At 61.9% G+C, this 57,671-nt stretch carries 43 protein-coding genes and 1 tRNA gene (2 of these 44 running past the window's edge); 27 read left to right on the top strand and 17 right to left on the bottom strand.

What is annotated here, in order from left to right; all coding sequences use genetic code 11:
- The 3 genes in view from kdsB to murB are tightly spaced (each overlapping or abutting the next) and all read left to right on the top strand, a layout consistent with a single transcriptional unit that may run on beyond the window.
- Window positions 1-356 carry the final stretch of a 3-deoxy-manno-octulosonate cytidylyltransferase gene (kdsB, locus tag MRY17_RS15075; protein WP_191951874.1) on the top strand. The gene continues 409 nt to the left of window position 1, outside the view, so the window shows 356 of its 765 coding nt (coding positions 410-765); its start codon lies beyond the left edge, outside the window; its stop codon occupies window positions 354-356.
- Window positions 356-820, top strand: coding sequence for a low molecular weight protein-tyrosine-phosphatase (locus MRY17_RS15070; RefSeq protein ID WP_191951873.1), 465 nt, complete (start codon window positions 356-358; stop codon window positions 818-820). The genes kdsB and MRY17_RS15070 overlap by 1 nt, the downstream gene beginning before the upstream one ends.
- The gene (gene murB / locus MRY17_RS15065) at window positions 817-1,836 is read left to right on the top strand and encodes a UDP-N-acetylmuramate dehydrogenase (RefSeq protein WP_191951872.1); all 1,020 of its coding nucleotides are present in this window, start codon (window positions 817-819) and stop codon (window positions 1,834-1,836) included. The genes MRY17_RS15070 and murB overlap by 4 nt, the downstream gene beginning before the upstream one ends.
- 71 nt (window positions 1,837-1,907) lie before the next feature.
- Here the strand turns inward: murB and MRY17_RS15060 are convergent, their stop codons facing one another.
- On the bottom strand, window positions 1,908-2,579 hold the full coding sequence (locus MRY17_RS15060; RefSeq protein ID WP_124358863.1) for a Bax inhibitor-1/YccA family protein: 672 nt from the start codon (window positions 2,577-2,579) through the stop codon (window positions 1,908-1,910).
- Window positions 2,580-2,731: 152 nt separating this feature from the next.
- Between MRY17_RS15060 and MRY17_RS15055 the strand changes: the two genes are divergently transcribed.
- Window positions 2,732-2,822, top strand: a tRNA-Ser gene (locus tag MRY17_RS15055).
- A gap of 292 nt (window positions 2,823-3,114) precedes the next feature.
- Entirely contained in the window at window positions 3,115-3,612 is a 498-nt protein-coding gene (locus MRY17_RS15050; protein WP_243352397.1) for a hypothetical protein, read from the top strand.
- 239 nt (window positions 3,613-3,851) lie between these two features.
- Here the strand turns inward: MRY17_RS15050 and MRY17_RS15045 are convergent, their stop codons facing one another.
- The 3 genes from MRY17_RS15045 to MRY17_RS26435 all read right to left on the bottom strand — a co-directional run bounded on the left by MRY17_RS15045 (window position 3,852) and on the right by MRY17_RS26435 (window position 5,587).
- On the bottom strand, window positions 3,852-4,325 hold the full coding sequence (locus MRY17_RS15045; protein ID WP_191951871.1) for a thiol-disulfide oxidoreductase DCC family protein: 474 nt from the start codon (window positions 4,323-4,325) through the stop codon (window positions 3,852-3,854).
- 83 nt (window positions 4,326-4,408) lie between these two features.
- Window positions 4,409-5,227 carry a DUF1206 domain-containing protein gene (locus MRY17_RS15040; protein WP_191951870.1) on the bottom strand — a complete coding sequence of 273 codons (819 nt, stop codon included), beginning with the start codon at window positions 5,225-5,227 and terminating at the stop codon, window positions 4,409-4,411.
- A gap of 225 nt (window positions 5,228-5,452) precedes the next feature.
- On the bottom strand, window positions 5,453-5,587 hold the full coding sequence (locus tag MRY17_RS26435; RefSeq protein WP_256657537.1) for a hypothetical protein: 135 nt from the start codon (window positions 5,585-5,587) through the stop codon (window positions 5,453-5,455).
- Between the two features lie 232 nt (window positions 5,588-5,819).
- On the opposite strand from MRY17_RS26435, the gene MRY17_RS15035 reads away from it, so the two are divergent.
- From MRY17_RS15035 to MRY17_RS15025, 3 genes are all read left to right on the top strand, one after another.
- Window positions 5,820-6,560 carry a hypothetical protein gene (locus tag MRY17_RS15035; RefSeq protein ID WP_057721832.1) on the top strand — a complete coding sequence of 247 codons (741 nt, stop codon included), beginning with the start codon at window positions 5,820-5,822 and terminating at the stop codon, window positions 6,558-6,560.
- Between the two features lie 140 nt (window positions 6,561-6,700).
- On the top strand, window positions 6,701-6,988 hold the full coding sequence (locus MRY17_RS15030) for a hypothetical protein (protein WP_181283811.1): 288 nt from the start codon (window positions 6,701-6,703) through the stop codon (window positions 6,986-6,988).
- A gap of 148 nt (window positions 6,989-7,136) precedes the next feature.
- Window positions 7,137-9,254: a TonB-dependent receptor family protein gene (locus MRY17_RS15025; RefSeq protein WP_243353947.1), complete on the top strand. Its 2,118-nt coding sequence runs from the start codon at window positions 7,137-7,139 to the stop codon at window positions 9,252-9,254.
- 1 nt (window position 9,255) lies between these two features.
- On the opposite strand, the gene MRY17_RS15020 is transcribed toward MRY17_RS15025, so the two are convergent.
- Complete coding sequence (locus tag MRY17_RS15020) at window positions 9,256-11,073, bottom strand: sigma-54-dependent Fis family transcriptional regulator (protein WP_243352396.1); 1,818 nt, start codon at window positions 11,071-11,073, stop codon at window positions 9,256-9,258.
- A gap of 361 nt (window positions 11,074-11,434) precedes the next feature.
- On the opposite strand from MRY17_RS15020, the gene MRY17_RS15015 reads away from it, so the two are divergent.
- The 9 genes from MRY17_RS15015 (at window position 11,435) to MRY17_RS14975 (ending at window position 21,446) form a co-directional block, all read left to right on the top strand.
- A complete protein-coding gene (locus MRY17_RS15015) occupies window positions 11,435-12,529 on the top strand; it encodes an ABC transporter ATP-binding protein (protein ID WP_181283813.1) in 1,095 nt (364 codons plus the stop codon).
- Window positions 12,529-13,626, top strand: a complete 1,098-nt coding sequence (locus tag MRY17_RS15010) for an ABC transporter ATP-binding protein (RefSeq protein ID WP_243352395.1) — start codon at window positions 12,529-12,531, stop codon at window positions 13,624-13,626. The genes MRY17_RS15015 and MRY17_RS15010 overlap by 1 nt, the downstream gene beginning before the upstream one ends.
- The gene (locus MRY17_RS15005; protein ID WP_057721838.1) at window positions 13,623-14,489 is read left to right on the top strand and encodes a carbohydrate ABC transporter permease; all 867 of its coding nucleotides are present in this window, start codon (window positions 13,623-13,625) and stop codon (window positions 14,487-14,489) included. The genes MRY17_RS15010 and MRY17_RS15005 overlap by 4 nt, the downstream gene beginning before the upstream one ends.
- 10 nt (window positions 14,490-14,499) lie before the next feature.
- Window positions 14,500-15,300: a carbohydrate ABC transporter permease gene (locus MRY17_RS15000; RefSeq protein ID WP_003232361.1), complete on the top strand. Its 801-nt coding sequence runs from the start codon at window positions 14,500-14,502 to the stop codon at window positions 15,298-15,300.
- A gap of 11 nt (window positions 15,301-15,311) precedes the next feature.
- A complete protein-coding gene (locus MRY17_RS14995) occupies window positions 15,312-15,584 on the top strand; it encodes a DUF2160 domain-containing protein (RefSeq protein WP_003232363.1) in 273 nt (90 codons plus the stop codon).
- A gap of 161 nt (window positions 15,585-15,745) precedes the next feature.
- On the top strand, window positions 15,746-17,488 hold the full coding sequence (locus tag MRY17_RS14990; protein WP_065933877.1) for an ABC transporter substrate-binding protein: 1,743 nt from the start codon (window positions 15,746-15,748) through the stop codon (window positions 17,486-17,488).
- A gap of 277 nt (window positions 17,489-17,765) precedes the next feature.
- Window positions 17,766-19,145: an iron-containing redox enzyme family protein gene (locus tag MRY17_RS14985; protein ID WP_243352394.1), complete on the top strand. Its 1,380-nt coding sequence runs from the start codon at window positions 17,766-17,768 to the stop codon at window positions 19,143-19,145.
- Between the two features lie 9 nt (window positions 19,146-19,154).
- The gene (locus MRY17_RS14980) at window positions 19,155-20,099 is read left to right on the top strand and encodes a methyltransferase (RefSeq protein ID WP_181283818.1); all 945 of its coding nucleotides are present in this window, start codon (window positions 19,155-19,157) and stop codon (window positions 20,097-20,099) included.
- Window positions 20,100-20,201: 102 nt separating this feature from the next.
- Entirely contained in the window at window positions 20,202-21,446 is a 1,245-nt protein-coding gene (locus MRY17_RS14975; RefSeq protein WP_181283819.1) for a zinc-dependent alcohol dehydrogenase, read from the top strand.
- A 120-nt stretch (window positions 21,447-21,566) separates the two neighbouring features.
- On the opposite strand, the gene MRY17_RS14970 is transcribed toward MRY17_RS14975, so the two are convergent.
- Window positions 21,567-21,998: a hypothetical protein gene (locus MRY17_RS14970; protein WP_191956468.1), complete on the bottom strand. Its 432-nt coding sequence runs from the start codon at window positions 21,996-21,998 to the stop codon at window positions 21,567-21,569.
- Between the two features lie 97 nt (window positions 21,999-22,095).
- Window positions 22,096-22,884 carry an AraC family transcriptional regulator gene (locus tag MRY17_RS14965; RefSeq protein ID WP_181283821.1) on the bottom strand — a complete coding sequence of 263 codons (789 nt, stop codon included), beginning with the start codon at window positions 22,882-22,884 and terminating at the stop codon, window positions 22,096-22,098.
- Between the two features lie 84 nt (window positions 22,885-22,968).
- On the opposite strand from MRY17_RS14965, the gene MRY17_RS14960 reads away from it, so the two are divergent.
- From MRY17_RS14960 to aqpZ, 3 genes are all read left to right on the top strand, one after another.
- Window positions 22,969-23,967, top strand: coding sequence for a bile acid:sodium symporter family protein (locus MRY17_RS14960; RefSeq protein WP_181283822.1), 999 nt, complete (start codon window positions 22,969-22,971; stop codon window positions 23,965-23,967).
- A gap of 171 nt (window positions 23,968-24,138) precedes the next feature.
- Window positions 24,139-25,323, top strand: a complete 1,185-nt coding sequence (locus tag MRY17_RS14955; protein WP_243352393.1) for a sugar transporter — start codon at window positions 24,139-24,141, stop codon at window positions 25,321-25,323.
- Window positions 25,324-26,018: 695 nt separating this feature from the next.
- Window positions 26,019-26,723, top strand: a complete 705-nt coding sequence (gene aqpZ, locus MRY17_RS14950) for an aquaporin Z (RefSeq protein WP_191956470.1) — start codon at window positions 26,019-26,021, stop codon at window positions 26,721-26,723.
- Between the two features lie 197 nt (window positions 26,724-26,920).
- Here aqpZ and tal read toward each other — a convergent pair whose 3' ends face one another.
- From tal to MRY17_RS14915, 7 genes are all read right to left on the bottom strand, one after another.
- The gene (tal, locus tag MRY17_RS14945; RefSeq protein ID WP_191951862.1) at window positions 26,921-27,844 is read right to left on the bottom strand and encodes a transaldolase; all 924 of its coding nucleotides are present in this window, start codon (window positions 27,842-27,844) and stop codon (window positions 26,921-26,923) included.
- Window positions 27,845-27,867: 23 nt separating this feature from the next.
- A complete protein-coding gene (locus MRY17_RS14940) occupies window positions 27,868-28,821 on the bottom strand; it encodes a sugar-binding transcriptional regulator (RefSeq protein ID WP_124358843.1) in 954 nt (317 codons plus the stop codon).
- 45 nt (window positions 28,822-28,866) lie between these two features.
- Window positions 28,867-29,667, bottom strand: a complete 801-nt coding sequence (locus tag MRY17_RS14935; protein WP_124432362.1) for an SDR family oxidoreductase — start codon at window positions 29,665-29,667, stop codon at window positions 28,867-28,869.
- A 9-nt stretch (window positions 29,668-29,676) separates the two neighbouring features.
- A complete protein-coding gene (locus MRY17_RS14930; RefSeq protein ID WP_279308387.1) occupies window positions 29,677-30,456 on the bottom strand; it encodes an SDR family oxidoreductase in 780 nt (259 codons plus the stop codon).
- A gap of 131 nt (window positions 30,457-30,587) precedes the next feature.
- A complete protein-coding gene (locus MRY17_RS14925) occupies window positions 30,588-32,096 on the bottom strand; it encodes a sugar ABC transporter ATP-binding protein (RefSeq protein WP_243352392.1) in 1,509 nt (502 codons plus the stop codon).
- Between the two features lie 15 nt (window positions 32,097-32,111).
- Entirely contained in the window at window positions 32,112-33,044 is a 933-nt protein-coding gene (locus MRY17_RS14920; protein ID WP_181284395.1) for a sugar ABC transporter substrate-binding protein, read from the bottom strand.
- A gap of 50 nt (window positions 33,045-33,094) precedes the next feature.
- Complete coding sequence (locus tag MRY17_RS14915; RefSeq protein ID WP_191951859.1) at window positions 33,095-34,102, bottom strand: ABC transporter permease; 1,008 nt, start codon at window positions 34,100-34,102, stop codon at window positions 33,095-33,097.
- Window positions 34,103-34,463: 361 nt separating this feature from the next.
- Between MRY17_RS14915 and MRY17_RS14910 the strand changes: the two genes are divergently transcribed.
- From MRY17_RS14910 to MRY17_RS14900, 3 genes are read left to right on the top strand one after another with little or no spacing between them, the layout of a single operon-like run.
- Complete coding sequence (locus MRY17_RS14910; RefSeq protein ID WP_191951858.1) at window positions 34,464-35,300, top strand: transketolase; 837 nt, start codon at window positions 34,464-34,466, stop codon at window positions 35,298-35,300.
- On the top strand, window positions 35,290-36,222 hold the full coding sequence (locus MRY17_RS14905) for a transketolase family protein (protein ID WP_124358836.1): 933 nt from the start codon (window positions 35,290-35,292) through the stop codon (window positions 36,220-36,222). Before MRY17_RS14910 ends, MRY17_RS14905 begins: the two co-directional genes overlap by 11 nt.
- A gap of 4 nt (window positions 36,223-36,226) precedes the next feature.
- Window positions 36,227-37,702, top strand: a complete 1,476-nt coding sequence (locus tag MRY17_RS14900; RefSeq protein WP_243352391.1) for an FGGY family carbohydrate kinase — start codon at window positions 36,227-36,229, stop codon at window positions 37,700-37,702.
- Between the two features lie 224 nt (window positions 37,703-37,926).
- Here MRY17_RS14900 and MRY17_RS14895 read toward each other — a convergent pair whose 3' ends face one another.
- From MRY17_RS14895 to MRY17_RS14885, 3 genes are all read right to left on the bottom strand, one after another.
- Complete coding sequence (locus tag MRY17_RS14895) at window positions 37,927-38,859, bottom strand: aliphatic sulfonate ABC transporter substrate-binding protein (protein WP_243352390.1); 933 nt, start codon at window positions 38,857-38,859, stop codon at window positions 37,927-37,929.
- Window positions 38,860-39,804: 945 nt separating this feature from the next.
- Window positions 39,805-40,056: a DUF6124 family protein gene (locus tag MRY17_RS14890; protein ID WP_243352389.1), complete on the bottom strand. Its 252-nt coding sequence runs from the start codon at window positions 40,054-40,056 to the stop codon at window positions 39,805-39,807.
- A gap of 569 nt (window positions 40,057-40,625) precedes the next feature.
- A complete protein-coding gene (locus MRY17_RS14885; RefSeq protein ID WP_191951854.1) occupies window positions 40,626-40,877 on the bottom strand; it encodes a DUF6124 family protein in 252 nt (83 codons plus the stop codon).
- 555 nt (window positions 40,878-41,432) lie between these two features.
- Between MRY17_RS14885 and MRY17_RS14880 the strand changes: the two genes are divergently transcribed.
- The 4 genes from MRY17_RS14880 to MRY17_RS14865 form a co-directional block, all read left to right on the top strand.
- Window positions 41,433-42,842, top strand: coding sequence for a PAAR domain-containing protein (locus MRY17_RS14880; protein ID WP_243353946.1), 1,410 nt, complete (start codon window positions 41,433-41,435; stop codon window positions 42,840-42,842).
- A gap of 402 nt (window positions 42,843-43,244) precedes the next feature.
- The gene (locus MRY17_RS14875) at window positions 43,245-43,565 is read left to right on the top strand and encodes a hypothetical protein (protein WP_243352388.1); all 321 of its coding nucleotides are present in this window, start codon (window positions 43,245-43,247) and stop codon (window positions 43,563-43,565) included.
- Between the two features lie 467 nt (window positions 43,566-44,032).
- A complete protein-coding gene (locus MRY17_RS14870) occupies window positions 44,033-56,956 on the top strand; it encodes a non-ribosomal peptide synthetase (protein WP_243352387.1) in 12,924 nt (4,307 codons plus the stop codon).
- Window positions 56,953-57,671, top strand: the start of a protein-coding gene (locus MRY17_RS14865) for a non-ribosomal peptide synthetase (RefSeq protein WP_243352386.1). 13,753 nt of this gene lie beyond the right edge of the window; only the first 719 of its 14,472 coding nucleotides appear in the window; the start codon lies at window positions 56,953-56,955; its stop codon lies off the right edge, out of view. The genes MRY17_RS14870 and MRY17_RS14865 overlap by 4 nt, the downstream gene beginning before the upstream one ends.

The raw sequence follows: 57,671 nt of genomic DNA, 5'->3' as shown, positions 1-57,671 counted from the left end.
AAACCTTGTTCAACCCGAACGTGGTGAAGGTGGTCAGCGATATCAACGGCCTGGCCCTGACGTTCAGCCGTTCGACCCTGCCCTGGGCGCGCGATGCCTTCGCCAGCAACCCCGGCGTCCTGCCGCCAGGCGTGCCGTACCGCCGCCATATCGGCATCTATGCCTATCGTGCCGGTTTCCTGCATGACTTCGTCAACTGGGGCCCCTGCTGGTTGGAAAACACCGAATCCCTGGAGCAACTGCGGGCCTTGTGGCACGGCGTGCGTATCCACGTGGGCGATGCGCTGGAGGCGCCTCCTGCAGGCGTCGATACCCAGGAAGACCTCGAGCGCGTCCGCCGCCTGCTGGGGGCTTGATGGAAGTCCTGTTTGTCTGCCTGGGCAATATCTGCCGTTCGCCCACCGCAGAAGGCGTCTTGCGCCATAAGTTGCGCGAAGCAGGCTTGGCCGGCCAGGTTGAGGTGGCGTCGGCGGGGACGGGGGAATGGCATATCGGCAACCCACCGGACCAGCGCAGCCAACGTGCGGCGCTGGCGCGGGGCTATGACTTGTCAGCCCAGCGTGCCCAACAGGTCTGCCGCGCTGATTTTGCGCGCTACGACCTGATCCTGGCCATGGACCACAGCAACCTGCGCAACCTCAAAGCCATGCAGCCTGCGCAGGGCAAGGCGCAGCTGGATTTGTTCCTGCGCCGCTTCGACGGCGAGGTGGACGAAGTGCCAGACCCTTATTATGAAGGCGAACAGGGTTTTGACCGGGTACTGGACTTGATCGAGCTTGCCTGTGATTCATTGGTAATCGAATTGAAGGGGCGACTATGACCTTGCACGTAAGTACGCAGGTATCGCTCAAGCCATTCAACAGCTTTGGCATCGATGTGCGTGCCCAGCTGTTTGCCGAGGCCCGCAGTGATGTCGATGTGCATGACGCCCTGGCCTACGCCGAGTCACACAGTGTGCCGCTGCTGGTGATCGGCGGCGGCAGCAACCTGCTGCTGACCCGGGACGTGCCCGCGCTGGTGTTGCGCATGGCGACCCAGGGCATTCGCGTGCTGCACGATGATGGCGAGCACGTGGTGGTTGAAGCGGAGGCGGGCGAAGCCTGGCACCCCTTTGTGTCGTGGACCCTGGAACAGGGTTTTTGCGGCCTGGAAAACCTCAGCTTGATCCCCGGCACGGTCGGCGCCGCGCCGATGCAAAACATCGGCGCCTACGGTGTCGAGATCAAGGACGTGTTTGCCGGCCTCACGGCGCTGGATCGCCAGACGGGCGAGCTGCGGGATTTCAGCCTGGACGAATGCAAGTTTGCTTACCGCGACAGCCTGTTCAAGCATCAAGTCGGGCGTTGGTTGATCCTGCGGGTACGCTTCGCCCTGAGCCGCGCCAGTCACCTGAAACTCGGCTACGGCCCGGTGCAACAGCGCCTGGCCGCGCAGGGCATCACCGAGGCCACACCGAAGGATGTGAGCCAGGCGATCTGCAGTATTCGCCGCGAAAAATTGCCGGACCCGGCAGAGCTGGGCAATGCCGGCAGCTTTTTCAAAAACCCGCTGGTGCCCCAGGCTTTGGCTGCCGAGCTGAAAAGCCGGTATCCGGACCTGGTGGCCTATCCCCAGGCAGACGGGCAAGCGAAGCTCGCCGCTGGCTGGCTGATCGACAAGGCGGGTTGGAAGGGCTTTCGTGACGGCGATGCCGGCGTGCATAAAATGCAAGCACTGGTGCTGGTGAACTATGGTTCAGCCACCGGGCGGGATATTGCCAACCTGGCGCTGCGTATCCAGCAGGACATTGCCGAGCGCTTCGGGGTGGAGCTGGAGATGGAACCTAACCAGTACTGACCCATTATTTCCCCGGAAAAGAAAATGCCCCGTATCTCGCGATACGGGGCATTTTTTTATAGCGCTGACAATCAGTCGTCACGGCTCATGATGCCGAAGATCTGCAACAGGCTGATAAACAGGTTGTAGATCGACACATACAGGCTGATGGTCGCCATGATGTAGTTACGCTCACCACCATGGATGATGGCGCTGGTCTGGAACAGGATGCACACCGAGGAGAAAAGCACGAAACCTGCGCTGATCGCCAGCTGCAACCCGCTGATCTGGAAGAACATGCCGGCTACCACCGCCGCCAGCAACACGAAGAAACCGGCGGTGATGAAGCCACCCAGGAAGCTCATGTCCTTGCGGCTGATCAGCACGTACGCCGACAGGCCACCAAACACCAGGGCAGTCATGGCAAATGCCGAACTGACCACTTCCGCACCGCCGGCCATGCCGAGGTAACGGTTAAGGATCGGGCCAAGGATAAAGCCCATGAAACCGGTCAAGGCAAAGGCCGAGACCAAGCCCCAGGCCGAGTCGCGCAGCTTGTTGGTCAGAAAGAACAGACCATAGAAGCCGATCAACACGACAAAGATATTCGGATAACCGACGCGCATCTGCTGGGCCACGTAAGCCATCACGCCGCTGAATGCGAGGGTAAGGGCGAGCAGGCCGTACGTATTGCGCAACACGCGGCTGACTTCAAGCTGCTCAGCCTGCGTGTTGCCATTCACTGCGTAATTCTGTTCGCGCATGGCGACACTCCTTCAGTTTTGAAACGTTCAGTCGCAAAGATCATAACAGACGCTCTGTAACAAGCTATGCAGAGAGTTTGACAGTGTGTTTCATTCGGGTATTATGGCGCCCGCTGAGACGGGATGAGCGACTATAATCCTGTGATGCACAAGGGAAATTGGCAGAGTGGTTGAATGCACCGGTCTTGAAAACCGGCGAACGTTAATAGCGTTCCCAGGGTTCGAATCCCTGGTTTCCCGCCAAACATCAAAGAGAAATCCCGCGAGCAAACGCTCAGCGGGATTTTTTTTGCCCGCGATTCCGCCGTGTCAGGACTGTCCGCGCAATTGCCTCATTAAATCCGTGTTCTTTCTGACGAGCTTTTCCTCGTCACCTCACGGTTTTTTTACTACCATCGTTAATCTGCGTACTCAAGGAAGAGCGGCTGAGCGCCTTGAGTCTGGTAGAAATTCATACTCGATCTTGAATGAGTCATGACTTTTACCCAGAACCTAACGACTCAGCTAACCGTAATGACCTGTTTGGTGGAAACCGATGAATAAAATGTGTGGCATCGTTGCAGTGCTAGGGATTGCCCTCTCGGGATGCGCTACGAAAACTCCAGAAAACCCTGAAGTGACACCACCTCCTGCCGTCGTCCAGCAAGAAGCGCCTGAAGCCGCACCTCCTGCACCCGCACAATCGCCTGCGCGGTATGAGGCTGCGTCTGCGAGCGCCAGTGCTGACTCCGCAATTCCTTACTCGCCGCCGGCTGCAGAACCAGAATCAGAGACAAACTTGAATCAGAACCGCGCCGAGCAATGCCGTAAAGAGCTGGACGTTCTCAAGGTTTACAACAAAGCGTCTTACGATAAGTACGAGGTGGAATACCAGGCCATTGCCAGCAAGACCGCCAAATACATGGAAATTAAAGACTCATTAGGTGCCGATTTGAACTACATGGTTATGCCTGCCTATCAGTTTCAAATTCGCGAGTTCTGCTTCCGAGTGAAGACCCGTCTGTCGGAGCTTGTGCTTCGCCAAGCGAAATAATAACTCCACTTCAGGGCGCGTTTTTCGCCAGGTGAGGGAGTTCTGAAAAGACTTTCATATCGGGTGAAATACTCGCCTCGAGCGGTTAAGTATCCGTAAAGCCAATTGCCTTCGGCGCTGCCGAGGGCGTGAGGCATCCTTCCCCGGCTATGAATGCGCGATGGCCTGCACCGCCAGCGGCAGTTCAATGCTACTTTGGTCGTCGAGAGTAATACGATGCACGACGCCAAGTTGAATATTTACTTGCGGATGGTTAACTCTTTTTCAGGTAGTGGCCGGTCGCGTGCAGGCCGGTCGACCTCTGGAATTTTACAATTTCCGGTCCGACAGCGAGAGCTGCCATCAGGGTGCGGTAACCATGCCAAGTGCGGACGCCAGCGGCAAAAAAGGCGGTAGCCAAGGTTAAACAGCGGCCTGGTCAGCCGCCATGACAAAGGAGCAGCCCAGATGCCGAGCCCAGCTGCTCGCCAGCTCCAGAGGGTCGCGTCCAACCCTGTGACCCACGTTCCATCGTCGAACCTGGCGTGTAGCGATGACTCCATTTGGGCGATAGTGAAATCGACAGATTCGGCATCAAAGGCTGGATGACTGATGTCAACAAAGTGAAGGCGATCTGGTGATGCACGCGCACGCAGGATTTTAATCTCTCGAGCGCAGAGTGGGCATTCACCGTCAAAATAAAGCGTCAGTGGCCATTTCATTCGCTCATACATTACAGATGTGTCCTGTACCGGTTTGGAAAAGTACGCTCAGCTGGTTCGCTGAACTTCTTCTTGAATAAAGAGCCGCTGCTTGCTCAACCCTGTGGCCTCGGTACTCCCGGCACATCCATATTGATCTTGCGCCAGAAGGCTTCAGAGAAACTGTAAGCCGAGAAGGCGATCAGCCCTAATGACATAACCAGCAAAATCAACCATCCGCCGGTCAGGCCCTGAAGCGCGTCCAGGGCTTCCTTCATACCAGGTGGGTCCATGGCTTGATAATTGGAACCGCTGATTGCCAGCAGCAACGCAATTTCTATAAAAACGACACCACGGGCTACCAGACCAAATCGAGATACCGGGCGGACATAACGCATGATGTCTTCATCGGCCTCGAAATATTTCTCGAATGACGCTTTCCATCCCTTGATGATGTGCGCAATACCTACACCAAGCGGCACGAGGGCGATCAAGTACACCAACATGTTCGAGTGATCCCAGGATAACAACTGCGCAAGCCAGTCTTTGGTCTGACCTTCGGAGTTGCCCGAGCTTCTAATGCCGCTGATGAGTAGACCTGACGCAAAAAACGCTAGGGAGCCGTTGACTAACCCACCCGCCAACAGACCACCGCGAATGACCAACCCTTTGAATGTGTTGCCGTGATGGTCGACATCACGCGTAGCTTGCAGGACGCGCCAGGCCGCGAATGCAAATAGTCCCGCGACCACAAGCCCAACTAAGAAATAGCCAAAGGGTTGGCTTAGCAATGCTTCCAGGCTCTTGTGGCTGTCTTTCGGTTTCGTTGAATCTTGTGCTGCGAGCAGTGCGAAGAGGCCGATGATGAAATAGAGCATTCCCCGGGCGGCGTAGCCTCCCCGAGCGAGTATGACCAGGTTATGTTGCGCGGACATTCGTTGTATTCCAGAGATTTTGATACAAGAGCAGACCCCTATTGCAGGGTGGGGTTCTGCGGCCGAGTTGCTTGCGATATCTTGCGAAGCGTTCCACTGAGCGTGTTCGATGCAGCACTCTGAATCACGGAAGCTGAGCCAGTCCCAAAAGGTCTCGCGCAGGCCGAGCCCTTTGGCAGGCGCCAACGGCCGGCTGTCGCGCCAGGCCGTGAGCAGAATGGATCATCACTCTACAGTGCAAATCCAGCGGTGATTGTGCCGATAGGGTGCGCGGGTGAAGTGCACGTCTGAAACCAGATTCAGGCCGCGCTCCTTCAGTGCTTCGGTCAGTTGTACGAGTGTCTCTGCCTGGATAGTCATTGCTGTCACCTCGTCAGATTTACTGCGTTCATAATTCTTGACCCAGCGGGCAACCGGCTAATTCAAATTTTCTACAGCGCCGATTGATCTGTTCCGAAGCCGTCAGCTCTACGCCCTGTAGTCCAATGCTTATCTGAACCCGTACGGCTGCACTTTTTTCCATTCTCCTGATCTACCTCTGTCCCAGCCATCTGAAACCTGCGGATGGCCAACAGCCATAGACCCGGTGCCGATGGTTCGAACGTCAATTGCTTTTATCTCCCGCTGGCCGCTGTTGCTGGCTGCGCTGTTCGCGTTATCGACCAATGGCTGCAGCCAGCAACAGGGCCGTGACGTCGCCAGGCAGTTCAGCGAAGGCAAGCCTGATGAGTTTTTTCAAACCAGCGTCGATCGCATGGCCACCCTGGGCATGCGCGACAACCTGCAAAGCCTCTATCTGCTGATGAGCAAGCTGTACCTGCGCAATCCCAGCCAGTGGCGCCAGTCCGGTTACCCTGACGCGGTGACCGCTGCGCGCACCATTCGTCAGGCGATCGAAAACCGTCAGCCATTGCCTGCGCTGGGGGAGCGTCGTGACCTGGCGGCCTTGAGTTATTCCTTGAGCCCGGAGTTTCGTGGTGATCGGGTGGGGGCGTTCATCTACGCGATCGGCAGCATGCTCGTGACCGCACACGGTGGGCGCACGCAGTTTTACGTGACCGACTCGATCAACCCGCAGTTCGTCAGCAATGCCGCCCGTAATATCGAGAAAGCCACCTGGCTGCTCGGCCAGCGCCAGGACGCCAATGGGGTGTTGCTGCTGTTTTCCAATGAGATCTCGGAGGAGGGCAGCAACCTCAGTTTCGCCGTCGAGTTCGGCAAGATTGTCGCGCGCCTGGACCTGTTGACCCAGATACTCGATGAGCGCTACCGACGCATTGGCCTGAACTACGCGCAAAGCCTGTTGCTGATGAATTTTTTGCCTGTGCAGTGACACGCTGGCTCCAGCGAACGGCTAATCGGTGCGGTGTTTCCCTTTCCTCTGTAGGAAGTTGCCTATGATGCCCTTGACCGCTTGAAACACGCCCCCGGTCAGCCCTAGCCTCGGACTTTTCTTAAACATGAGTGCCTACCTTGGGTAAGCGAAAAACGGTTTGGCCTACTGATCGCGAAATCCGCCTGCGATTTATCCTGTTTGCCGTCATTGACGCCGCGAGTGCCCAAGGGGTCGCTTCGGAAATGTTGTTACCCGCACACAAACTGCTGCGCGACTCGCCAACGGAGGCACAACTACGCGACACGCTGGCCGACATCCTGGCCACCGATGAGATGTATGGTTTCAGGTTTCCCGTCGGCTCCGATGCTGACGATCTGATGCAGACGCTGGAGTGGTCGGGCAAGCAGGGCAGCGATGATCACTGAGTTTTCATTCAAATAGGCCTGGTCCGATACGGTTGTGGGAAGGGGCCGTGACTTGAATAGTGCGTGACTTGGCGGGTGTGGGAATCTTCCCATGACTGCTCGCGTGCCGGCATTGCCGTGCATGCTCCCGTATTTCAAGGACCTGCCCATGCTGTTGCGACAACCCCCGCTGCTGTTCGCCGCCCTGACCCTCAGTTCGCTGGTACAGGCCGAAGACCTGCAGTTGGCGCCGGTCGAAGTCACCACGTCCGAAGCCAGCGTCGGCGAGATTGCCCAGGCACAGCTCAACAGCGTGCCCGGCGGCACCAACTTCATCGACATGGACAGCGTGCAGCAGGGGCGGGTGAGCACCAACGAGGATGTCTTCAAGTACCAGGCCGGGGTGTACGCCAAGGCGGCGAATAATGAAGGGGTCAAGCTATCCATTCGCGGTTCGGGCTTGAACCGTGGCCCCGGTTCCCATGCCTCCGGCCTGTACGAAATGTTCGACGGCCTGCCGCTGACCGGTCCCGGCGGCACGCCCTATGAACTCAAGGACCCGTTATGGCAGAGCCGGGTGGAGGTGCTGCGCGGCGCCAACGGTTTCGACCGGGGCGCGTTGGCCCTGGGCGGCGCCGTCAACTACGTCACCCGCACCGGTTATGACGTGCCCAAACTGCAAGTGCGCTATGAGGCGGGCAGCCGGGGTTACGCCCAGCGTGAAATCAGTTCCGGCCAGGTGCTGGGAGATGCCGATTACTACATCAGCCTCACCGATTCGCAGTCCGACGGTTACCAGCACCAAAGCGCCGGAACGGGCAAGGGCATCGCGGCCAACGTCGGCTATCGCTTCAACCCGAACCTGGAAACGCGCTTCTACCTGCGCTATCGCGAAACCACCAATGACACACCGGGCAAACTCACCCGCGAGCAGATCAGTCATGACCCGCGTGCGGCCAATAGCCTCAACGCCGCCCGCGATTCCAAACGCTTGCAACCGGGTTCCACCTGGCTTGCCAACAAGACCACCTTGCAGTTGGATGACGCTTCGCGCGTCGAGGTCGGGCTGGCCTATCACGACTACCCGATGGACCTGCGCGAAGGCACCAATCGCCTGAAAGTCGCCTATACCGACATCAGTGGCACGCTCAATTACATTCGTCAGGACAGCCTGTTCGGCCACGCCAGCACCACCACGCTCGGCCTGCGCACCACCCAGGCGATGCCGAACAATGGCGCCTCGGAGTACGTGCGCGTCCCGGCCGGCAACACGGCGGGCTTCGCCCCGGGCACCAAGACCCGTGACTACACCTACCTGGGCTCCGACACCGTGCTGAATATCGGCAACGAGCTGGAGCTGGTCCCCGACCTGTGGCTGACCACGGGCCTGGCCGCGATTTACACCCGCCGCGAAACCCAGGTCACCTATCCGGACGGCCAGGCACCGACCCGTCAGCATGATTGGGACTACGCGCCACGTATCGGCCTGCGCTATGACTTCACCCCGCAATTGCAGGTGTACGGCAACCTCAGCCGCTCGGTGGAGCCGCCGCACGCCTGGTCGATGATCTGGGGTTCCAATAAATATTTCGCCGCCGGCAATGGTGCGGCTACCGGGTTGCAGCGCGAAGGCGTGAAGCTGCGCAATCAGACCGCAACCACCCTGGAAATCGGTGGACGTGGCGACGCCTGGCTCGGCCAGTGGGACCTGGCGCTCTATCGCTCCGAAGTGCGCCACGAACTGTTGACCGTGGAAACCCAGGCCCAGACCGCTACCGGCAATGCCATTGTCGCCGAGGCCAATGCCAGCCCCACCGTGCACCAAGGCGTGGAACTGAGCCTGCTCAGCCCGCTGTGGGACGGCGGTCGTAACGGCCGCCTTGCGCTGCGCCAGGCCTATACCTTCAGCGACTTCCACTACCGCGACGATGACCGTTTTGGCGACAACACCTTGCCCGGCATCCCCAGGCACTATTACCAGGCGCAACTGCGCTACAGCCATCCGAGCGGTTTCTACACCAGCCTCAACACCGAGCACGCCTCGCGAGTGGCGGTGGACTATGCCAACTCCTACTACGCCGCGGCCTACACCACCCTTGGCGCCACGTTCGGCTATGACGCGCCCAGGCAGGACTGGCAAGCCTGGGTCGATCTGCGCAACCTGACCAATCGGCGTTATGCCAACACCGTTACGCCGGGTTATGACGACAAAGGCATGGACGCAGCCCGTTCCACGCCCGCCGACGGGCGTGGTGTCTACACCGGCGTGTCGTGGAGCTGGCGTTAAATCAACCTTCGTGCTGGCGCAGGCGCTTGTACAGGGTGTTTCGGCTCACCCCGAGCTCCCGCGCCAGGTGGGAAATGTTCCCGCCCACGGCTTCCAGGCGTCGGTTGAGGTCAAGGTCGTGATCCAGACGTTCGTGGCGGGGCAGCGGCGCTGTCTGCTTCAAGTCGGTAAAAAAATCATCGGGCAGGTGCTCCGGGCGGATCGGCTGTTCTTCGGCCATCGCCAACGCCACCTGCAACACACTGCTCACCTGACGCAAATTGCCCGGCCACGGGTGCTGTTCGAACAGCTTGAGCACCTCGGTACTCAGCCCGGCCCACTGGGTGGGCTCGCGGTGCTGCTGCCACAGTTGCTGGAACAACGCCTGCTTGTCGCTGCGTTCGCGCAACGGCGGCAGTTCCAGGGTCAGGCCGCCAATGCGGTAATACAAATCCTCACGAAAACGCCCGGTCTGTACCAACTCCCGCAGGGCTCGGTTGGTCGCCGAGATGATGCGCAAATCCACCGGGAACACCTCACTGCTGCCCACCGGTTGCACGCACCGCTCCTGCAGCACCCGCAGCAGGCGGGCCTGGGTCGGCAGCGGCATATCGCCGATTTCATCGAGAAACAGTGTGCCCTTGTCGGCCTTGCGGATCAGGCCGATGCTGCCTTTTTGATTGGCGCCGGTGAACGCGCCTTTTTCATAGCCAAACAGTTCCGATTCCACCAGCTCGGCCGGAATCGCCGCACAGTTCACGGCGATCAATGCCTGTCGGCTGCGGGAGCTGGCCTGGTGCAGGGCTTTGACGAACACCTCCTTGCCCACGCCGGTTTCGCCGTGGATCAACAACGGAATGTCTTTTTCCAGCAGGCGCTCGGCCTGGCGCACGGCTTTTTCCACACGCGCGTCGCCAAAATGCAGGGTGGTGAGGTTGACCGCGGTCGGCTTCGACGGCGCAGGCTGATTGAACACCCGTGCCTGTACCGGCATCTGTCTGGGCCGCTTGAGCAGGCACTGGAAGCGATTGCGTCCCGCCGCTTGCAGGGAGAATGGCAGCCCCTCCGGCTGGTTCAACAACTCCAGCAGCGACACCTTGAACAGGCTGTCGATCATCACCCGCGACAAGCTGATACCGAGCAGGTTGTCTGCGCGGCGGTTGGCCGACAGCACCTGGCCGCTTTCATCAAAGATCAGCAGGCCCGCCCACTGGCTGTCGAGGTTGCTCAGGCCGGTGTTGAAGGTCAGTTGGAAGTGCTCGCCGCGAAACAGGTTGAGGATCAGCCGATTTTCCACGGTCTGGCTCATCATCTTGACCATGCCCAGGGTGTGGGAGGGCGGCAGGTAGCTGTCGCTGGACACATCCAGTACCGCAATGATCTCGCGTTGGGCGTCGAAAATCGGCGCCGCCGAACCGGTCATGAAGCGATTGGCCTTGAGGAAGTGTTCGTCGTGTTCGATATGCACCGCCTGGGCGCAGGCCAGGGCGGTGCCGATGGCATTGGTGCCGCTGGCGCGCTCCATCCAGCTGGCGCCTGCGCTGAAACCACGGGCCAGCCCGGGCTCGATAAACCGCTGGGTGCCCCACGACGTCAGGACCTGGCCCTGGTTGTCGGCCAGCATGATCAGGCAATTGGAATTGCTCAGGATGTTTTCGTAGTAGGGCAGCACTTCCTGATGGGTGGTCTGCACCAGTGAATGCTGGCTCTCCAGCAACTGCCGAATGCCCTCGGCGGGCAACTGATCGAAGCTGGGGACGCTTTGGTGATCCAGCCCGAACGCGCGGCAACGGCGCCAGGAGTCCTGGATGATGGTGTCGTGAGCCAGTGGTTCGGCCATGGGTGACCTTCATTTTTATTGTTATAGGGCATGCACAATTGAAACTATTGGAATGGGTTCAAGTGTGGGAGGGGGCTTGCCCCCGATAGCGGTGTGTCAATCAGCATTGCTGTTACTGATGTACCGCCATCGGGGGCAAGCCCCCTCCCACATTTAATCTTCATCGCCCATAAAGTGTTGTTCACAACTGTTCATTGTCAACTGCAAATCTGTTCAATTGTTCAGCCTGAACTGTTCATTTTATTCACTCTTGAACACGCCTCTCAGTCCATTCCCTTGTGAATCAATCACCTGCCATCCTTGGCACGAAACTCGCTCTGACAAACGGCCAGATTCATTCCAATAATAAAAAGGTCGTGTCATGTCATTGACCCTGGAACATGTCTCCCGCGTTGTCGAAGGTCAAACCTGGATCGACGACGCCACCCTGCGTTTCGAGCCGGGCTCTTTCAACGTATTGCTCGGCCGCACCCTGTCCGGCAAGACCAGCCTGATGCGCCTGATGGCCGGGCTGGACAAGCCCGACAGCGGCCGCGTCCTGATGAACGGCGTGGATGTCACGAACAAACCGGTACGCCTGCGCAACGTGTCGATGGTGTATCAGCAGTTCATCAACTACCCGACCATGACCGTGTTCGAGAACATCGCCTCGCCCTTGCGCCAGGCCGGTGTGTCCAATGAGCTGATCCAGAGCAAAGTGCTGGAAACGGCGCGGATGCTGCGCATCGAGAAATTCCTGCAGCGCCACCCGCTGGAACTGTCCGGTGGCCAGCAGCAGCGTACGGCCATGGCCCGAGCGTTGGTCAAAGACGCCGAGCTGATTCTGTTCGACGAGCCGTTGGTCAACCTGGACTATAAGTTGCGCGAAGAACTGCGCCAGGAAATGCGCGAACTGTTCAAGGCGCGGCACACCATCGCCATTTACGCCACCACCGAACCGAACGAAGCCCTGGCGCTGGGCGGCACTACCACCATCCTTCACGAAGGCCGGGTTATCCAGAGCGGCAAGGCCGCCGAGGTTTATCACCAGCCGCAGAGCGTATTGGCGGCCGAGCTGTTTTCCGAGCCGCCGATCAACCTGATGCCGGGGCGCATCAGTGGTAATGAAGTGAGCTTCGCCAACTTCGTGCATTTCCCGCTCAATGTCGACCTGCGTCCCATCGGCGAAGGCGAATTCCGCTTTGGCGTGCGCCCCAGCCATATCAGCCTGGTACCGAGTAACGACGATGACCTGGAGCTGGCGGTGACCGTGGAGGTGGCCGAAATCAGTGGCTCGGAAACCTTTCTGCACGTGCGCAGCGAGCATTTCCTGCTGGTGCTGCACTTGCCGGGGGTGCATGAGTACGACGTCGACGCGCCGATCCGCGTGTATATCCCCACCCATAAACTGTTTGTGTTCGATGGCCAGGGACGTTTGGTCCAGGCCCCCGGGCGCCGTGTTGCGAGGGTTGCCTGATGGCCGAGATCCATTTGCGCAACCTGGCGCACAGCTACAGTCCGACGCCGAATGGGCCGGAAGACTACGCCATTCGGGAAATGAACCACGTGTGGGAGCAGGGCGGTGCCTACGCCTTGCTCGGGCCGTCGGGCTGCGGCAAGTCGACCTTGCTTAACATCATCTCCGGCCTGCTCAGCCCGTCCGAGGGCCAGGTGTTGTTCGACACCCAGGTGGTCAACGACCTCACCCCGGAGAAGCGCAACATCGCCCAGGTGTTCCAGTTCCCGGTGGTGTACGACACCATGACGGTGTTCGACAACCTGGCGTTTCCGTTGCGCAACCAGGGCATGGCCGAGGCGAAAATTCACAGCAAGGTGCAGGAAATCGCTGAAGTCCTCGACTTGCAGAACCTGCTGAGCAAAAAAGCCCGCAACCTGACCGCTGACGAAAAACAGAAAGTTTCCATGGGCCGTGGCCTGGTGCGCGATGACGTGTCGGCGATCCTTTTCGACGAACCGCTGACGGTGATCGACCCGCACCTGAAATGGAAGCTGCGGCGCAAGCTCAAGCAGATTCACGAGCAGTTCAATATCACCATGGTCTACGTCACCCACGACCAGTTGGAAGCCTCCACCTTCGCCGACAAGATCGCGGTGATGTACGGCGGGCAGATCGTGCAGTTCGGCACGCCGCGCGAGTTGTTCGAGCGCCCGAGCCACACCTTTGTCGGTTATTTCATCGGCAGCCCCGGGATGAATCTGATCGAGGTGCAGGCCGAGGCGGGCGGGGTGCGGTTTGCCAACACGTTGTTGCCATTGTCCGAGGCATTGCAGCGACGCCTTGATGCCACCGATTACAAAAAGCTTCAGGTGGGTATTCGTCCGGAGTTCATCCACGTGTGGGACGAGCCCAACCCTGACGCCCTGCAGGCCGACGTCATCCACGTGGAAGACCTGGGCACCTACAAGATCATGACCCTCAACCTCGACGGCGCCACGCTCAAAGTGCGCCTGGCCGAAGACAAACCAGTGCCCGAAGGCCGCGCCTGCATCAGCTTCCCCGCGCAATGGCTGATGCTCTACGCCGATGATTACCTGCTGGAGGTGCTGCCATGAACAAGGTGCAGAACAACAAGGCCTGGTGGCTGGTGCTGCCGGTGTTCCTGCTGGTGGCGTTCAGTGCGGTGATCCCGATGATGACCGTGGTCAATTACTCGGTGCAGGATATTTTTGACCAGTCCAGCCGCTACTTCGTCGGCGCCGACTGGTACAAACAGGTGCTGCTCGACCCGCGCCTGCACGACTCGCTGCTGCGCCAGTTCATCTACTCGGCCTGTGTGCTGCTGATCGAAATCCCCCTGGGCATCGCCATCGCCCTGACCATGCCCACCAAGGGTCGCTGGTCGTCACTGGTGTTGATCATCCTCGCCATTCCTCTGCTGATTCCATGGAACGTGGTCGGCACCATCTGGCAGATCTTCGGGCGCGCCGATATCGGCCTGCTTGGTTACAGCCTCAACGCCCTGGGCATCAGCTACAACTACGCGGCGAACACGGCGGATGCCTGGGTCACCGTGCTGGTGATGGATGTGTGGCACTGGACCTCCCTGGTGGCGCTGTTGTGCTATTCGGGGCTGCGCGCGATTCCGGATGTGTACTACCAGGCGGCGCGGATCGATCGCGCCTCGGCCTGGGCGGTGTTCCGACATATCCAGTTGCCGAAGATGAAAAGCGTGCTGCTGATTGCGGTGATGCTGCGCTTCATGGACAGTTTCATGATCTACACCGAGCCGTTCGTACTCACCGGTGGCGGGCCGGGCAATGCCACCACGTTCCTGAGTCAGACCTTGACCCAGATGGCCATAGGTCAATTCGACCTGGGCCCGGCGGCGGCGTTTTCCCTGGTGTATTTCCTGATCATCCTGTTGGTGTCCTGGCTGTTCTACACCGCCATGACCCATTCCGACGCCAACCGCTGAGGCCGCCGACATGAGCAAACGCAAGCTTATTCCGCTGCTGATCTACATCCTGTTCCTGCTGGTACCGATCTACTGGCTGCTGAACATGTCCTTCAAGAGCAACACCGAAATCCTCGGCGGGCTGACCCTGTTTCCGCAGGATTTCACCCTGGCCAACTACAAGGTGATCTTCACCGACCCCAGCTGGTACACCGGCTACCTCAACTCGTTGTACTACGTGAGCCTGAACACGGTGATTTCCCTGAGCGTGGCCTTGCCGGCGGCCTACGCCTTTTCGCGCTACCGTTTCCTCGGCGACAAGCACCTGTTCTTCTGGTTGCTGACCAATCGCATGGCGCCGCCGGCGGTGTTTCTGCTGCCGTTTTTCCAACTGTATTCGTCCATCGGCTTGTTCGATACGCACATCGCGGTGGCCCTGGCGCACTGCCTGTTCAACGTGCCGCTGGCGGTGTGGATTCTTGAGGGTTTCATGTCTGGCGTGCCCAAGGAAATCGACGAAACCGCCTACATCGACGGCTACTCGTTTCCCAAGTTCTTCGTGAAGATTTTCATCCCGCTGATCGGCTCCGGCATCGGGGTGACGGCGTTTTTCTGCTTCATGTTTTCCTGGGTTGAACTGTTGCTGGCGCGCACGCTGACCTCGGTCAATGCCAAGCCCATCGCGGCGGTGATGACCCGCACGGTGTCGGCCTCGGGTATCGATTGGGGCGTGCTGGCGGCGGCGGGGGTGTTGACGATCCTGCCGGGCATGCTGGTGATCTGGTTTGTTCGTAACCACGTGGCCAAGGGCTTTGCCCTGGGCCGGGTCTAGAGGAATCAATGATGGAATGGATGGCCTGGACCACCCCCACAGCCCTGTTCTTTGGCGGCATCGCGCTGATCCTGGCGGGCATGACCACCTGGGAGTTGCGCTCGCCGAGTATCCCTCGGCGGGGTTTTCTGCCGATCAGCACCACCCGTGGTGATCGCTTGTTTATCGGTCTTCTCGGCAGCGCCTACCTGCATTTGCTGGTCATCGGCGTTACCGACTGGAGCATCTGGGTGGCGTCCGCGCTCTCCCTGGTATGGCTGTTGAGTGTGATGCGTTGGGGCTAGGTGTGCACACCCTGTAGGAGCGAGCTTGCTCGCGAAAATCGTCAACGATAACGCAGTGTTCCTGGTAGCCCGCGGTGTCTTGGAGTTCTTCGCGAGCAAGCTCGCTCCTACAAGGGAGGTGACCGCCGATCGTCCCGTATGAAAATAACCAGGAGGTCTCTATGTTGAATAAAAACAATAAGCTGCGACATAGCATTTCATTGGCCGCCGTACTGGCCCTCAGCGGTTTGAGCGCTTCGGCCTGGGCCGATGCGTATGAAGATGCCGCGAAAAAATGGATCGGCAGCGAGTTCAAACCGTCCACGCTCACCGAAGCCCAACAGCTTGAGGAGTTGAAGTGGTTTATCAAGGCCGCCGAACCCTTCCGTGGGATGAAGATCAACGTGGTGTCGGAAACCCTCACCACCCACGAGTATGAATCCAAGGTGCTGGCCAAGGCCTTCAGCGAAATCACCGGGATCAAGCTGACCCACGACCTGCTGCAGGAAGGCGACGTGGTGGAGAAGCTGCAAACCCAGATGCAATCGGACAAGAATATCTATGACGGCTGGGTCAACGACTCGGACCTGATCGGCACGCACTTTCGCTACGGCAAGACCGAATCCATCACCGACCTGATGGCCAACGAAGGCAAGGACTTCACCTCGCCGACTCTGGACCTAAAGGACTTTATCGGCCTGTCCTTTACCACCGCGCCGGACGGCAAAATCTACCAGCTGCCCGACCAGCAGTTCGCCAACCTCTACTGGTTCCGCGCCGACTGGTTCGAGCGCCCGGAGCTGAAAGCCAAGTTCAAGGAAAAATACGGTTACGACCTCGGCGTACCGGTGAACTGGTCGGCCTATGAAGACATCGCCAAATTCTTCAGCGAAGACGTCAAGGAAATCGACGGCAAGCGCGTCTATGGGCACATGGACTACGGCAAGAAAGACCCCTCCCTGGGCTGGCGCTTCACCGATGCCTGGTTCTCCATGGCCGGCGGCGGCGACAAGGGCCTGCCCAACGGCTTGCCGGTGGACGAGTGGGGCATTCGCGTGGAGGACTGCCACCCGGTGGGCTCCAGCGTGACCCGCGGCGGTGACACCAACGGCCCGGCGGCGGTGTTCGCCACGCAGAAATACGTGGACTGGATGAAGGCCTATGCGCCACCGGAAGCGGCGGGCATGACCTTCTCCGAATCCGGTCCGGTGCCGTCCCAGGGCAACATCGCCCAGCAGATATTCTGGTATACCGCGTTTACCGCCGACATGGTCAAGCCGGGCCTGCCGGTGGTGAACGCCGACGGTACGCCGAAATGGCGCATGGCGCCGTCGCCGGTCGGGCCGTACTGGGAGAAGGGCATGAAGAAGGGCTATCAGGACGTGGGTTCCTGGACCTTCCTCAAGTCCACGCCGGAGAAACAGAAACTCGCGGCCTGGCTCTACGCGCAGTTCGTCACCTCCAAAACCGTATCCTTGAAGAAAACCATCGTCGGCCTGACGCCGATTCGGGAGTCTGACATCAACTCCCAGGCCATGACCGACATGGCCCCCAAACTCGGTGGCCTGGTGGAGTTCTACCGCAGCCCGGCCCGCACCGAGTGGTCGCCGACCGGCACCAACGTGCCCGACTACCCGCGCCTGGCGCAACTGTGGTGGAGCAACATCGCCGCCGCCGCCAGCGGCGAGAAAACCCCGCAACAGGCGCTGGACAACCTGGCCAAGGAGCAGGACGCGATCATGACGCGCCTGGAACGCTCCAAGGTACAACCGGTGTGCGGCCCGAAAATGAACCCCGAGCGTGACGCGCAATACTGGTTCGACCAGCCTGGCGCGCCGAAACCGAAACTGGCCAACGAGAAGCCCAAAGGCGAGACCGTGAACTACAACGACCTGCTCAAGCAGTGGGAGGCGGCGCGTAAATAACAACGCAGCACTCAGGATGTAAGAAATGTGGGAGGGGGCTTGCCCCCGATAGCGGTGTGTCAGTGACGAATTCATTGACTGATCCACTGCTATCGGGGGCAAGCCTCCTCCCACATTTGCATTCTGCACACCTACCGCTTATCCCCCCTTTAACAACCTGATTTGAATTTTTCGCACGCTCCGAGGCTCTGCATTCTATAGGCGCGTGGTTCAAGCGCTTTTGCGGGGTCGCCTTGCAGGCTGGCCCGTTGTAACGGACTTTGCGGAAACTGCCACCATGACACTCCTCACAGCGCTGTCGGGCCAACCGGCCTCTGTCACAGACTCGGCCCAGGGCCGCCATCAACGGGTCTACCAACAGCTGTACGGTGAAGCTGCGGATGCCACGCAAGTGGCGCGCGACTACCTGCAGGATCAATTGGCGCAGGTGGAAGGCACCATCAGCGACCTGCCCGAGGTGCCCGAACAGCTGCTGGCCTGGGTCGAACAGCGCTGCGCCGCCGTGGCCGAGGCCTACGCCGAGTATCTGGAGCAACGCCAGCAAGGCCGGCCGCGCCGCTATTTCCAGAACAAGGCGCACGCGTTGTATGTGCTGCAACGCGTGGCCCCGACCAAACAGGTCGATGGCGCCTGGCTCTACGGCCTGCTGCGCTATTGGCAAGACCAGCGCTTCGACGGCCTGCTGACCACCTACCTCGAAGAGCTGGGTGACGGCGAAGCCGCACAGAATCATGTAGTGATCTATCGCAAGCTGCTCAGCGAGCACGATGCCGACAGCGAGGCGGGGCTTGAGGACGGCCACTATCTGCAAGGTGCATTGCAACTGGCCTTGGGCCTGTGCGCGGAAGAGTTCCTGCCGGAAATCATCGGCTACAACCTGGGTTACGAGCAGTTGCCGCTGCACCTGCTGATCACGGCTTACGAACTGAGCGAGCTGGGCATCGACCCCTATTACTTCACCCTGCACGTGACCATCGACAACGCCAGCAGCGGCCACGCCAGCAAAGCCGCGCAGTCGGTGTTGAACCTGCTGCCGCTGGGTGAGGGCAGGGCAGACTTCTACCGTCGCGTCGCCGCCGGCTATCGCCTCAACGACCTCGGCCCAGGCACCGCGGCGGTCATCGAGAGTTTTGATCTGCAAGAGGAAGTGGTGGCCATGCTCGAACGCAAGCGCACCTTTGGCCAGCATATGCATTCGGACTACTGCCGCTTCGAAGGCAAGACCGTCAACCAATGGCTGGCCAAGCCTGGGCAGATCGCTGATTTTCTTAAGGCCATGGAAGAAAAGGGTTGGATCAAGCGCAACCAGGACCCCGCCGAGAGCCGCTTCTGGCAGTTGATCGAAGGAGCGGGCGCCGCGATGTTCGGTGTGTTCAGCGGTTATGAAAAACAGGTGTTGCATGACTGGATCGCCGGAGACTGGATCGGCACCCAGCGCGTGGCGCCGGTACGACCAGGGCGTGGCAGCCGTTTCAGCCGCGAACAGCACCGTCCGGCTGATCCGGATACCCAGGCCCTCGTCGAATCACTCTGGAGCCTGCCCGATGAGCAGCAGCCGGGTGCGCTGATCCCATGGATGTCGGCGCGGCGCCATTGCAGCCCCGCCGGGTTGTACGCCACCCGTCGCTTTATCCAACTGCGCGCGCGCCTGCGCTAAGGAATCTCCATGTCTGCACAACAACTGGCCGATCGTGCCCTGCTGAACCTCGGGCGACGCTTGAAGGAGAGCGGCTATCGTTTTATCACCCCCACGCCGCTGACCCACGAGCGCGTGTACCGGCGCCTCGCGACCCCCCTGGCGATGAACCTGCGCGACGTGTTCGGCTGGTCCATGCCGTTCGACAACGACCTGCTGCCCGAGGCATTTCATCAAGAGTTGCAACAGGCCGAAGTGATTGAAAAACACGATGCGCTGTGGCGCAGCAGCGTGCGTTGGTCGAGCCTGGAGGGCCTGTTGTTTGCCCATTCGCCTTATCCCACCGTCGAGGCGGATGCAGTATTTTTCGGCCCCGACAGCTATCGATTCGCCCAAGTGATCGAGGCCTGTCTGCAGCAGCGCTTCGAGCCGCTCAAACGCGCGGTGGACATCGGCTGCGGGGCGGGTGTCGGTGCGCTGGTCGTTGCCCAGGCACGCCACGATGCCGAGGTGCTGGCGGTGGATATCAACCCACGCGCGCTGCGCCTGACTGCAGTGAATGCCGAGCTGGCAGGCCTGACGAATGTGAGCGTTTACCAGAGTGACGTGCTGACCAGCGTCGAGGGCGAATTCGACCTGATCGTCGCCAACCCGCCGTACATGAATGACGACCGCCAGCGCGCCTATCGCCATGGCGGTGGGGCGTTGGGCGAACAGCTGTCGGTGCGCATCGTCAGCGAATCTCTCGGGCGCCTGGCCGTGAACGGTAGCCTGGTGTTGTACACCGGCGTGGCCATGGTGGCCGGCGGCGATCCATTCCTGGAGGCCGTCAAGCCATTGCTGGCCAGCGATGTCTATGGCTGGACCTACCGTGAGCTGGACCCGGACGTATTCGGTGAAGAGCTCGATAAACCCGGGTATGAACGCGTCGAGCGGATTGCCGTGGTTGCGCTTACTGTCACTCGCCTGCGCTGACGGCTGGCGGCGACCATTTATCGGTTGCCCCGCAGGTTGAGGGAACACCCTCCCAAGGTGCGTGCCCTTAATTATTGAGACCCAACTACAGGAGTGCAGCGCATGCGCGCGATGACCTACCAAGGCGCCCATAAAGTGCAGGTCGATACCGTACCTGACCCGATTATCGAGCAACCCGACGACATCATTCTGCGCGTCACCGCCACCGCGATCTGCGGCTCGGACCTGCACCTGTACCGGGGCAAGATTCCGACGGTGGAGCACGGCGATATCTTCGGGCATGAGTTTATGGGCATCGTCGAAGAAACCGGTCCGGCGGTCACGGCGGTGCAGCGCGGTGACCGCGTGGTGATTCCCTTCGTGATTGCCTGCGGTGATTGTTTTTTCTGCCAGTTGCAGCAGTACGCCGCCTGTGAAACCACCAATGACGGACGCGGCGCAATTCTGAATAAAAAGGCGATTCCCCCGGGTGCCGCGTTGTTCGGCTACAGCCGCCTGTACGGTGGCATTCCCGGTGGCCAGGCCGAACTGGTGCGGGTGCCCAAGGCCAACGCCGGACCGTTCAAGGTGCCCGGCGTGCTGGCGGATGAAAAGGTGCTGTTCCTCTCCGACATCCTGCCCACGGCCTGGCAGGCGGTGACCAATGCCGGTATCGGCAAAGGCTCCAGCGTGGCGATCTATGGCGCAGGCCCCGTGGGGTTGCTCAGCGCGGCGTGTGCGCAGATGCTCGGCGCCGAACGGATTTTCATGGTCGACGACCATCCCTATCGACTGGCCTATGCACAAAAGATGTACGGCGTTATCCCGATCAATTTTGAAGAGGACGACGACCCGGCCGACACCATCATCCGCCAGACCGCCGGTATGCGCGGCGTCGATGGCGTGGTGGATGCGGTGGGTTTCGAAGCCAAGGGCAGCACCACCGAAACCATCCTTACCACCTTGAAGATCGAAGGCAGCAGCGGCAAGGCCCTGCGCCAGTGCATCGCGGCCGTGCGCCGTGGCGGGGTGGTCAGCGTAGCCGGGGTGTATGCCGGCTTTATCCATGGCTTCATGTTCGGTGACGCGTTCGACAAGGGATTGACCTTCAAGATGGGTCAGACCCACGTGCAGCGCTTCCTGCCGGAATTACTTGAGCACATTGAGCTTGGACACCTGAATCCCGAGGCCATCGTTACCCATCGACTGTCTCTGGAACAGGCCGCGCGGGGCTATGAACTGTTTGATAAAGCCGAGGAAGAGTGCCGCAAGGTGATCCTGCTGCCGGGGATCAGTGATCGGCCGTTGACCGAGCCGCTGGAAGAACTGTCTCCCGAGCTCCGGATGCAAGGCGTTCCCGGTTTTTAATCTGCCAATACAAAACCAATGTGGGAGGGGGCTTGCCCCCGATTGCGGTGAGCCAGCTAAGCATTGGTTGGCTGACACACTGCTATCGGGGGCAAGCCCCCTCCCACATTTGAAGTGTGTTCAAGTCAATGCTTGTGGCTGAATGTGCAATTGGCCATCGACATCCTTGACCAATCCGCTGGCCAACAGCAGTGGCGCCACGCGCTTGTGCAACGGCGGCTCGACAAATTCTTTCACCGTCTCCAGCGCCAACACACCGCTGAGCGGCAACTCGGCCTTGGTGTACGACAACCAGGCCTTCTTCAGCACCATCAGCACATCGCTGCCTGCCGTGGCGGCGAAGCGGCGGTGGGTGGGGTTGCCGTCGAAATTGAACGTGTGCTGGAAGCCGTAGCCGGTTTCATCGCCACCAGTGGCACTGCAGCGTATGCAGGTGCACGGGCCATCGCCAAACGCGCTGCGCAGGTAGGCGTTGAAGTCCACCACGGGTTTGAGTGACAGGCGCTTATCGACCTCGAACAGGTCTCCGGTCATTTTTTCGTCAGTGTCCAACGTCTATTCCTCGCAAGTCGGTAGCAGTGCTCCAAAGCGCGGAACAATACCAGCCGAGCGCGTGTTTGGGGATTTTTTGCCTTTAACGGGCGAGCGGTCAGCGGAAAAATTCTCCCGGCGTGGTATCAAATTGCTGGCGAAAGGCGTTTATAAACGCCGACGTCGAGTCATAACCACAGCCCAGCGCCACATCCGTCACCCGCTCGCCTTGCTCCAGGGCGGGCAGGGCGCTCAGCAGGCGCAGGCGTTGGCGCCACGCGCGGAAGGTCAGCCCGGTGTCACTCAGAAACAAACGGCTGAGGGTTTTTTCGCTGACCCCCAGCTTTTGGCTCCAGTGCCCCAGCGTGGTCTGCTGCTCCGGATGCAGGTTCAGGCTGCGGTAGATCTGGCGCAAGCGGGCGTCATGGGGCAGGGGCAGCATCAAATCCACCTGGGGCGCGGCGGCGAGCTGGTCCAGGAGTACCTGGGCCAGGCGCCCGTCCGGGCCATCCTCGGCGTATTCCACCGGCCGTTCGCTGAAGCTGCGGATCAGCTCGCGCAACAGGCTGCTCACCGCCAGCACATGACAATGCCCGGCCGCCCACGCCGTGACGCTGCAATCGAGGTACAGGCTGCGCATTTCGGTGTGGGGCGCGCTGTAGACGCGGTGCGGCACGCCCGCCGGAATCCACACCGCACGCTGGGGCGGGGCGACGAAGCGGCCGGCACTGGTCTGGATCTCCAGCACCCCGGAAATCGCATAGGACAACTGCACCCACGGATGGCTGTGCCGGCGCGTCAGTGCGCGATTGGGCAGCGATTCGGTGCGCCCATACACAGGTCGTGGCAGGCTGGACAGCCCCGGGACCGTGCGTCGCACGGTTTTGTCCTGTCCTTTAGGCGGCATTTACTGGCTCATTGGCGTTAGTCGGTAATAGATCGTTACGTTAGAGTCGCTCCATGCGCTTGGCAACCCCTGGAAGATTTGCTTATGACCCGTCCGCGTTTCCTGCCCGACAACTTCACCCTGACCCTGATCGCCACGGTGATTCTCGCCTCCCTGCTGCCGGCCAGCGGCCAGACCGCCGTGGCCTTCGGCTGGGTCACCAACCTCGCCATCGCGCTGCTGTTTTTCCTGCACGGCGCCAAGCTGTCCCGCCAGGCCATCGTCGCCGGAGCGGGGCACTGGCGTCTGCACCTGCTGGTGTTCAGCCTGACCTTCGTGCTGTTCCCGCTGCTGGGGCTGGCGCTCAAGCCCGCGCTGTCGCCGCTGATCGGCAACGACCTGTACATGGGCATGCTCTACCTCTGCGCGCTGCCGGCCACCGTGCAATCGGCGATTGCCTTCACCTCCCTTGCGCGCGGCAACATCCCGGCGGCTATCTGCAGCGCGGCGGCCTCAAGCCTGTTCGGCATCTTCCTCACGCCGTTGCTGGTGACCTTGCTGCTCAATGTGCACGGCGATGGCGGCTCCACCGTCGATGCGATCCTGAAGATCAGCGTGCAGTTGCTGCTTCCGTTCGTCGCCGGCCAGATTGCCCGGCGCTGGATCGGTGACTGGGTCGGCCGCAACAAATCCTGGCTCAAGTTCGTCGACCAGGGCTCAATCCTGCTGGTGGTCTACGGCGCCTTCAGCGAGGCGGTCAATGAAGGTATCTGGCACCAGATTCCGCTGTGGGAATTGGGCGGCCTGGTGCTGGCGTGCTGCGTCCTGCTGGCGCTGGTGCTGATGGCGTCCTTGCTGCTGGGCAAGGCGTTCGGCTTCAACCAGGAAGACCGCATCACCATCCTGTTCTGCGGCTCGAAGAAAAGCCTGGCCACTGGCGTGCCGATGGCCCAGGTGTTGTTTGCCGGGGCAACCATGGGCGTGCTGATCCTGCCGCTGATGCTGTTTCATCAGATCCAGCTAATGGTGTGCGCCGCGTTGGCCCAGCGCTATGCCAGGCGGCCGGAAAGCATTCCCGAGTTGATGACGCAGGTGGATCCGTGAGACAGGGCTCATCAGGCCAATTCACCTAGTGTTTAGGCAGACGCGCTGACCTGCCACGCGATAACCGGGCAGGATCAGGGCCAACAGCGCCGCGAGAAACCTATAGAATGCTCAACGGCCCCGCGTGTCCTGCGCGGCCGTTTGATCACTGTCAGAGTACCTCGCCCTTCAATGAGCCTTTCAGCCGCAACCCCCCAAGCCAATTGGCAACCGGTCATCGCCCTGGCGTTGGCCGCGTTTGTGTTCAATACCACCGAGTTCGTGCCGGTCGGCCTGCTCAGCGCCATTGGCGCCAGCTTTGACATGCCCGTGGCCAGCGTCGGCCTGATGCTGACCATCTATGCGTGGATCGTGTCGCTGACGTCGCTGCCGGTGATGCTGCTCACGCGCAACGTCGAGCGGCGCAAGTTGCTGATCGTGCTGTTCGGCCTGTTTATCGTCAGTCATATCCTGTCCAGCGTGGCCACCAGTTTCGGCCTGCTGATGGTCAGCCGGATCGGCATCGCCCTGGCCCATGCGCTGTTCTGGTCGATCACCGCATCCCTGGCGGTGCGCCTGGCGCCACAGGGCAAGCAGGTGCAGGCCCTGGGCCTGCTCGCCACCGGTACGTCCCTGGCGATGGTGCTGGGTATCCCCCTGGGCCGCCTGCTGGGCGAGGCCATGGGCTGGCGCACCACCTTCCTGGTGATTGCCGCATTCGCCGCTGCGCTGGTGCTCTGGCTGGCGCGCACCTTGCCACCGTTGCCGAGCCAGAACTCCGGCTCCCTGCGCAGCCTGCCGCTGCTGTTCAAGCGCCCGGCACTGGTGGCGCTCTACGTGCTGACCGCGATGACCGTTACCGCGCAATTCACCGCCTACAGCTACATCGAGCCCTTCGTCGAAGGCGTCGCCGGTCTGGGGGGCAGCGCGGTCACCCTGATCCTGCTGGTATTCGGCGGCGCCGGCATCATCGGCTCGCTGCTGTTCAGCCTGGTGCATCGCTTCAACCCGCACGTCTTCGTGGTCAGCAGCGTGTTCCTGCTTGCGGCCTGCCTGGCGCTGATGTTGCCGTTGAGCGGCGCCGAGTCCTACCTGGTGGGCCTGAGTGTGTTCTGGGGCATGGCGATCATGGGCTTCGGCCTGGCGATGCAGTCCAAAGTGCTGGTGCTGGCACCCGACGCCACCGACGTGGCCATGGCGATGTTCTCCGGCATCTACAACATCGGCATCGGCGGCGGTGCATTGATGGGCAGCTGGGTCGGCAGCCACTTCGGCTTCGCCTGGATCGGCGCGGCGGGCGGGTTGCTGGCGGCGCTGGCATTGGTGGGGTATTGCCTGGCGATTCGGCGGTTTGGCACGGGGGTGGTGCAGCGCTGAAGCGACGGTTACCTATCGGTCCAAATGTGGGAGGGGGCTTGCCCCCGATGGCGGTGTGTCAGTCACTGATGCACTTACTGACTCTCCCTCATCGGGGCATAGATATCTACACAACTTTGTAGGCCATAGAAGCGTGCGGTAACCACGATGCGAAGCGAGCCGCTTTTGATCTGCTTTTGATCTTAGGCGCCCCGTTAAACCACGCTGGCCGAACGCAGGCTTGAATCCGTGGGCAACCCGGCAGGACGCCGGGTTAGCCGCACTGGGCCATGGATGGCCCATTGCGGCGGCCCACGGATTTAAGCCTGCGTTCGGGCACACCGAGCCTGGGCGAGGTGCCGAGTGGTGGGGCAAGAGCGTTTTGCTTACTTTTGCGCTTTTCAAAAGTGAGCCGCTGTAAAAGCGGAACCCTAAGTAGCCGTTACCGCAGAAACGGATATGTACTCGGTCTGATCCAGCATCCTGGTCAGTCCTGAGGCCGCCATCGGGGGCAAGCCCCCTCCCACACAAAACCAACAGCGTATCCAACGGCGCTACAGATCTGGATAGTTGGCCCCCAGTGGCACAAGCAGACGCCGGATATTGCTGATCCCGCGCGCGACTAAAACCGGACAATTCCTACACGAACCATCAATACCCATTGCTACCGTCTCGCGGGACCGCCCACCTCCCGTGGTGACGGCACGTGAACAGCAATGGAGTCGATTGTGCAAAAGCGTTTGATCGCGGAGCTTCTGGGGACCTTCTGGCTGACTTTCTGCGGGTGTGGCAGTGCCATTCTGGCGGCGGCTTTTCCACAGTTGGGTATTGGTTTTGCCGGGGTGTCGCTGGCGTTTGGTCTGACGGTATTGACCATGGCCTATGCCGTGGGCGGTATCAGCGGCGGGCATTTCAACCCGGCGGTGACCATTGGCCTGTGGGCCGGGCGTCGTGTGTGCGGTGCGGATGTGCTGCCTTACATCGCGGCGCAGGTCAGCGGGGCCATTGTGGCTGCCGCGGCACTTTACTTGATCGCCAACGGCCAGCCCGATTTCACCGTGGGTGGTTTTGCCGCCAACGGTTACGGCCCCCTGAGCCCAGGCCTCTTTGACCTGAAGGCCGCACTGTTGGCTGAACTGATCGCCACGTTCTTCTTCGTATTCATCATTATGCGTGTGACTGCACCGGGGGCTGCTCCGGGCTTTGCGCCAATTGCCATTGGCCTGGCGCTGACCTTGATTCACTTGGTGCTGATCCCGGTGACCAATACGTCGGTCAACCCGGCACGCAGCACCGGGCCAGCATTATTTGCCGCAGGTGAGTACCTTTCGCAGCTCTGGGTGTTCTGGCTGGCGCCGATTGTTGGCGGGGTTTTGGGGGCATTGGCAGCTCGCACATTGGGCGAGCAAAAGTCGGCTTGATGCCTTATACGGTGGCGAGTGGGTTGCTCTCCACTGTAGGAGCGAGCTTGCTCGCGAAGAACTCACAGACACCGCGTTCATCCAGGATGCACGCGTTATCGTTGACGTTTTTCGCGAGCAAGCTCGCTCCTACAGTGCAAGGCAATCTCCCTCGCCTAAGGAACCGTGCAACACCGAAGCCTATGGCGGTAGAGGCATCACAGCGCAGCCAGTACCTTTTCGAGTTGTTCCTGGTCACGCGCAAACTGGCGGATGCCTTCGGCGAGTTTTTCGGTGGCCATCGCATCTTCGTTGGAGGCCCAGCGAAACTGCGCCTCGTTGATGGACTGGCGCGCTTCGCCGGCGGCACCGGGCACCAGTTTACGATCGAGGGTGCCCTGGTCTTCATCGAGTTTTTGCAGCAACTCGGGGCTGATGGTCAAGCGATCACAGCCCGCCAGCTGTTCGATCTGGCTGAGGGTGCGGAAGCTGGCGCCCATGACCACCGTCTTAATGCCGTTGGCCTTGTAGTAGTTGTAGATCCGCGTCACCGATTGCACGCCCGGATCGTCCGCGCCGGTGTAGTCCAGGCCGGTGTGCTTGCGGTACCAGTCGTAGATGCGGCCCACGAACGGTGAAATCAGAAACACACCGGCATCGGCGCAGGCCTGGGCCTGGGCGAAAGAGAACAGTAGGGTCAGGTTGGTCTGGATGCCGGCTTTTTCCAGGCGTTCGGCGGTGCGGATACCTTCCCAGGTGGACGCCAGTTTGATCAGCACGCGGTCGCGACCGACGCCGGCCTGGTCGTAAAGCGCGATCAACTGATTGGCCTTGGCCCACAGCGCGTCTTCATCGAAGGACAACCGTGCATCGACCTCGGTGGAGATGCGTCCCGGAATCACCTTGAGAATGCCGCAGCCCACCGCCACGGAAAACTGATCGCAGGCCAGGCCCAGGTCGCCTTTGGACAGGTCGAGCGCGTTGCGCAGGATGTCGCCGTAATGCTCGATGGCCGAGGCCTTGAGCAGCAGGGAAGGGTTGGTGGTGGCGTCCACCGGGCGCAGACGGCTGATGGCTTCCAGGTCGCCGGTGTCGCAGACCACGGTAGTGAATTGCTTGAGTTGTTCGAGTTTGGATGTCATGAGCGGCGGTCTCCAAAAAAGGGTTATCGGTTGAGGGCCTGGGCGGTGTCGAGGTCGGTCACCAGGATGTCGAGGTAGCCGCCGGTGAGCGCGCCACGAATCGCCTGGACCTTGTTCAGCCCGCCGGCCAGGCCGAGCACGCGCTGGATGTTGCGCAGTTTGGGCAGCGCCACCGACACCACGAATTCCTCATCTTCCTCCAGCACCGGCTTGCCCTGGGCATCGAAGTAACGCAGGCAGATATCGCCCACCGCGCCACGCTCGGCCAACAGGCGCAGCATGTCCTCGGTGTAGTAGTTGCCGCTGTTGCGCAGCAGTTGCGAAGGCTCCAGCTCACCGATGCCGACGATCGCCAGGGTGATGCTGTCAAAGCGTTGCAGCACCTCCTTGACCTCTTCCATCTGCACGATGCGCTGCTTGCTCTGCACCGATTGCTCGATGCTTTGCGAGGGCAGCAGGTACGCCGGGCAATTGAGCAGGGTCGCCAGGCGTTGGGTGAGCAGGGTGGCTTCGAACGCGCCTTTATGGCCGACCCCGCCCAACAGTTGTACCACTTCCTCGGCGCCTTGTTTACCCGGTTGGGCATGCAGATGGCCGACCATGGCGCGAATGGTGCTGCTCCACGACGAAATGCCGATGCGGTCCTGGGGCGACAGGCTGGTCTCCAGGTAATGCGCGGCGGCCGAGCCGATGGCTTGCTTGATGCTTTCATCGTTGCCGGGCTGGGTGGCTTCCACCACGATCACCCGGCGCACGCCGTAGCGGCGTTGCAGTTGGGTTTCCAGCTCCAGGTGCAGGCCTTGCAGGCGCATCACGCTGATCTTCACCACACCCTCCGCCAGCGCGCGGCGCAGGGCGCGGCTGATAAAGGACTGGGACAGGTCCAGCTGCGTGGAAATTTCGGACTGCTTGAGCCCTTCTTCGTAATAGAGGCTCGCGATCTTGGTGATCAGGCGCTGTTCTTCGATCTGGCTCATGAAAGCCTCAGTGGTTGACTCAATGGCCGTGAGGATACCAAACCCTTACGACATGATCAGGCCGCCGTCGATATTGATCGCCTGGCCGGTCAGGTAGGCCGCGTCATCCGAGGCCAGGAACGCCACCAGCCCTGCGACATCCGAGGGTTTGCCGGCGCGGCGCAGCGGGATGTTCCTGACCCATTCGGCCATCAACTCGCCCTTGGCGTAGCGCTTTTCGTCGGTGCTGAGGATCTCGCCCCAGACGCGGTCGTTGTAGTCCCACATCTCGCTTTCGATGATGCCCGGGCAGAACGCATTGACCGTGATGTTATGCCGCGCCAGCTCCAGGGACAGGCTCTGGGTGATGCCGATCACGCCCATTTTGCTCGCGGCGTAGTGCGGCGTGTAGATAAAGCCCTGGCGGCCCTGGCCCGACGAGGTGTTGATCAAGCGTCCGCTGCCTTGCTTGACCATGTATTTGGCCGCCTCTCGGCAACCCAGCCACACCCCGGTGGTGTTGACCTGCAGCACCTTGTCGAAGTCGGCGCGGGGCATGGTGTCGTAGTGGTCGATGGTGATGATGCCGGCGTTCTGCACCGACACGTCGATACTGCCGAAGCGCGCGTGGCCTTCGCGGTAGAGCCGTTCGATATCGCTTTCGTTGGTGACATCGATTCCGAGGGCAAGGGTGCTCACGCCGTATTCCCGGGCCAACTGGTCGGCGGTGAAGGTCACGCGCTCCAGGTCGTTGGAGGCCAGCACCAGGTGGGCGCCTTCCTGGGCGAAGCGCTCGGCAATGCCGGCGCCGATGCCACGGCAGGCGCCGGTGATGACGATGGTTTTACCGCTGAATCGTTGCGACATGACGAACTCCTACCAGCACACAAAGCCGCCATCGACCAACAGGTCGACACCGGTGCAGAAAGACGACGCCTGGCTGACCAGGAAGATCGCCGGGCCGACCATTTCGTCCACGCTGGCCATGCGGCCCATGGGCGTGGTCTGTTCAAAGATCTTCACCTGATCGGCGACTTCCGGCCGCGAGTTCATCGGCGTGGCGGTGTAGCCGGGGCTGATGCAATTCACGCGCAGGCCCTTGTCGGCCCATTCCATCGCCAGGCTTTTGCTCAGGTGGATTACTCCGGCCTTGGAGGTGTTGTAGTGCGCCTGCAACAGGCCGCGGTTGACGATACTGCCGGACATGGAGGCGATGTTGACGATGGCGCCTTTGCCACGCGGCAGCATGACGGCAGCCTGGGCCTGGCAACTGAGGAAGATACCGGTGAGGTTGATGTCCAGGGTGGTTTGCCAGCGTTGCAGCTCCAGGTCCTCGGCGGCCTGGGCGTTGGCGATGCCGGCGCAGTTGACCGCCACGCTGAGCTCGCCCAGTTCGCTTTCGGTGCGCGCTACGGCCGCGTCCAGGGCAGCGCGTTCGGTGACGGTTCCGCTCAAGGCGAGGGCGCGGCGACCCAGGGCCTGGATGCGTTCGACGGTACTGGCGATGCCGGGACTGCCGGGCAGGTCAAAACAGGCGACATCGGCGCCGGCCTCGGCAAGCCCGACGGCGATGGCTTGGCCAATGCCGCTGCCGGCACCGGTGACAAAGGCGACTTGGTCCTGAAGACTGAAAAGTTGCATGGAAAACTCCGTTATTTGAAAGCGCCGCTATCCAATGTGGGAGGGGGCTTGCCCCCGATAGCAGTCTGTCAGTTGATAAATGGGGTGACGATACACAGCCATCGGGGGCAAGCCCCCTCCCACACTGGATCTTCGTTGTTTGTGGGTTATGCAGTGGCCATTTCCATCACTGACACTGGCGTGGCTTCGGCGCGCTCCAGGATCCCCATCTGCCGCCCCCGGCTCATCACCATCACCCGGTGGGACAAGCCCAATACTTCATCCAAATCCGAACTCACCACAATCACCGCCATGCCCTTGGCCGCGAGATCAGTGATCACCTCATAAATCGCCGCCCGCGCGCCCACGTCGATGCCGCGTGTCGGCTCATCGAGAATGAACACCTTGGGATTGCGCGCCAGCCATTTGGCGATGATCACTTTCTGCTGATTACCGCCGGACAAGCTGGAGATCCGCGATTGCGGCGCGCCTTTGACACCCAGGCGCGCCGCCGCCGTGCGCGCGAATTCACGCAGCGGGGCAGGGAACACCCAGCCGCGTTTGTCCAGCAGGTCGGTGTTGCCATAGATCAGGTTGTCTTCGATGCGATGTTCCACCACCACGCCTTGTTGCTTGCGGTCTTCGGGCACCAGCACCACACCGGCCTGGATCGCCTCGAATGGCGAGCGCAGTTGACGCACCTCGCCATCGAGCACCATGTGCCCGCGGATATCCTGGGCGGCGCCGGCAAGGGTGCGCACCAGTTCGGTCCGCCCGGCGCCGACCACGCCGGCAATGCCGAACACTTCACCGGCGCGCACGCTGAAGTCGATGCCGTGCAAGGCGAATTCGCGACAACTCAAATCCTTGACCTGAAGCATCACCTTTTCCTGCGGCGCCTGCAGCGCGGGGAAAATCCGCTCCAGGCTGCGCCCGACCATCTGTTCCACCAGCTCACGTACCGGCACTTGCGCAGTGGCATGCAGGGCGATCTGGCGACCGTCGCGCAGCACCAGCACACGGTCGGCAATGCGCGCGATTTCTTCCAGGCGATGGCTGATATAGATAAACGACACGCCCTCGGCCTTGAGCCGCTCCACCTGCTGGAACAACAACTCGGTTTCCTCGCCACCCAAGGCAGCGGTGGGTTCATCCAGGATCAACAAGCGCGCCTTGAGAGTCAGCGCCTTGGCGATTTCCACCAGTTGCTGGGCCGCCACGCTGAGGCCTTCGACCTTGCGCGACGCCGGTACCTTGAGCCCCAGGCGCTCCAACTGGATCTGCGCCTGGGCCTCCATGTACTCGCGGTCCACCCGCCCGTGACGCATGGGCAGGCGACCGACGAAGATATTCTCGGCAATCGACAGTTGCGGCAGCAGGCGGATTTCCTGGTGGATCAGGCCGATACCGGCGCTCAATGCGGCCCCCGGCGAACCCGGAGCGTAAGGCTCGCCGAGCCAGGTCATGCTGCCCCCGTCTTGCGGTTGCACCAAGCCTGCGATGATCGACGACAGAGTCGACTTGCCCGCGCCGTTTTCACCGAGCAGGGCCAACACTTCGCCGGGACGAATGTCGACGTTGATCTGCGACAGCACCTGCACCGGCCCGTAGGCCTTGCTGATATTGCGCAGGCACAGCACCGCATCGGCGGCTGTGTCCAGAGCTGCTGCGTGCATGACGACCTCCCAGGTTTACGGGTGCTGTTGCAGGAACGGCGCGACGTTGTCTTTGGTGGTCAGCACGGTGGGCAGCAGTTGTTCCTTGGGCACGTCTTTGCCGGCTTTGAGGTCGATGGCAGAGGCCACGGCCAGGCGCCCCATTTTCTGGGTCTGCTGGGTCATGGTTGCATTGAGCACGCCGCTGTCCACGGCCTTGAGCCCGGCGACGTCGCCGTCGAAGCCGACGATCACCACCTTGTGATCGAGGTTGCCGACCTTGACCGCTTGAGCGGCGCCCAACGCCATGGCATCGGCGCGGCCGAAGAACACGGTAATGTTCGGGTCACGCTGGAGCAGGTCCTGGGCCACGGCAAAACCTTTGTCCTGCGCCCATTCGGCAGGTTGCTGGGCCACCACCTTGAGGTCCGGGAAGGCTTTCAAGCCCTCTTCGAAACCCTTGGCACGATCGTTTTCCGGCGTGGTACCGATCTGGCCTTGCAGGATCGCGATGCGGCCTTTGCCGTCGGTGATCTTGCCGACGTATTCGGCCAGGGTCTTGGCGCCGGCCACGCTGTCGCTGGCGATGAAGGTATCGCCCGGTGCGTCGGGGGCGTTGCGGTCCACGGCGATTACCGGAATACCGGCGGCCTTGGCGGCTTTCACCGGTACACCGGCGGCGGTGGCGCCGGCCGGAATGTAGATCAGCACGTCGATCTGGCGGGTGATCAGGTCTTCAATCTGGCTGACCTGAGTGGAGGAGTTGCCCTGGGCGTCCACGGTGATCACCTTGATCCCCTTGGCCTTGCCCTCGGCTTCCACCGATTGCTTGATCTGGTTGAAGAAGTCGGCCTGCAGGTTGGCCACGGCCAGGCCAATGGTCAAATCCTTGGCCCAGGTGGTGCCGGTGGCGGTGAGGGTCGCGGCCGCCAGCGCGGTGGCGATAAGCAGTTTCTTGGGGCTGAACATGTCGGTGACTCCTGGTTTTATTGTTGGAGGGTGTCAACTGTCGAACAGGTTTAACGGGCAGTGCTGGAGCGGCGTCGCAAGGTATCGATGGTGACGGCGAGGGCGATGACCACGCCGATCACCACTTGTTGGATAAAGGGCGAGACCCCCAGCAGGTTGAGGCCATTGCGCAACACGCCAATGATCAGCACGCCCACCAGGGTGCCGCCGATGCTGCCCACACCGCCGCTGAGGCTGGCGCCGCCAATCACCACGGCGGCGATGGCGTCCAGTTCCAGGCTCAAACCCGCACTGGGTTGCGACGAGTCCAGGCGCGCGGCCAGGGTCACGGCGGCTATCCCCGCGAGGGCGCCGCTGATGGCGTACACCCACAAGGTAATTGCGCGCACCTTGATGCCCGACAGGCGCGCCACTTCCGGGCTGCCGCCCATGGCGTAGAGGTTGCGGCCACCGGCGCGAAAGCGCAGGAACACCCAGGCCACCAGCAGCATCACCAGGAACAGCCCGACAGTGGCCGACAAAAAGCCGAAATGCCGCACCGTGGCCAGACTGGTGAACCACTCTGGAAAACCGACGACCTGCCGGCCTTCGGTAAGGATATTCGCCAGACCGCGCGCCACCGACATCATGGTCAGCGTTGCAATGAAGGGTGGCAGCTTGGCGTAGGTGATCAGCCCGCCGGACACCAGCCCGGCCAGCATGCCGGTGGCGATCGAGATCGGAATCGCCAGGCCCAGCGGCACGGCCTGATCCTGATAGAGCCAGCCGAGCATCATCATCGAGAACGCCAGCACCGACCCCACTGACAGGTCGATACCGCCAATTACGATCACCGCCGTCATGCCAATCGCCAGGATGCCCAGCACCGTGACCTGATCAAGAATGTTCAGGCCATTGCGCAGGGAGAAGAAGAATTCGGAGCTGAAGGAGAAGACCAGCACCAGCAGTACAAGCCCTATCAATGGGCCGCCGATATTGCTGGGCAGCAGTTTCACCAGCCGGGGGCGGGGTGGCGGCTTGAGTTCGTCCGGGTGCTGGACAATGGCTTTGGCGTCCACAGTGTTCTCCTGAGTTATTTTTTTTGGAGTGCTTCAGGTTGTCTGAATATTTATGCGAGCCTGACTGTTAATTCAGATTCCAGTGACACCGTGGCAAAGTCAAGCGCTTAATTTTTCAGGCAGGCCTCTAAAACGCCGTTTCAACGGCGTGCAAAGCCCCGGTGTAGACCGGCCCCTGTGGGATTTTGCCCGTCTGTCCGAGTGATATTTCTTCGGCTTTTTTCATTTTTACACCGATCGCTCACTTGACCGCGCGGAAGATCGGCGTCTAAATAGAAATATATTGTCAATGCTGAATAAATATTCAAACACAGCTTTCGGCACTTTTATCTCACGTGGTCAGCCCCACAGGAGCCGCTGCATGAATGCCTTCCAGTACGACGCCCACCAGATCAAGGAACAGGCCCGCCTGATCCGCCGCCATGTGATCCGCCTGAACGCCGATTCACCGGCCGGTGGCCACACCGGGGCCGACCTGTCCGAAACCGATATCCTCGCCACCCTGTATTTCCGCATCCTCAACACCGGCCCGGAACGCACCGAAGATCCCGAGCGCGATATCTATATCCAGAGCAAGGGCCACGGCGTCGGCGGCTTGTATTGCTGCCTGGCACAGGCAGGCTACATCCCCGAGGCGTGGTTGCCGACCTATCAACACTTCAACTCCCACTTGCCCGGCCACCCCGTGCGCCAGAAAACCCCCGGCATCGAACTCAACACCGGTGCCCTCGGCCACGGTTTGCCGGTGGCGGTGGGGCTGGCCTTGGCGGCGAAAATGTCCGGCAGCAAAAAGCGCATCTACGTGCTGACCGGCGACGGCGAACTGGCCGAAGGTTCCAACTGGGAAGCGGCGATGGCGGCCGCCAAGTACGGGCTGGATAACCTGTTTGTGATCGTCGACAAGAACAAACTGCAACTGGCGGGATTGACCGCCGAGATCATGCCGCTCGACCCGCTTGACGTGAAATGGGCCGCCTTCGGCTTCAGCGTCAGCGAGTGCGACGGCAACGATGTGAGCCAGTTGATCGAAGCCCTGGAACATATGCAGACCCGCACCGGCGCGCCCCAGGTGCTGATCGCCCACACCATCAAAGGCAAGGGCGTGTCGTTTATCGAAGCCCGCCCCGAATGGCACCACCGCGTGCCCAAGGGTGATGAAATCAACGCAGCACTGGAGGAGTTGAACCATGGCGAGTGAACATTTGGCGAGTGTCATGGTGCAGGCCTTTATTGACGCGGTTGACGCCGGGCTGGACGTGGTGCCGGTGGTCAGCGACTCCACCTCCACGGCCAAGATCGGTCCGTTTGCCCAGCGTTTTCCCGAGCGCTTGATCAACGTCGGCATTGCCGAGCAGTCGCTGGTCAGCGTCGCGGCCGGGCTGGCCCTGGGCGGAAAGATCGCCGCCACCTGCAACGCCGCGCCGTTTCTGATCTCGCGCGCCAATGAGCAGATCAAGGTCGACGTCTGCTATAACCAGGCCAACGTCAAGATGTTCGGCCTCAACGCCGGCACCAGCTACGGCCCGCTGGCCAGCACTCACCACAGCCTCGACGACATTTCAGTGATGCGCGGGTTTGGCAATGTGCAGATCTTCGCCCCGGCGGATGCCCTGGAGTGCCGACAGATCGTCGATTACGCGCTGCGCTGCCACGGGCCGGTGTATATCCGTCTCGACGGCAAAGCCTTGCCGGACGTGCACGGCGCTGACTATCAATTCACCCCCGGCCAGGTAGATATCCTGCGTCAGGGCGCCGACCTGAGCATTGTGGCCCTGGGCTCGGTGGTGCATGAAGCGGTGGACGCGGCCAAGGTGTTGGCCGAGCAGGGCATCCACGCTCAGGTGATCAACCTGTCGTCGATCCGGCCCTTGCAGCGCGACGTGTTGCTCAGTGCCCTAAGCGGCACCCGCGCGGTCATCAGCGTGGAAGAACACAACATCAACGGCGGCGTCGGCAGCCTGGTGGCTGAAGTGCTGGCCGAGGCCGGGCTGGGTATTGCCTTGATCCGCCTGGGCATCGGCGATGGCGAATACGCCGCCGCCGGTGCGCGTGAACCGACACGAGCCTTGCATAACATCGATGCGGCTGGGATTGTGGCGGCTGCCACTCGGTTGCGGTGAAGCCATGAATAACAACATTCCGCTGATCCTGGCGATCGACGAAGGCACCAGCAACGCCAAGGCGGTGCTGGTCAACGAGCGGGGGCAAGTGATCGCCCGGGGTTCGCGGCCGTTGAGCGTCAACCATCCCCAGGCCGGTTTTTCCGAACAGGACCCGCTGTTTATCTGGCACAGCACCCTGGCCGCGATGCAAGACTGCCTGGCCCAGGTGGATCGTCCGATCACTGCGCTGGCGATCAGCAACCAACGCGAATCGGTGGTGGCCTGGGATCGCCGTACCGGCGAGCCGCTGTCGCCGTGCATCAGTTGGCAGTGCCGACGCTCCACCGCCTTGTGCACCCAACTGCACGCGCAAGGGCACGAAGCCCTCATCCTGGAAAAAACCGGACTGGCCCTGGACCCGATGTTCTCGGCCGGTAAATGGCGCTGGATTCTCGACCACCTGGACAACGGCCATGCCCGCGCCGCTGCCGGTGAGATTTGCCTGGGCACCGTCGACAGCTGGCTGCTGTGGCAACTGAGCGGCGGCCAGGTGTTCGCCACTGACTACTCCAATGCCGCGCGCACGCAACTGTTCAACCTGCATACCTGCGCCTGGGACCCGCAATTGCTGGATCTGTTCGCCATCCCGTTGGCCGCGTTGGCGCCCATCCAGGCCAGCGCCGGTTTCTTCGCCCACACCGTTGCGTTGGGTGGTTTGCCCGCCGGCATCCCGATCATGTCGATGATCGGCGACTCCCACGCCGCACTCTACGGACAGGGCGGTTTTGCGCCGGGGCTGGTCAAGGCCACCCTCGGCACCGGCTCCTCCCTGATGACCCCCATGAGCGGTGCGATTGCGTCCACCCACGGCCTGTCGACCACCCTGGCGTGGCATGATGGCGTCAAGCCTACGTTCGCCATGGAGGGCAACATCGTCCACACCGGGGCCGCCGTGCAATGGGCCTCGCGCCTGGTGGCCGGGGACTCCCTGGACGCCTTGACCGAGCAGGCCGCGCAACTGCCGGATAACGGCGGCGTGTACTTTGTGCCGGCGCTGTCCGGGCTGGGCGCGCCGCATTGGCAAGCCGATGCGCGTGGGTTGATCTGTGGGCTGACTGAAGCCACGTCCGGCGCGCATATTCTGCGCGCGTCGCTGGAGTCCATCGCCTATCAGATTCGCGATGTGTTCGAAGCGATGCAGCAGGACATCGGCCACCCGTTGCAGGAACTGTGGGTCGACGGCGGCGCCACACGCAACCGCTGGCTGATGCAATTTCTGGCCAACCTGCTGCAACGCCCGGTGGTACGCAGCCTGTCGCCGGAAGTGTCGGCGCTGGGCGCGGCGCATCTGGCGGGCAGGGCGTTGGGGATATGGGCGAGTGATGCGGCGCTGGAGCAGTTGGAGCGTCAGCGCGAGCGCTTTGAGCCGCAGGATGATCCGACGATGGCAGGGCGCTACACCGAATGGAAAAAGGCCCTGGCCCGCACACTTCTCTAACGCCACATGCAGTCCAAATGTGGGAGGGGGCGGTGCGACGATTAGTTAAGCGTACACCGTCCACTGTAGGAGCGAGCTTGCTCGCGAAAAACGTCAACAATAACGCGTGCTTCCTGAATGAACGCGTTGCCTGTGAGTTTTTCGCGAGCAAGCTCGCTCCTGCAAAAGCCTTGACTGGCTGGCGTTAGGGCAAGCCCCCTCCCACATTGGATTGCTGCTGGCCTTCAAGGCTTCCAGGTCTGCACATCCTTTGCGTCCACCGCCCTGGGCAACAAGCCTGCCTTGAAGAACGCATCGGCAATGTTCTGCTGCTCGGCCAACTGCTCCAGCGTCACCGGTTGCACCTGATAACTGCGGTGCGCATTGGCGGCTTCCACCGTCGCCACATCCAGATCGCCCCACAGCGGCCCGAGCACTTTCGCCGCGTCCTGCGGGTGGGCTTTTACCCATTGGCCGGCCTGTTCCAACTGCGCATACACCACCTTCAACACCTTGGGATGGGCCTGGGCATAAGGCGTGCCCGTCAGGTAATAACGCTTGTAACTGGCCAGCCCGGCACCGTCCGCCAGGGTGCGCGTCGGCAATTGGCGTTGCACGCTGCTCAGAAACGGTTCCCAGGTGACCCAGGCATCCACCTTGTTGTTTTCGAACGCGGCGCGGGAGAGATAGGCCGGCTGGATGTCCGCGAATGCCAGGCCGGCTTTATTCAATGCGGCGATCAGCAGGTAGTGAGTGCCGGCAGCCTTGGTCACGGCAATTTTCTTGCCGTTGAGGTCCGCCAGTTGCTGGATTGGCGAGTCCTTGCGCACCACGATGGCCTGGGCTGCGGGCGAGGGCGCTTCCTGGGCGAAGTAGGTGAGCCTGGCCTGGGCCGCCTGGGCGAAGATCGGCACGGTGTCGGCCACATCGGCGCTGATGTCGACGTTGCCGACATTCAGCGCCTCAAGCAATGGCAAGCCGCTGGGGAACTCATGCCAGCTGACATCAATGTTTTCGGCCTTGAGGGCTTTTTCCAGGGTGCCCTGGGTTTTCAGCAGGGTGATCAGGGTCGAGGATTTCTGGTAACCGATACGTACGGTTTCCTGGGCGTCGGCGCCTATGGCAACGGACAAAGCCAGCAATCCTGATACAGCAGCGATAAGGCGGCGAAGGGTCATGAGCGGCTCGATTTTTCAACAGAATGAACCGAAGCATAAGGTTCTGAAAATCGGTTGATAAATACTCTTTCGATCTGAGCTTAAGGACACTTGAAGCCTTGTCCGTTGACGGAGGGTGTAGCCGTCAAATCGAGCCGCGAGCCATCAGGCAACACCGTCCAAATGTGGGAGGGGGCAAGCCCCCTCCCACCGGGGTTATGGGGTGCTGACGGGTCCGGGTTGCAGGCAATCCAGTGCGCGGTCGGCCAGCGTGCGCGCCATGTCAAGCAACGATCAGGCAACACGGGCCAATGTGGGAGGGGGCTTGCCCCCGATGACGGTGGTTCAGATACAGATTAGTTGACTGACCCACCGCTATCGGGGGCAAGCCCCCTCCCACCGGGTTATGCGGTGCTGGCGGATCCAGGTTGCAGGCAATCCAGTGCGCGGTCGGCGGGGGTGCGGGCCATGTCGATCAAGATCAGGCGACACAGGCCAACTGTGGGAGGGGGCTTGCCCCCGATGACGGTGGTTCAGATACAGATTAATTGACTGACCCACCGCATCGGGAGCAAGCCCCCTCCCACCGGGGTTATGGGGTGCTGACGGGTCCAGGTTGCAGGCAATCCAGTGCGCGGTCGGCCAGCGTGCGCGCCATGTCGATCAACGATCAGGCAACACAGGCCAATGTGGGAGGGGGCTTGCCCCCGATGACGGTGGTTCAGATCCAGATTAATTGACTGACCCACCGCATCGGGAGCAAGCCCCCTCCCACCGGGGTTATGGGGTGCTGACGGGTCCGGGTTGCAGGCAATCCAGTGCGCGGTCGGCGAGGGTGCGGGCCATGTCGATCAAGATCAGGCGACACAGGCCAACTGTGGGAGGGGGCTTGCCCCCGATGACGGTGGTTCAGATCCAGATTAATTGACTGACCCACCGCATCGGAGCAAGCCCCCTCCCACCGGGTTATGGGGTGCTGGCGGGTCCGGGTTGCAGGCAATCCAGTGCGCGGTCGGCCAGCGTGCGCGCCATGTCGATCAAGTGGGCGGTGGAACAGGCCATGTCGCGTCGGCTGCCTTTGAGGCCTTCAGCGGTTTCGGTGGCCGTGGTGGCAGCGCAGCGTAGCAGCGAGGAAATGTTGGCGATGGCGTCTTCGAAGCTCAGGTCTTCGTGGGCGACAAAAACGGGGAAGGGTGGATCGGGGACGATTTTGCTCATGGACATAGCTCCTACTCGGTTGGGGCGCCATCCGGTGCCGTTTCCACACGGCAGATTGGGTGGCAGCCATACGCGGGGTGGAAACCGGGGAGTAGGACCCAGTCAGACCGAAGTCTGCCCGCGTACAGCCGCCATTGAGCGTTTGCATACGATCATGACGCCTACTCATTCCCGGGTTTCCACACCCGATCGCTGATATGCAGCGACGAAGCGAAGGCTAGCCAGTGGATTGAGCAGGCGCAAGGCCGAAGGATTGTCTAGGAAACGTCCTGCAAATTAAAGGGATATGGCTTGCTGGCCTTTAACAATGCATGTCGAGCAGGCGATGCAGATATGGGAAACGACTCTCAACATGACTATCACACCACGGGAGCAGTATTTGCCCTGATCCAACCCCCCCGCCCCGCAAATCCGTTTTTGATCTTTCCCTCGCTCCGCATGGGAACGATCAATCAAGATCAGGCGACACAGGCCAACTGTGGGAGGGGGCTTGCCCCCGATGACGGTGGGTCAGATACAGATTAATTGACTGACCCACCGCATCGGGAGCAAGCCCCCTCCCACCGGGGTTATGGGGTGCTGGCAGGTCCGGGTTGCAGGCAATCCAGTGCGCGGTCGGCGAGGGTGCGGGCCATGTCGATCAAGTGGGCGGTGGAACAGGCCATATCGCGTCGGGTGCCTTTGAGGCCTTCAGCGGTTTCGGTGGCCGTGGTGGCGGCGCAGCGTAGCAGCGAGGCAATGTTGGCGATGGCGTCTTCGAAGCTCAGGTCTTCGTGGGCAACAAAAACGGGATAGGGTGGATCGGGGACGATTTTGCTCATGCGTGAAGCTCCTGCTTGGATTGGGAGCCATTCTTTTGCCGATCTCACACGTCAAAAGGTGGCAGCTATGTGCGGGGTGAGATACCGGAAAACAGGACCCGGCCAGACCGAAGTCTGCCCGCACATAGCCGCCATAGACGGTTGTAGCGCTCGGCGCCTGCTCATACTCGGGATCTCACACCCGATCGCTGATATGCAGCGACGAAGCGAAGGCTAGCCAGTGGATTGAGCAGGCGCAAGGCCGAAGGATTGTCTAGGAAACGTCCTGCAAATTAAAGGGATATGGATTGCTGGCCTTTAACAATGCGTGTCGAGCAGGCGGTGCAGATAAGGGAAATGATTACTGACTGGGGCCGTCAGCAATCTATCAGATTTATACGACGAAGACCTCGGAATCGTCCGACTTTACCCTAAGTAAATCCCTCTTCAAAGTTTGGCTTGCCGCTGACTTCCTCGTTCTCGTTTAGCTCGATTGAAAAGCGTCACGCATCAGGTTTCTTATCGAGACGAGCAGGGAAATTCGGACAAAAAACTTCATGGACAAAGGGAACAACAATGAGCGTAGGTTATTTCATTGGCCTGGGTGATAAAACCGCCTGCGGCGGGGAGGTGCTAGACGGAGATAAAAGAGTCAACATAAATGGGCTTTTCCATGCGTGCGAAGGTGACCGAGTCACCTGTGGCAAGGACGGGCAAACTTATAAGATCGTCGGTGGCGTTTCCCACATAAACAGCCATGGTCGGCTGATGGCCGGTACGCTGGATAGTTACAGCGACTGCCCCTGTAAAGCCGAGCTGATTGCTTCGGTGTTTTCAGCTCGATATGGGAAAGATAGCAGCGCTACGAACTCCGCCAAACAAGCCAATGTGCCGGTCCGAGCAGCTACCAGCTGGTCAGTGCCCTCTGAAGGCACATATGCAACACCAAGCCATTCAGTCCCGTCTGCATTTAACGGCCTATCGGGTCAGGACCCAGGTTTTTATATCGTGCCCCAAAGCATCACCCGCGAGGCTTTGGAGGCCACCCTTTTTCCAAATCTCGATCCGGCTGTGATGCGTAAATTTCAAACGCTGAACCCCAACACAGGCAACGTCAAAGCCGGCTCGATGATCGTGCTCAGCGATCCGAACAACACCTCCTGCACCTATCAGGAAGCGCAATTGATGCAGGCTGCTCAGAAGGTCGATGCCTCCCTGGATTCCCTTACGCCGGACGAGGCCGATTTTCTGTATCGCCATGGTGCCGAAATCGCCGGTTTCATCGGCCACACCTCAACGTGGCTTGGCGTCAGTGCGGTGGTGGTGGAAAAGCACCTGAGTAATCTGCGCGACACGCTCCAGGCGATGGAGCGGCTGCATCAGGAAAATTATCGACAGTATGGACATCTTAGATCACCACAGTTTTTTGCTGATCGTCAGCGTCTTTTGAACCAGTTGGATGCCCATTTACTTAATTCAACCCGGTTACGCGGACAAACAACTCTGGGCGATCACCCCAAGTTAAAAACGGCTCTTGGTATATCCAGTCGCAGCTTGGTGCATCACTGGGATAAGGCAGGTGGGCCAGGGCAGATTCCGGGGTATGCCGCTCATGTGGAAGCGGTCAGTCGTGCAACAAAGTATATGAAGGCAGGTGGGTATATCGGCATAGGTCTTGGCGGAGTGTCTTCGCTGATGGCTGTTCAGCAGGTGTGCAGCGTTGATTCCGACGCGGCTTGTAAGAAGATCAAGCTTACTGAGGGAGGGAAATTTGCCAGCTCAACATTAATCGGGGCTTTCAGTGGATCGATGGCCGCGTCTGCCAGCGGTTCGATCTGCTTGGGGATTGGAGTAGCCACAGGAGGTATCGGAGGAGTTATCTGTGTAGCCACCTTGGTAGGGGCAAGTACGTGGGCTGGTACGACTGTCGGTGGCATGGGTGGTGAATACGTGGGCGAGCTTATTTACGAGACTATCCAGCCATGACCAGTATCGATACTTGGCCAACTTGGATTGCGCTCATTGTTGCAGGGGGGCCAACTCTGCTAGCCATAGTTGGACTTTCATACAGCTTGTATATGACCCGCTGTCATCTAGAGGCTATAAAGGAAGCTCTGAAAAATAGCCGTTACATTTACCTTTGGGGACCCAGCTTGGGGAGGCGCGGCTTGATTTGGTCTCTCTATGAGATGGCGAAAATCGCCGGAATGGTTGTGTGGCCCAAGGCGTCCATTATCAGTGGTGAGTTGGATCCAGGCGATCTGAAGAATTTTCCGCCTCATCTCAAGCACCGTTTGATGGTCCTGATAACAATGGCGTTCACTGGGGTGTGTTGGGCAATAGCTGTCGCGGTGTTAGTTAAGTTCAGATAACTTGAGTCAACCAACCATGAGCAGTATCGACACTTGGTCTCCTTGGGTTGCGATCTCATTTTTGGGTGGCCCTATGCTGCTTGCAGCTTTGACCCTCGCATACAACCTCTACCTGACCCACCGTTATCTGGACGCCATAAAGGAGGCACTAAAGAACAGCCGCTACATTTATATCTGGGGGCCAAGCCTTGGAAAGCGGGGTTTGATTTGGTCCCTCTTGGAGATGGGGAAAATTTCCGGAATGATGCTGTGGCCGAAAGCTTCTCTGATTATTGGAGAATTGGACCCAGTCGATCTGAAAAATTTTCCACCTGACTTAACGCCGTCTCACCCTTAATCTGAAGACGATGATTTTTGCCTTCATTTGGATGTTAATCGGGGTTGTGCTGCTGAGGCTCAGGTAGATCGAGACTGGCTATTTCACATTGAGGATCGACTGTCCCAAACCAACAATCCCGACAGTCTCAACTGTTATTCGGTACCTTATCGGAACACCGTTGAGGTGTCGGGATTGCTGCCTTTGCAACGAAAATTCGCTTAAGAACCGCACTGGCCTTGAGGTCACCACGAGCGGTCATTGCCCTAAACCAACCCCCCCCCCGGGAACCATTCCCCACTTCCCTTGTCCCCGCTTCCCATGTCACCCCCCGCCCCGCAAATCCCTTAATTTTCCAAGCCTGCCGGAAGCCTCTCCAGGCCCCCGGCTGCGCCCGTTGTTTTTTCAAGGCGCAGAGCAGCCGATTCAAGCGGCAAAACTGAATACGGACATTCTCTTCAACCGTGACTTATCAGGCAGGTTTCCCCATGCAGTTCAGCGAATTACTGGCAGCGATTTCCACCCATGCGATCCGTCTGCAGACGGAAGAGGGCGACCTGATCGTCCTGGGCGATGACGACGCGCTGGATGACGCGCTGTGGGACCAACTGATCGCGCACAAGCCCCAACTGCTTGAGCTGGTCGCGGCGCATGGCGGCGACTGGTCGAGCCCGGCCTATCGCATCACCCCGGACATGCTGCCCCTGGTCACGCTCGATCAACTCGCCATCGACCGCATCGTCGCGGCGATCCCCGGCGGGGCGGCGAATGTGCAGGATATCTACCCCCTGGCGCCGCTCCAGGAAGGCATGCTCTACCACCATCTTCGCGCACAGCAGGGCGACCCCTACGTGCTGCACGCGCAGTTCGTGTTCGACAGTCGCGCACGTCTGCACACCTTTGCCCAAGCGCTGCAATGGGTGATCGATCGTCACGACATCCTGCGCACGTCGATGGCCTGGGAGCGCCTCGACGAGCCGTTGCAGGTGGTGTGGCGCAAGGCAACCCTGGTCTGTGAAGAGGCGCATCTGGACGGCGCCGACCGCCTGGCCCAACTGCTCGCACGCTACGATGCCCGCACCTATCGCATGGACCTGGGCCAGGCGCCGTTGCTGCGCCTGGTGTTCGCCGACGACCCGGCCAACGAACGCGTGGTGGCGATGCTGCTGTTTCACCACACCATCCTCGATCACACCGCCCTCGATGGGGTGCGCGAGGAAATCCAGCTGTACCTCGCCGGCAAGCAGGCGCAGGCCGCGCCGCCGGTGGCGTTTCGCAGCTATATCGCTCAGGTGCGCCAGGGGGTGAGTGAGCAGGCCCACGAAGCCTTCTTCCGCAACATGCTCGCCGACATCGACGCACCGACGCTGCCCTTCGGCCTGCAGGACGTGCAGGGCGATGGCCTGGGCATCGACGAAGCGCGCCTGCCGGTTGATCACGCCCTCAGCTTGCGCCTGCGCAGTCTGGCGCGTCCGTTGGGCGTCGGTATGGCAAGCCTGATGCACCTGGCGCTGGCCCGGGTGCTGGGGGTGGTGTCCGGCCGTGAGTCGGTGGTGTTCGGCACCGTGATGCTCGGCCGCATGGGCGCGGGCGAGGGCGGTGAACGCGCTTTGGGCATGTTCATCAATACCTTGCCGCTGCGCGTGGATGTCGGTGCGCAAGGCGTACGCGCCGCGATCAAGGCTACCCACGAGCGCCTCACCACCTTGCTTGAACACGAACACGCCTCACTGGCGCTGGCCCAGCGGTGCAGCGGGGTGGCGGCGCCGGCGCCGCTGTTCAGTGCGATGCTCAATTACCGTCACAGCGCCGCCAGCGACATGCACGCAGTGATCGAGGTCGCCGAAGGCATCCAGGTGCTCGGCGCCGAGGAGCGCACCAACTACCCGCTGACGGTCAATGTCGATGACCTGGGTGAAGACTTTGCGCTGACGGTGATGGTCGATGCGTCGATCAGCGCGCAACGCGTCGCCGGCTACCTGCACACGGCGCTCGAAAGCCTGGCCGATGCCCTTGAACAGCGACCGGATATGCCGCTCAGCGGCCTGAACATCCTGCCTGACCTCGAACGCCATACCTTGCTGCACCGCCTGAATCAAAGCCCCGCGCACTACGCCGACACCGCCCTGATCCACCAGCAAGTCGAAGCCCACGCCGCCGCCCGCCCCGACGCGATTGCCGTGCGTTTCGAACAGCACTGCCTGACCTACGGTCAACTCAACGACCGCGCCAACCAGGTCGCCCATGCGCTGCTGGCCCACGGCGTGCGCCCCGACGCGCGCGTGGCGATCTGCGTGGAGCGCGGCCCGCAAATGATCATCGGCCTGCTCGGCATCCTCAAGGCCGGTGCCGGCTACGTGCCGATCGACCCGGCGTACCCGCAGGAACGCATCGCCTACACCCTGGGCGACAGCGCGCCGGTGGCGGTGCTGGTGCAGGCCGATACCCGGCACCTGGTCGGCAACCTGGCGCAGATCGACCTCGACGCCCTGCACCAACAGGCCACGGTCAATCCGCGCCTGCACCTGAGCCCGGCCCACCTGGCCTATGTCATCTACACCTCCGGCTCCACCGGCCAGCCCAAGGGCGTGATGATCGAACACCGCCAGGTGGCGCGCCTGTTCAGTGCCACCCAACACTGGTTCGGCTTCAACCAGCACGACGTGTGGGCGCTGTTCCATTCCTTTGCGTTCGACTTTTCCGTGTGGGAAATCTGGGGCGCGCTGATGCACGGCGGCCAGTTGCTGATCGTGCCGCAGTTGGTCAGCCGTTCACCGGATGAGTGCTACGCGCTGCTCTGTGAAGCCTCGGTGAGCATCCTCAACCAGACGCCGAGTGCGTTCCGCCAGTTGATCGCGGCGCAGGGCAACAGCGACCGGGCGCATTCGTTGCGCCAGGTGATTTTCGGCGGCGAGGCCCTGGAGCCGGGCATGCTCAAGCCGTGGTATGCGCGGGCGGTGAATGCCGGTACGCAACTGGTGAACATGTACGGCATCACCGAAACCACCGTGCACGTGACCTACCGCGCGCTGGAAGCGGCCGACGCGCAGTTGGTCGGCGTAAGCCCGATTGGCGTGCGCATCCCGGACTTGCAACTGTACGTCCTTGACGCCCAGCGCGAGCCGCTGCCGTTTGGCGTGGTCGGTGAGTTGTACGTGGGCGGCGCCGGGGTGGCGCGTGGTTATCTGAACCGTGACGCGCTCAACGCCGAACGCTTCCTGCCCGACCCGGCCACCGGCCTGCGCATGTACAAGACCGGCGACCTTGGCCGTTTGCTGGCCGACGGCAGCGTCGAATACCTGGGGCGCAACGACGATCAGGTGAAGATCCGCGGTTTCCGTATCGAATTGGGTGAAATCCAGGCGCATCTGGTGACTGCCGAGGGCGTGCGCGACGCCGTGGTGATTGCCCGGGAAGATAGCCCCGGCGATAAGCGCCTGGTGGCCTATGTGATTGCTGACGGTGCGCCCACTGCGGCCGCCTTGCGCGACCATCTGCTGCTGAGCCTGGCCGATTACATGGTGCCCGCTGCCTTTGTGCTGCTGGAGCGATTCCCGCTGACCACCAACGGCAAACTCGACCGCCAGGCCTTGCCAGCACCCGATACCGACGCGTTGGCCCGGCGTGTTTATGCCCCGCCCCAGGGCGCAGTGGAAACCACCATCGCCACGCTCTGGCAGGACTTGCTCAAGGTCGACCGGGTAGGGCGTGAGGATAATTTCTTCGAGCTCGGCGGCCATTCCCTGTTGGCGGTCAAGCTGATCGAGCGCATGCGCCAGGTGGACCTGAGCGCCGATGTGCGCGTGCTGTTCGGCCAACCGACGCTGGCGGCACTGGCGGCGGCGGTGGGCGGCCAGCATGAAGTGCAGGTGCCGGCCAATTTCATTGAAGAGCACAGCGCGGCCATCACGCCCGACATGCTGCCCCTGGTCGACCTCGATCAGGCCGCCATCGACCACATCGTCCAGGCGATACCCGGCGGCGTCGCCAATGTGCAGGACATCTACGGCCTGGCGCCGTTGCAGGCCGGGATTCTCTACCATCACCTGGCAACCGCAGAGGGCGACCCCTACGTGTTGCAGGTGCAGTTCAGCTTTGCTGACCAGAACGCGCTGGACGGGTTTGTCCAGGCGCTGCACAGCGTGATCGAGCGCAATGACATCCTGCGCACCGCGATCCTCTGGGAGGGCCTGGATGAACCGGTGCAGGTGGTGCTGCGTCAGGCGCCGCTGGCGGTCGAGCGGGTCGAGGCCACGGGCGAGGATGCCCTGGCATCTCTGCAACAGCGCTTCGACCCCCGTCACTATCGCCTGGACCTGTCACGCGCTTCGCTGATGCGGTTGGCGTACAGCGAGGACGCGGGGCGCCTGGTCGGCATCCTGCTGTTGCACCATATCCTGCTCGACCACACCGCCCTGCACGTGCTGGTGCAAGAGATGAGCGCCAGCCTGTGCGGCAACAGCGCGCAGTTGCCCGACGCGGTGCAGTACCGCAACTACGTGGCCCAGGCGCGCCTCGGTGTGAGCCAGGCGCAGCACGAGGCCTTCTTCAGCGAGATGCTCGGCGATATCGACGAACCGACCCTGGCCTTCGGCTTGCAGGATGTGAAGGGCGACGGCAGCGGTATCGTCGAAGCGCATCTGCCGCTGGAGCCGGGGCTGAGCCTGGCCCTGCGCGAACAGGCACGGCAGTTGGGCGTGAGTGCCGCAAGCCTGGTGCACCTGGCCTGGGCGCAGGTGCTGAGCCAGGTGTCCGGCCAGCGCGACGTGGTGTTCGGCACCGTGTTGCTGGGGCGCATGCAGGGCGGCGAGGGCGCCGATCGGGCGCTGGGGATGTTCATCAACACCTTGCCGCTACGGGTCGGCGTTGGCGCCACGGGGGTGCAGGCCGGCGTGCGTGCCACCCACGCACGCCTGGCGCAATTGCTCGGTCACGAACACGCTTCGTTGGCCCTGGCCCAGCGCTGCAGCGGCGTGCCGGCGTCGTTGCCGCTGTTCAGTACCTTGCTCAACTATCGCCACAGCGCACCGGATGAAGCACCGGGTGACAGCCCGTTCGCCGCGTCCGGCATTCAGGTGCTCAGTTCCGAAGAGCGCAGCAACTACCCGCTGGTGCTCAACGTCGATGACCTGGGCACAGGTTTGGCCCTCACCGTGCAAGGCATCGCTACGCTGGATGTGCAGCGTGTGGCGCACTACATGCTCACTGCGCTGCGCCAAGTGGTCACGGCGCTGCAACAGGCGCCGACCACCGCGCTGCAAACGCTGTCGATCATACCGCCGGCTGAGCGCCGTCAATTGCTGGTGGAGTTCAACGCCACTCGCCGCGACTACCCGGCGCATCTGAGCGTCGCCCAGCTGTTCGAAGCCCAGGCGCTGGCACGGCCTGAAGCGGTGGCAGTGGTGCAGGGCAAACTGTCCCTGAGTTACCGCGACCTCAACCGCCGCGCGAATCGCCTGGCTCACTACCTGATCGGCCAAGGCGTGCAAGCCGGCGAGCCGGTGGCCCTGGCGCTGCCGCGCAGCATCGAGCTGGTGGTCAGCCAACTGGCCGTGCTCAAGTGCGCGGCGGTGTACGTACCGCTGGATGTCAACGCGCCGGCCGACCGCCAAGCGTTCATGGTGCAGGACAGCGGCGCCCGCCTGGTGCTGGACGACCTGACCGGGCTGAACCTCGACGGGCTGCCTGTGGAGAATCCCGAGCGGGAGCAGTCCGCCGACACCGTGGCGTACATCATGTACACCTCCGGCTCCACCGGCACGCCCAAAGGCGTACTGGTGCCCCAGCGCGGCATTACCCGGCTGGTGATCAATAACGGCTACGCCGACTTCAATGCCCAGGACCGCGTGGCCTTTGCCTCGAACCCGGCGTTTGACGCCAGCACCATGGATGTGTGGGGCGCGCTGCTCAACGGTGGGCAAGTGCAGGTGATCGACCACGCCACCGTACTCGACCCGCAGGCCTTCAGCGCCGAGCTTGCCGGTGCCACGGTGCTGTTCGTCACCACCGCGCTGTTCAACCAGTATGTGCAGCTGATTCCCGAGGCATTGGCTGGCCTGCGCATTCTGCTGTGCGGCGGCGAGCGCGCCGACCCGGCCGCCTTCCGCAGCCTGCTGGCCCAGGCACCGGCACTGCGCCTGGTGCATTGCTATGGCCCGACCGAAACCACCACCTACGCCACCACCTACGAAGTGCGCGCACTTGCCGATGACGTGGAGAGCGTGCCGGTGGGTCGGCCTATTTCCAACACCCAAATCTATGTACTGGACGCACAGTTACAGCCGGTGCCGCTGGGCATCACCGGCGAAATCTGCATTGGCGGCGATGGCGTGGCCAAGGGCTATTTGAACCGCCCGGACCTGAGCGCCGAAAAGTTCGTGCACGACCCGTTTTCCGAGCAGCCTCACGCCCTGATGTACCGCACGGGCGACCTGGGGCGCTGGTCGGTGGACGGCTTGCTCGAATGCCTTGGACGCAATGACGACCAAGTGAAAATCCGTGGTTTCCGTATCGAGCTGGGCGAAATCGAGGCGCGTCTGGCGAGCTGCGCGGGCATCCGCGACGTCGCCGTGCTGGCCCGCGAGGACGTGCCGGGGGACAAGCGCCTGGTGGCCTATTTCACTTGGGCCGACGCCGCATTGGGCATCGACGAGGTGCACGCCCACCTGCAAGGCCTGCTGCCGGACTACATGCTGCCCTCGGCCTATATGCCGCTGGCCAGTCTGCCCTTGACCAACAACGGCAAGCTCGACCGCAAGGCCTTGCCCGCGCCAGACCCGCAAGCCCTGCTCAGCCGTGCCTACGAGGCGCCCGAGGGCGAGGTGGAAACCCTGCTGGCGCAGATCTGGCAGGACGTGCTCAAGCTCGAGCGCGTCGGGCGGCATGATCATTTCTTCGAACTCGGCGGGCATTCGTTGCTGGCCGTCAGCCTGATCGAGCGCATGCGCCGCGTCGGCCTGAGCGCCGATGTACGCGTGCTGTTCAGCCAGCCCAGCCTGGCGGCATTGGCGGCGGCGGTGGGCAGCGGGCGTGAAATCGTGGTGCCGGCCAATGGCATCCCGGCAGGTTGCACGCACATCACCCCGTCGATGCTCAGCCTGGTGCAACTCGACGCAGCCGCCATCGAACGCATCGTGGCCAACGTGCCGGGCGGTGCGGCGAACGTGCAGGATATCTACCCGCTGGCGCCGTTGCAGGAAGGCATCCTCTATCACCACATCAGCGCTGAACAGGGCGACCCGTACCTGCTGCAATCGCGCATGGCGTTCGACAGCCTCGAACGCTTGCACGCTTTCATGGGCGCGCTGCAGCAGGTGGTGGCGCGCCACGACATCCTGCGCACCGGGGTGGTCTGGGAAGGCCTGGACAGCCCGGTGCAAGTGGTGTGGCGCCAGGCGCAGCTGGTGGTGCAGGCCGTCAGCCTGGACCCGGCCGACGGCGGCATCATCGAACAACTGCATGCGCGCTTCGATGCGCGCCACTATCGATTGGACATTACCCAGGCGCCGCTGCTGCGTATGGTCTACGCCCAGGACCCGGCCAATCAGCGTGTCGCCGCGATCCTGCTGTTCCACCACCTGGCCCTGGACCATACCGCCATGGAAGTGGTGGGCCAGGAGATGCGGGCCTTCATGCTGGAGCAGGCCGATGACTTACCCGAGGCCGCGCCGTTTCGCAACTACGTGGCCCAGGCGCGCCTGAGAGTCAGCGTGGCCGAGCATGAGCAGTTTTTCCGCGGCATGCTCGCCGATGTCGACGAGCCGACGCTGCCATTCGGCCTGCACGATGTGCAAGGCGACGGCCGCACCATCGAAGAAGCCGAACTACAATTGCCGGTCGAGCTGGCGCAGCGGGTGCGCGAGCAGGCACGCCACCTGGGTGTCAGCGCCGCAAGCCTGATGCACCTGGCCTGGGCGCAGGTGCTGGGGCTGGTGTCCGGGCGCGACGACGTGGTGTTCGGCACTGTCCTGATGGGCCGCATGCAGGCCGGCGACGGGGCGGACCGCGCCCTGGGCATGTTCATCAACACCTTGCCGCTGCGCGTCGATGTGGCGGCCGCTGCCGCCGACGCGGTCAAGACCACCCATGCACGCTTGAGCGCCTTGCTCGGGCATGAGCATGCCTCGCTCGCCCTGGCCCAGCGTTGCAGTGGGGTGGCGACGACCACGCCGCTGTTCAGCGCCTTGCTCAATTACCGTCACAGCAGCCCCGGCGAAATGGCCCGCGACGGCCACGGGATCTGGGAGGGCGTACAACTGCTCGGCGGCGAAGAGCGCAGCAACTATCCGCTGACCCTGAGTGTGGACGACCTGGGCGAGGGCTTTGCGTTGGCCGTGCTGGCCTTGCCGCAGATCGGCGCCCAGCGCCTGTGCGACTACATGCACAACGCCGTGGCGCAACTGGTGGCCGCTCTGGAGAATGCGCCGAACACCCGCCTGCATCACCTGCCGATTCTGCCGACGGCGGAACGCGACACGCTGCTGCGCGAATTCAACACCACCGCCCATGACTTCCCGCGCGGGCACACTCTGCACGGCGCCTTTGAAGTGCAGGCCGAGCGTCAGCCCGAGGCTGTTGCGGTGATGCAGGACGGTGTGGCACTGACCTATCAGCAGCTCAATCAACGCGCCAACCAGCTGGCGCATCACCTGCTCGGACTTGGCGTGCAGCCGGATGACCGCGTGGCGATCTGCTGCCGTCGCGGCCCGCAGATGCTGGTGGGCCTGCTCGGCATTCTCAAGGCCGGTGCGGGCTATGTGCCGATCGACCCGGCGTACCCGGCCGAGCGGATCGCCTATCTGTTGCAGGACAGTGCGCCGGTGGCGGTGCTCTCGCAAGCCTGCACCCGAGACCTGCTCGGTGGCGTCGCCAGTGTCGACCTGCAGGACCCGCGTTTGCAGCTACATCCCCCGAGCAATCCGCAACTCGGCACATTGACCCCGGCGCACCTGGCCTACGTGATCTACACCTCCGGTTCCACTGGCCAGCCCAAGGGCGTAATGGTGGAACATCACCACGTGGAAAACCTCGTGCACTGGCACTGCGAGGCCTTTGGCCTGCGGGCTGCCAGCCATACCAGCAGCGTCGCCGGTTTCGGTTTCGATGCGCTGGCCTGGGAAGTCTGGCCGGCGCTGTGCGTGGGCGCGACCCTGCACCTGCCGCCCGCCAGCGTGGGCAACGAAAACATCGACGAACTGTTGGCCTGGTGGCTGGCGCAGCCGCTGGACGTGAGCTTCCTGCCCACTCCGGTGGCCGAGTACGCCTTCAGCCTGAACCTGCAACACCCGACCCTGCGCATGCTGCTGATCGGGGGCGACCGCCTGCGCCAGTTCAGCCAGGAACGACGGTTTGCCCTGATCAATAACTACGGCCCCACCGAAGCCACGGTGGTCGCCACCTCCGGCCGCGTACGGGCCGGGCAGCCTTTGCATATCGGCCGGCCCATCGCCAATGCCACCAGCTACGTGCTGGATGCGCACTTGCGTCCGGTGCCGGTGGGCGTGGCCGGTGAACTGTATGTGGGTGGCCGCGGCGTGGCGCGCGGTTACCTGAACCGCCCGGACCTGACCGCCGAGCGCTTCCTGCAAGACCCGTTCAACCCCGGGCGCATGTACCGCACCGGCGACCTGGTGCGCTGGCTGCCCGATGGCAACCTGGAGTACCTGGGGCGCAACGATGACCAGGTCAAATTGCGCGGGGTGCGGGTTGAACTGGGCGAAATCGAAAGCCGCCTGGTCGCGCTCGATGGCGTAGCGGAAGCGGTGGTGCTGGTGCGCGAAGGCCGCTTGATCGCCTGGTTCACCGAGCATCAGGCGCTGTCGATCGAATCCCTGCGCGCGCAACTGCAGGCGCAACTGCCCGAGGCACTGGTGCCGGTGGCTTACGTGAAACTTGCGGCCTTGCCCCTGACCGCCAACGGCAAGCTGGACCGCAAGGCCCTGCCGGCCCCCGATCAGGCCGCGCTGCTGACCCGTGACTACGAAGCGCCCCAGGGCGAGGTGGAAACCCGCCTGGCGCGGATCTGGGCCGAGGTGCTGCAGGTGGAGCAGGTGGGGCGCCATGACCACTTCTTCGAACTGGGCGGGCATTCATTGCTGGCCGTCAGCCTGATCGAGCGCATGCGCCAAGTGGGCCTGAGCGCCGATGTGCGCGTGCTGTTCAGCCAGCCGACCCTGGCCGCGCTGGCCGCCGCCGTGGGCAGTGGGCGTGAAGTGCAGGTGCCGGCGAATCGTATTCCTGACGGCTGCCAACGCATCACGGCGGACATGCTGTCGCTGGTCACGCTGGAGCAGTCGACGCTGGATCAGGTCATCGACCAAGTCCCCGGCGGCGCCGCCAATGTGCAGGATATCTATCCGCTGGCGCCGTTGCAGGAAGGCATTTTCTACCATCACATCAGCGCCGAGCAGGGCGACCCGTACCTGCTGCAATCGCACCTGGCGTTTGACAGCCTTGAACGTCTGGACGCCTTTGCCCAGGCGCTGCAACAGGTGATCGATCGCCACGATATCCTGCGCACCGCAGTGGTCTGGGAAGGCCTGGTGCAACCGCTGCAAGTGGTGTGGCGCAAGGCTGAACTGGCCGTGCAGTGCGTATCGCTGCAAGGCAACGCCATCGAGCAGTTGCACCAGCGTTTTGATCCGCGCCATTACCGGATGCCGATGTCCCAGGCCCCGCTGGTCCGCCTGGTGTATGCCGAGGACCCCGGTCAGCAGCGGGTCGTCGCGATTTTGCTGTTCCACCATATCGTCCTCGATCACACGGCACTCGACAGCGTACGTCAGGAGATGCAAGCCAGTTTGCTCGGGCAGCCCCTGATCGCTGACGCAGCCATTCCTTACCGCAACTATGTGGCTCAGGCGCGCCTGGGCGTCGCAGAGCAGGAGCATGAGGCATTCTTCCGCCAGATGCTGGGAGACATCGACGAGCCGACACTCCCATTCGGCTTGCAGGACGTCCAAGGTGACGGCAGTGCAATCGAAGAGGTGCAGCAAAGCCTGGCCCCGACTTTCAGCCAGCGCCTCAGGGCCCAGGCCCGACTCGCGGGTGTCAGCGCCGCCAGCCTGTTTCATCTGGCATGGGCGCGGGTGCTGGCCAGCACGAGCAGCCAGCACGGCGTGGTCTTCGGCACCGTGCTGCTTGGCCGTATGCAGGGGGGCAAAGGCAGCGACCGTGCACTGGGAATGTTCATCAACACCTTGCCGTTGCGCGTGGATATCGATGAGACCGGTGTGCGCGCGGCTGTCAAGCGCACCCATGAGCGCCTGACGGCACTGCTCGGCCATGAACATGCATCGCTTGCCCTGGCCCAGCGTTGCAGCGGCGTCGCCGCGCCGCTGCCGTTGTTCAGCGCAGTGCTCAATTACCGCCACAGCGCCAGCCAGGACGCGACGGTGTCGCAGGCATGGCAAGGGATTCACACCCTGGCCAGTGAAGAACGCACCAACTACCCCTTGACCTTGAACGTCGATGACCAGCGCGACGGTTTCCGCCTGACCGTCATGACCCCCGCGCATATTGGTGCGCAACGCGTCTGCGGTTATATGCAGACGGCTTTGCTTGGACTGGTCGAGGCGCTGGAACAGGCGCCGCACCTGCCGATCAGCCGTTTGTCGATCCTGGGGCAGCAGGAGCGCGAAAAACTCTTGCACGGTTTCAACGCGACCGCAGTCGATTACCACCTTGACCAGACGTTGCACGGCTTGTTCGAGGCGCAGGTCTCATGCACGCCGGAGGCCGAGGCAGTGAAAGCGGGTGATCAGTGCCTGAGCTATCGGCAACTCAACGAGCGGGCCAACCGTCTGGCCCATCACCTGCGTGAACTGGGCGTAGGGCCCGAGTCGCGGGTTGGCGTGTGCCTGGAGCGTGGCCTGGACATGGTCATCGGCCTGTTCGCCATCCTCAAGGCCGGCGGCGGTTATGTGCCGCTCGACCCGGCCTATCCCCACGAGCGCCTCGCCTACATGCTGCACGACAGCGCACCGGTGGTGGTGCTGGCCCACGGCGCAACCCGCGCCTTGCTGGGTGATATACCCACCCTTGATCTGGATCGCGACACCTGGCAGCACCAGCCGAGCACCAATCCCGGCGTGCCGGACCTTACCGCCCGGCATCAGGCGTATGTGATCTACACCTCCGGCTCCACCGGCCAGCCCAAGGGCGTAATCAATGAACATGCCGGGGTGGTCAACCGCCTGCTGTGGATGCAGGACGCGTACGGCCTCAACGCGCAGGATGCGGTGTTGCAGAAAACGCCCTTCAGCTTCGACGTGTCGGTGTGGGAGTTCTTCTGGCCGCTGATGACCGGCGCCCGCCTGGTCATGGCGCGGCCGGGCGGACACAAGGACCCGGCGTATCTGTGCGAAGTGATTGAGGCGGAGCACATCACCACGCTGCACTTTGTGCCGTCGATGCTCGACGTATTCCTGGCCCACGGCGATGTCAGCCAGGCCGCCGGGCTGGTGCGTGTGATGTGCAGCGGCGAAGCCTTGCCGGGCAGCCTGGTGCGGCGCTTCAAGCAGCAACTGCCGGGCATCGGCTTGTACAACCTGTACGGCCCGACCGAAGCTGCGGTGGATGTGACCGCCTGGAACTGCGCACGCACCGACGTGCCGGACAACACGCCGATCGGCAAGCCGATTGCCAACACGCGCATGTACGTGCTGGACGCCCAATTGCAGCCGGTGCCGCTGGGCGTGGTCGGTGAACTGTTCATCGGCGGCGTGCAGGTGGCGCGGGGGTATCTCAACCGTGCGCAGTTGACCGCCGAACGCTTCCTCGAGGACCCGTTCAGCGCGGGCCGGATGTACCGCACCGGCGATCTTGGCCGTTACCTGCCGGACGGCAATCTTGAGTACCTGGGCCGCAACGATGACCAGGTGAAGATACGCGGCCTGCGCATCGAACTGGGAGAAATCCAGGCGCGACTGATCGAGCACCCGGCAGTCAGGGACGCTGTGGTGCTGGCCCGCGAGGACCGTCTCGTGGCCTATTACACCGGCCTGCCCACCGCCATCGAGGCGCTGCGCAGCCAGCTCTTGCAGCACCTGCCGGACTTCATGGTGCCCGCGTTGTTCATGCACCTCGACGCGCTGCCCCTGAGCCCCAATGGCAAGCTCGACCGCAAGGCCCTGCCGGCCCCCGGTGTGCACGCGCTGAGCGTGGGTGAGTACGCGGCGCCCGAAGGCGACACCGAGATCCTGCTGGCCCGGTTGTGGGCCGAGTTGCTCGACGTGGAGCGCGTGGGGCGCCATGACAATTTCTTTGAACTGGGCGGGCATTCACTGCTTGCCGTGAGCTTGATCGGGCGCTTGCGCCAGGAAGGCATGGAAGCCGATGTGCGAGGGCTGTTCGAGCAACCGACCCTGGCCGGCTACGCCGCAATGACCGAACGAATGGAGATCGTCCTGTGAACATCCAACAATTGCTGGCAACCCTGAAAACCAAGGATGTGCAACTGGCGCTCAAAGGCGAGCAACTGTCCGTACAAGGCAACAAGCAAGCCTTGAGCGACCCGGCGATCCTCGCTGCGTTGCGCGAACACAAGCCGGCCCTGATCGAACGGATCAAGGCGGGTGAATACTCGGCCGGCAAAGCCGGTGAGGTGCAAGTACCGGCCAACGGCATCGCCCCGGGCGCCGAGCGCATTACCCCGGCCATGTTGACCCTGTCCACCCTGAGCCAGGACGAGATCGAGCGGATCGTCGCCACCGTCGAGGGCGGCGTGGCGAATATCCAGGACATCTACCCCCTGGCGCCGTTGCAGGAAGGCATCCTCTACCACCACGCGAGCACGGAGCAGGGTGACCCGTACATCATGCAGTCGCAGTTCGCCTTCGACAGCCTGGCGCGGTTCGAGCAGTTTGCCAACGCCTTGCAGGGCGTGGTGGATCGGCACGATATCCTGCGTACCGGCGTGGTTTGGCAAGGCCTTGAACAGCCCTCGCAAGTGGTCCGGCGCCAGGCCCGGCTGCCGGTGCAAGCCCTTGAGCTGGACCCGGCTGACGGCGATGTCGCATCGCAATTGCGCCAGCTGTTCGATGTTCGCCATTACCGCCTGGACGTAACCCAGGCCCCGCTGTTGCGCCTGGTGCGCACCTGGGACGAACCCGGCCAGCGCGTGGTCGC

This window comes from Pseudomonas orientalis, assembly GCF_022807995.1.
Taxonomy (GTDB): Bacteria; Pseudomonadota; Gammaproteobacteria; order Pseudomonadales; family Pseudomonadaceae; genus Aquipseudomonas; species Aquipseudomonas orientalis_B.
Note: the sequence above shows the minus strand (reverse complement) of the source record. Positions and strands in the feature narration are given on the sequence as shown.

Bases quoted from the DNA above. Each gene is read 5' to 3' on its own strand.
- MRY17_RS14900 (WP_243352391.1), top strand. From the start codon at position 36,227: ATGAATAACAACATTCCGCTGATCCTGGCGATCGACGAAGGCACCAGC.
- MRY17_RS14995 (WP_003232363.1), top strand. From the start codon at position 15,312: ATGGAATGGATGGCCTGGACCACCCCCACAGCCCTGTTCTTTGGCGGC.
- MRY17_RS15060 (WP_124358863.1), bottom strand. From the start codon at position 2,579: ATGCGCGAACAGAATTACGCAGTGAATGGCAACACGCAGGCTGAGCAG.
- MRY17_RS14875 (WP_243352388.1), top strand. From the start codon at position 43,245: ATGAGCAGTATCGACACTTGGTCTCCTTGGGTTGCGATCTCATTTTTG.
- murB (WP_191951872.1), top strand. From the start codon at position 817: ATGACCTTGCACGTAAGTACGCAGGTATCGCTCAAGCCATTCAACAGC.
- MRY17_RS15010 (WP_243352395.1), top strand. From the start codon at position 12,529: ATGGCCGAGATCCATTTGCGCAACCTGGCGCACAGCTACAGTCCGACG.
- MRY17_RS14980 (WP_181283818.1), top strand. From the start codon at position 19,155: ATGTCTGCACAACAACTGGCCGATCGTGCCCTGCTGAACCTCGGGCGA.
- MRY17_RS14880 (WP_243353946.1), top strand. From the start codon at position 41,433: ATGAGCGTAGGTTATTTCATTGGCCTGGGTGATAAAACCGCCTGCGGC.
- MRY17_RS15050 (WP_243352397.1), top strand. From the start codon at position 3,115: ATGAATAAAATGTGTGGCATCGTTGCAGTGCTAGGGATTGCCCTCTCG.
- MRY17_RS14940 (WP_124358843.1), bottom strand. From the start codon at position 28,821: ATGAGCCAGATCGAAGAACAGCGCCTGATCACCAAGATCGCGAGCCTC.
- MRY17_RS14920 (WP_181284395.1), bottom strand. From the start codon at position 33,044: ATGTTCAGCCCCAAGAAACTGCTTATCGCCACCGCGCTGGCGGCCGCG.
- MRY17_RS14895 (WP_243352390.1), bottom strand. From the start codon at position 38,859: ATGACCCTTCGCCGCCTTATCGCTGCTGTATCAGGATTGCTGGCTTTG.
- MRY17_RS15045 (WP_191951871.1), bottom strand. From the start codon at position 4,325: ATGTATGAGCGAATGAAATGGCCACTGACGCTTTATTTTGACGGTGAA.
- MRY17_RS14965 (WP_181283821.1), bottom strand. From the start codon at position 22,884: ATGCCGCCTAAAGGACAGGACAAAACCGTGCGACGCACGGTCCCGGGG.
- MRY17_RS15035 (WP_057721832.1), top strand. From the start codon at position 5,820: ATGGTTCGAACGTCAATTGCTTTTATCTCCCGCTGGCCGCTGTTGCTG.
- MRY17_RS14975 (WP_181283819.1), top strand. From the start codon at position 20,202: ATGCGCGCGATGACCTACCAAGGCGCCCATAAAGTGCAGGTCGATACC.
- MRY17_RS15005 (WP_057721838.1), top strand. From the start codon at position 13,623: ATGAACAAGGTGCAGAACAACAAGGCCTGGTGGCTGGTGCTGCCGGTG.
- MRY17_RS14910 (WP_191951858.1), top strand. From the start codon at position 34,464: ATGAATGCCTTCCAGTACGACGCCCACCAGATCAAGGAACAGGCCCGC.
- MRY17_RS14890 (WP_243352389.1), bottom strand. From the start codon at position 40,056: ATGAGCAAAATCGTCCCCGATCCACCCTTCCCCGTTTTTGTCGCCCAC.
- tal (WP_191951862.1), bottom strand. From the start codon at position 27,844: ATGACATCCAAACTCGAACAACTCAAGCAATTCACTACCGTGGTCTGC.
- MRY17_RS15015 (WP_181283813.1), top strand. From the start codon at position 11,435: ATGTCATTGACCCTGGAACATGTCTCCCGCGTTGTCGAAGGTCAAACC.
- MRY17_RS15020 (WP_243352396.1), bottom strand. From the start codon at position 11,073: ATGGCCGAACCACTGGCTCACGACACCATCATCCAGGACTCCTGGCGC.
- aqpZ (WP_191956470.1), top strand. From the start codon at position 26,019: ATGGAGTCGATTGTGCAAAAGCGTTTGATCGCGGAGCTTCTGGGGACC.
- MRY17_RS14925 (WP_243352392.1), bottom strand. From the start codon at position 32,096: ATGCACGCAGCAGCTCTGGACACAGCCGCCGATGCGGTGCTGTGCCTG.
- MRY17_RS14870 (WP_243352387.1), top strand. From the start codon at position 44,033: ATGCAGTTCAGCGAATTACTGGCAGCGATTTCCACCCATGCGATCCGT.
- MRY17_RS15070 (WP_191951873.1), top strand. From the start codon at position 356: ATGGAAGTCCTGTTTGTCTGCCTGGGCAATATCTGCCGTTCGCCCACC.
- MRY17_RS14885 (WP_191951854.1), bottom strand. From the start codon at position 40,877: ATGAGCAAAATCGTCCCCGATCCACCCTATCCCGTTTTTGTTGCCCAC.
- MRY17_RS26435 (WP_256657537.1), bottom strand. From the start codon at position 5,587: ATGACTATCCAGGCAGAGACACTCGTACAACTGACCGAAGCACTGAAG.
- MRY17_RS15040 (WP_191951870.1), bottom strand. From the start codon at position 5,227: ATGTCCGCGCAACATAACCTGGTCATACTCGCTCGGGGAGGCTACGCC.
- MRY17_RS14985 (WP_243352394.1), top strand. From the start codon at position 17,766: ATGACACTCCTCACAGCGCTGTCGGGCCAACCGGCCTCTGTCACAGAC.
- MRY17_RS14990 (WP_065933877.1), top strand. From the start codon at position 15,746: ATGTTGAATAAAAACAATAAGCTGCGACATAGCATTTCATTGGCCGCC.
- MRY17_RS14905 (WP_124358836.1), top strand. From the start codon at position 35,290: ATGGCGAGTGAACATTTGGCGAGTGTCATGGTGCAGGCCTTTATTGAC.
- MRY17_RS15025 (WP_243353947.1), top strand. From the start codon at position 7,137: ATGCTGTTGCGACAACCCCCGCTGCTGTTCGCCGCCCTGACCCTCAGT.
- MRY17_RS14955 (WP_243352393.1), top strand. From the start codon at position 24,139: ATGAGCCTTTCAGCCGCAACCCCCCAAGCCAATTGGCAACCGGTCATC.
- MRY17_RS14935 (WP_124432362.1), bottom strand. From the start codon at position 29,667: ATGTCGCAACGATTCAGCGGTAAAACCATCGTCATCACCGGCGCCTGC.
- MRY17_RS15000 (WP_003232361.1), top strand. From the start codon at position 14,500: ATGAGCAAACGCAAGCTTATTCCGCTGCTGATCTACATCCTGTTCCTG.
- MRY17_RS14960 (WP_181283822.1), top strand. From the start codon at position 22,969: ATGACCCGTCCGCGTTTCCTGCCCGACAACTTCACCCTGACCCTGATC.